Source organism: Kineosporia sp. R_H_3 (genome assembly GCF_002198675.1).
In the GTDB taxonomy this organism is placed as follows: Bacteria; Actinomycetota; Actinomycetes; order Actinomycetales; family Kineosporiaceae; genus R-H-3.
Map to the genome: position 1 here is coordinate 1 of NZ_MWLL01000175.1, position 56,146 is coordinate 56,146.

At 75.8% G+C, this 56,146-nt stretch carries 52 protein-coding genes; 19 read left to right on the forward strand and 33 right to left on the reverse strand.

The window, feature by feature from the left end; all coding sequences use genetic code 11:
• Window positions 1-73 precede the first annotated feature (73 nt).
• From ECOMGDLI_RS18840 to ECOMGDLI_RS18865, 6 genes are read right to left on the reverse strand one after another with little or no spacing between them, the layout of a single operon-like run.
• Complete coding sequence (locus ECOMGDLI_RS18840) at window positions 74-1,732, reverse strand: hypothetical protein (protein ID WP_088318386.1); 1,659 nt, start codon at window positions 1,730-1,732, stop codon at window positions 74-76.
• On the reverse strand, window positions 1,729-2,634 hold the full coding sequence (locus ECOMGDLI_RS18845) for an ABC transporter ATP-binding protein (RefSeq protein WP_088318387.1): 906 nt from the start codon (window positions 2,632-2,634) through the stop codon (window positions 1,729-1,731). Before ECOMGDLI_RS18845 ends, ECOMGDLI_RS18840 begins: the two co-directional genes overlap by 4 nt.
• Window positions 2,635-2,690: 56 nt before the next feature.
• Window positions 2,691-3,221 (reverse strand): HutD family protein, encoded by a 531-nt coding sequence (locus ECOMGDLI_RS18850; protein ID WP_158221060.1) that lies wholly within the window; start codon window positions 3,219-3,221, stop codon window positions 2,691-2,693.
• Entirely contained in the window at window positions 3,218-3,661 is a 444-nt protein-coding gene (locus ECOMGDLI_RS18855) for a TIGR03668 family PPOX class F420-dependent oxidoreductase (RefSeq protein ID WP_088318389.1), read from the reverse strand. Before ECOMGDLI_RS18855 ends, ECOMGDLI_RS18850 begins: the two co-directional genes overlap by 4 nt.
• 20 nt (window positions 3,662-3,681) lie before the next feature.
• Window positions 3,682-4,491, reverse strand: a complete 810-nt coding sequence (locus tag ECOMGDLI_RS18860; RefSeq protein ID WP_088318390.1) for an SRPBCC domain-containing protein — start codon at window positions 4,489-4,491, stop codon at window positions 3,682-3,684.
• Window positions 4,488-5,120 carry a winged helix-turn-helix domain-containing protein gene (locus tag ECOMGDLI_RS18865; RefSeq protein WP_088318391.1) on the reverse strand — a complete coding sequence of 211 codons (633 nt, stop codon included), beginning with the start codon at window positions 5,118-5,120 and terminating at the stop codon, window positions 4,488-4,490. Before ECOMGDLI_RS18865 ends, ECOMGDLI_RS18860 begins: the two co-directional genes overlap by 4 nt.
• Window positions 5,121-5,222: 102 nt before the next feature.
• On the opposite strand from ECOMGDLI_RS18865, the gene ECOMGDLI_RS18870 reads away from it, so the two are divergent.
• Together ECOMGDLI_RS18870 and ECOMGDLI_RS18875 are read left to right on the forward strand one after the other, a co-directional pair.
• The gene (locus tag ECOMGDLI_RS18870; RefSeq protein ID WP_088318392.1) at window positions 5,223-6,119 is read left to right on the forward strand and encodes an NAD(P)-dependent oxidoreductase; all 897 of its coding nucleotides are present in this window, start codon (window positions 5,223-5,225) and stop codon (window positions 6,117-6,119) included.
• A 1-nt stretch (window position 6,120) separates the two neighbouring features.
• Window positions 6,121-7,002: an arylamine N-acetyltransferase gene (locus ECOMGDLI_RS18875; RefSeq protein ID WP_088318393.1), complete on the forward strand. Its 882-nt coding sequence runs from the start codon at window positions 6,121-6,123 to the stop codon at window positions 7,000-7,002.
• Between the two features lie 21 nt (window positions 7,003-7,023).
• Here the strand turns inward: ECOMGDLI_RS18875 and ECOMGDLI_RS18880 are convergent, their stop codons facing one another.
• The 4 genes from ECOMGDLI_RS18880 to ECOMGDLI_RS18895 form a co-directional block, all read right to left on the reverse strand.
• Entirely contained in the window at window positions 7,024-8,103 is a 1,080-nt protein-coding gene (locus ECOMGDLI_RS18880) for a hypothetical protein (protein ID WP_143447782.1), read from the reverse strand.
• 118 nt (window positions 8,104-8,221) lie between these two features.
• Window positions 8,222-9,658 (reverse strand): amidase, encoded by a 1,437-nt coding sequence (locus ECOMGDLI_RS18885; protein ID WP_158221061.1) that lies wholly within the window; start codon window positions 9,656-9,658, stop codon window positions 8,222-8,224.
• 62 nt (window positions 9,659-9,720) lie between these two features.
• Window positions 9,721-10,776 (reverse strand): PAS domain-containing protein, encoded by a 1,056-nt coding sequence (locus ECOMGDLI_RS18890; RefSeq protein ID WP_158221062.1) that lies wholly within the window; start codon window positions 10,774-10,776, stop codon window positions 9,721-9,723.
• 223 nt (window positions 10,777-10,999) lie between these two features.
• Window positions 11,000-12,136, reverse strand: coding sequence for a CapA family protein (locus ECOMGDLI_RS18895; protein ID WP_088318397.1), 1,137 nt, complete (start codon window positions 12,134-12,136; stop codon window positions 11,000-11,002).
• Window positions 12,137-12,214: 78 nt separating this feature from the next.
• Here ECOMGDLI_RS18895 and ECOMGDLI_RS18900 point away from each other — a divergent pair, with 78 nt between their 5' ends.
• The 4 genes from ECOMGDLI_RS18900 to ECOMGDLI_RS18915 all read left to right on the forward strand — a co-directional run bounded on the left by ECOMGDLI_RS18900 (window position 12,215) and on the right by ECOMGDLI_RS18915 (window position 15,337).
• The gene (locus tag ECOMGDLI_RS18900) at window positions 12,215-12,751 is read left to right on the forward strand and encodes a MarR family winged helix-turn-helix transcriptional regulator (protein WP_088318399.1); all 537 of its coding nucleotides are present in this window, start codon (window positions 12,215-12,217) and stop codon (window positions 12,749-12,751) included.
• A 61-nt stretch (window positions 12,752-12,812) separates the two neighbouring features.
• Window positions 12,813-13,604 (forward strand): EAL domain-containing protein, encoded by a 792-nt coding sequence (locus ECOMGDLI_RS18905; protein ID WP_158221063.1) that lies wholly within the window; start codon window positions 12,813-12,815, stop codon window positions 13,602-13,604.
• Window positions 13,605-13,701: 97 nt separating this feature from the next.
• A complete protein-coding gene (locus ECOMGDLI_RS18910; RefSeq protein WP_158221064.1) occupies window positions 13,702-14,727 on the forward strand; it encodes a hypothetical protein in 1,026 nt (341 codons plus the stop codon).
• Between the two features lie 40 nt (window positions 14,728-14,767).
• Window positions 14,768-15,337, forward strand: a complete 570-nt coding sequence (locus tag ECOMGDLI_RS18915; RefSeq protein ID WP_088318404.1) for a YbaK/EbsC family protein — start codon at window positions 14,768-14,770, stop codon at window positions 15,335-15,337.
• Between the two features lie 13 nt (window positions 15,338-15,350).
• On the opposite strand, the gene ECOMGDLI_RS18920 is transcribed toward ECOMGDLI_RS18915, so the two are convergent.
• A complete protein-coding gene (locus tag ECOMGDLI_RS18920; protein WP_198955005.1) occupies window positions 15,351-16,151 on the reverse strand; it encodes an RNA methyltransferase in 801 nt (266 codons plus the stop codon).
• Between the two features lie 77 nt (window positions 16,152-16,228).
• Window positions 16,229-16,999 carry a sulfite exporter TauE/SafE family protein gene (locus ECOMGDLI_RS18925; RefSeq protein ID WP_088318406.1) on the reverse strand — a complete coding sequence of 257 codons (771 nt, stop codon included), beginning with the start codon at window positions 16,997-16,999 and terminating at the stop codon, window positions 16,229-16,231.
• Between the two features lie 127 nt (window positions 17,000-17,126).
• On the opposite strand from ECOMGDLI_RS18925, the gene ECOMGDLI_RS35395 reads away from it, so the two are divergent.
• On the forward strand, window positions 17,127-18,326 hold the full coding sequence (locus tag ECOMGDLI_RS35395; RefSeq protein ID WP_198954995.1) for a lytic transglycosylase domain-containing protein: 1,200 nt from the start codon (window positions 17,127-17,129) through the stop codon (window positions 18,324-18,326).
• Window positions 18,327-18,345: 19 nt separating this feature from the next.
• On the opposite strand, the gene ECOMGDLI_RS18935 is transcribed toward ECOMGDLI_RS35395, so the two are convergent.
• Entirely contained in the window at window positions 18,346-19,434 is a 1,089-nt protein-coding gene (locus tag ECOMGDLI_RS18935; RefSeq protein WP_088318408.1) for an SPFH domain-containing protein, read from the reverse strand.
• A 191-nt stretch (window positions 19,435-19,625) separates the two neighbouring features.
• Here ECOMGDLI_RS18935 and ECOMGDLI_RS18940 point away from each other — a divergent pair, with 191 nt between their 5' ends.
• Window positions 19,626-21,926 carry a LamG domain-containing protein gene (locus tag ECOMGDLI_RS18940; RefSeq protein WP_088318409.1) on the forward strand — a complete coding sequence of 767 codons (2,301 nt, stop codon included), beginning with the start codon at window positions 19,626-19,628 and terminating at the stop codon, window positions 21,924-21,926.
• Here ECOMGDLI_RS18940 and ECOMGDLI_RS18945 read toward each other — a convergent pair.
• Both ECOMGDLI_RS18945 and ECOMGDLI_RS18950 read right to left on the reverse strand, forming a co-directional pair.
• The gene (locus tag ECOMGDLI_RS18945; RefSeq protein ID WP_088318454.1) at window positions 21,899-22,369 is read right to left on the reverse strand and encodes an NfeD family protein; all 471 of its coding nucleotides are present in this window, start codon (window positions 22,367-22,369) and stop codon (window positions 21,899-21,901) included. The genes ECOMGDLI_RS18940 and ECOMGDLI_RS18945 overlap by 28 nt on opposite strands.
• Window positions 22,370-22,409: 40 nt before the next feature.
• Window positions 22,410-23,201, reverse strand: a complete 792-nt coding sequence (locus ECOMGDLI_RS18950; RefSeq protein WP_088318411.1) for an ABC transporter ATP-binding protein — start codon at window positions 23,199-23,201, stop codon at window positions 22,410-22,412.
• Window positions 23,202-23,255: 54 nt separating this feature from the next.
• Here ECOMGDLI_RS18950 and ECOMGDLI_RS18955 point away from each other — a divergent pair, with 54 nt between their 5' ends.
• Window positions 23,256-24,080, forward strand: coding sequence for a hypothetical protein (locus tag ECOMGDLI_RS18955; RefSeq protein WP_088318413.1), 825 nt, complete (start codon window positions 23,256-23,258; stop codon window positions 24,078-24,080).
• 26 nt (window positions 24,081-24,106) lie between these two features.
• Here the strand turns inward: ECOMGDLI_RS18955 and ECOMGDLI_RS18960 are convergent, their stop codons facing one another.
• A complete protein-coding gene (locus ECOMGDLI_RS18960; protein WP_088318415.1) occupies window positions 24,107-24,802 on the reverse strand; it encodes an ATP-binding protein in 696 nt (231 codons plus the stop codon).
• Window positions 24,803-24,955: 153 nt separating this feature from the next.
• On the opposite strand from ECOMGDLI_RS18960, the gene ECOMGDLI_RS18965 reads away from it, so the two are divergent.
• A complete protein-coding gene (locus tag ECOMGDLI_RS18965) occupies window positions 24,956-25,255 on the forward strand; it encodes a hypothetical protein (protein WP_088318416.1) in 300 nt (99 codons plus the stop codon).
• Here ECOMGDLI_RS18965 and glgA read toward each other — a convergent pair.
• Entirely contained in the window at window positions 25,234-26,418 is a 1,185-nt protein-coding gene (gene glgA / locus ECOMGDLI_RS18970; RefSeq protein WP_088318418.1) for a glycogen synthase, read from the reverse strand. The two genes, ECOMGDLI_RS18965 and glgA, sit on opposite strands and share 22 nt — an antisense overlap.
• Window positions 26,419-26,466: 48 nt before the next feature.
• Between glgA and glgC the strand changes: the two genes are divergently transcribed.
• The 6 genes from glgC to ECOMGDLI_RS19000 all read left to right on the forward strand — a co-directional run bounded on the left by glgC (window position 26,467) and on the right by ECOMGDLI_RS19000 (window position 32,746).
• Entirely contained in the window at window positions 26,467-27,732 is a 1,266-nt protein-coding gene (glgC, locus tag ECOMGDLI_RS18975; protein WP_088318420.1) for a glucose-1-phosphate adenylyltransferase, read from the forward strand.
• On the forward strand, window positions 27,732-28,532 hold the full coding sequence (locus tag ECOMGDLI_RS18980) for an LLM class F420-dependent oxidoreductase (RefSeq protein WP_088318422.1): 801 nt from the start codon (window positions 27,732-27,734) through the stop codon (window positions 28,530-28,532). The genes glgC and ECOMGDLI_RS18980 overlap by 1 nt, the downstream gene beginning before the upstream one ends.
• 56 nt (window positions 28,533-28,588) lie before the next feature.
• Window positions 28,589-29,827 (forward strand): phosphoserine phosphatase SerB, encoded by a 1,239-nt coding sequence (gene serB / locus ECOMGDLI_RS18985; RefSeq protein ID WP_088318455.1) that lies wholly within the window; start codon window positions 28,589-28,591, stop codon window positions 29,825-29,827.
• Entirely contained in the window at window positions 29,824-30,375 is a 552-nt protein-coding gene (locus ECOMGDLI_RS18990) for an NUDIX hydrolase (protein ID WP_088318424.1), read from the forward strand. Before serB ends, ECOMGDLI_RS18990 begins: the two co-directional genes overlap by 4 nt.
• Before the next feature lie 370 nt (window positions 30,376-30,745).
• The gene (locus tag ECOMGDLI_RS18995) at window positions 30,746-31,261 is read left to right on the forward strand and encodes a pyridoxamine 5'-phosphate oxidase family protein (protein WP_088318426.1); all 516 of its coding nucleotides are present in this window, start codon (window positions 30,746-30,748) and stop codon (window positions 31,259-31,261) included.
• A gap of 168 nt (window positions 31,262-31,429) precedes the next feature.
• Window positions 31,430-32,746: a glutamate-1-semialdehyde 2,1-aminomutase gene (locus tag ECOMGDLI_RS19000; RefSeq protein ID WP_233153534.1), complete on the forward strand. Its 1,317-nt coding sequence runs from the start codon at window positions 31,430-31,432 to the stop codon at window positions 32,744-32,746.
• An 18-nt stretch (window positions 32,747-32,764) separates the two neighbouring features.
• On the opposite strand, the gene ECOMGDLI_RS19005 is transcribed toward ECOMGDLI_RS19000, so the two are convergent.
• Window positions 32,765-33,520 carry a bifunctional 2-polyprenyl-6-hydroxyphenol methylase/3-demethylubiquinol 3-O-methyltransferase UbiG gene (locus ECOMGDLI_RS19005; protein ID WP_088318427.1) on the reverse strand — a complete coding sequence of 252 codons (756 nt, stop codon included), beginning with the start codon at window positions 33,518-33,520 and terminating at the stop codon, window positions 32,765-32,767.
• A gap of 86 nt (window positions 33,521-33,606) precedes the next feature.
• Between ECOMGDLI_RS19005 and ECOMGDLI_RS19010 the strand changes: the two genes are divergently transcribed.
• On the forward strand, window positions 33,607-34,260 hold the full coding sequence (locus tag ECOMGDLI_RS19010) for a phosphatase PAP2 family protein (protein ID WP_158221065.1): 654 nt from the start codon (window positions 33,607-33,609) through the stop codon (window positions 34,258-34,260).
• Here the strand turns inward: ECOMGDLI_RS19010 and ECOMGDLI_RS19015 are convergent.
• A complete protein-coding gene (locus ECOMGDLI_RS19015) occupies window positions 34,227-35,846 on the reverse strand; it encodes a right-handed parallel beta-helix repeat-containing protein (protein WP_198954997.1) in 1,620 nt (539 codons plus the stop codon). The genes ECOMGDLI_RS19010 and ECOMGDLI_RS19015 overlap by 34 nt on opposite strands.
• Before the next feature lie 56 nt (window positions 35,847-35,902).
• Between ECOMGDLI_RS19015 and ECOMGDLI_RS19020 the strand changes: the two genes are divergently transcribed.
• Both ECOMGDLI_RS19020 and ECOMGDLI_RS19025 read left to right on the forward strand, forming a co-directional pair.
• Complete coding sequence (locus ECOMGDLI_RS19020) at window positions 35,903-37,228, forward strand: hypothetical protein (protein WP_198954998.1); 1,326 nt, start codon at window positions 35,903-35,905, stop codon at window positions 37,226-37,228.
• A 43-nt stretch (window positions 37,229-37,271) separates the two neighbouring features.
• Window positions 37,272-38,519, forward strand: a complete 1,248-nt coding sequence (locus ECOMGDLI_RS19025) for a glycosyltransferase (protein WP_143447784.1) — start codon at window positions 37,272-37,274, stop codon at window positions 38,517-38,519.
• Here ECOMGDLI_RS19025 and ECOMGDLI_RS19030 read toward each other — a convergent pair.
• From ECOMGDLI_RS19030 to ECOMGDLI_RS19095, 14 genes are read right to left on the reverse strand one after another with little or no spacing between them, the layout of a single operon-like run.
• Window positions 38,452-39,759, reverse strand: coding sequence for a polysaccharide pyruvyl transferase family protein (locus ECOMGDLI_RS19030; protein WP_088318433.1), 1,308 nt, complete (start codon window positions 39,757-39,759; stop codon window positions 38,452-38,454). The two genes, ECOMGDLI_RS19025 and ECOMGDLI_RS19030, sit on opposite strands and share 68 nt — an antisense overlap.
• Complete coding sequence (locus tag ECOMGDLI_RS19035) at window positions 39,756-40,763, reverse strand: glycosyltransferase family A protein (RefSeq protein ID WP_088318434.1); 1,008 nt, start codon at window positions 40,761-40,763, stop codon at window positions 39,756-39,758. Before ECOMGDLI_RS19035 ends, ECOMGDLI_RS19030 begins: the two co-directional genes overlap by 4 nt.
• Window positions 40,764-40,768: 5 nt before the next feature.
• Complete coding sequence (gene rfbC / locus ECOMGDLI_RS19040) at window positions 40,769-41,344, reverse strand: dTDP-4-dehydrorhamnose 3,5-epimerase (protein ID WP_088318435.1); 576 nt, start codon at window positions 41,342-41,344, stop codon at window positions 40,769-40,771.
• The gene (locus ECOMGDLI_RS19045) at window positions 41,341-42,504 is read right to left on the reverse strand and encodes a methyltransferase C-terminal domain-containing protein (RefSeq protein WP_198954999.1); all 1,164 of its coding nucleotides are present in this window, start codon (window positions 42,502-42,504) and stop codon (window positions 41,341-41,343) included. The genes rfbC and ECOMGDLI_RS19045 overlap by 4 nt, the downstream gene beginning before the upstream one ends.
• Window positions 42,498-43,136 (reverse strand): PIG-L deacetylase family protein, encoded by a 639-nt coding sequence (locus ECOMGDLI_RS19050; RefSeq protein WP_088318437.1) that lies wholly within the window; start codon window positions 43,134-43,136, stop codon window positions 42,498-42,500. The genes ECOMGDLI_RS19045 and ECOMGDLI_RS19050 overlap by 7 nt, the downstream gene beginning before the upstream one ends.
• Window positions 43,136-43,993 carry a glucose-1-phosphate cytidylyltransferase gene (locus tag ECOMGDLI_RS19055; RefSeq protein WP_198955000.1) on the reverse strand — a complete coding sequence of 286 codons (858 nt, stop codon included), beginning with the start codon at window positions 43,991-43,993 and terminating at the stop codon, window positions 43,136-43,138. Before ECOMGDLI_RS19055 ends, ECOMGDLI_RS19050 begins: the two co-directional genes overlap by 1 nt.
• 11 nt (window positions 43,994-44,004) lie before the next feature.
• Window positions 44,005-45,234: a class I SAM-dependent methyltransferase gene (locus ECOMGDLI_RS19060; protein ID WP_088318439.1), complete on the reverse strand. Its 1,230-nt coding sequence runs from the start codon at window positions 45,232-45,234 to the stop codon at window positions 44,005-44,007.
• On the reverse strand, window positions 45,231-46,283 hold the full coding sequence (locus tag ECOMGDLI_RS19065; RefSeq protein WP_088318460.1) for an NAD(P)-dependent oxidoreductase: 1,053 nt from the start codon (window positions 46,281-46,283) through the stop codon (window positions 45,231-45,233). Before ECOMGDLI_RS19065 ends, ECOMGDLI_RS19060 begins: the two co-directional genes overlap by 4 nt.
• Window positions 46,284-46,293: 10 nt before the next feature.
• Entirely contained in the window at window positions 46,294-47,583 is a 1,290-nt protein-coding gene (locus tag ECOMGDLI_RS19070) for a glycosyltransferase (RefSeq protein WP_088318440.1), read from the reverse strand.
• Window positions 47,580-48,788, reverse strand: coding sequence for a hypothetical protein (locus ECOMGDLI_RS34735; RefSeq protein ID WP_088318441.1), 1,209 nt, complete (start codon window positions 48,786-48,788; stop codon window positions 47,580-47,582). Before ECOMGDLI_RS34735 ends, ECOMGDLI_RS19070 begins: the two co-directional genes overlap by 4 nt.
• Window positions 48,785-50,350, reverse strand: coding sequence for a hypothetical protein (locus tag ECOMGDLI_RS19080; protein WP_143447786.1), 1,566 nt, complete (start codon window positions 50,348-50,350; stop codon window positions 48,785-48,787). Before ECOMGDLI_RS19080 ends, ECOMGDLI_RS34735 begins: the two co-directional genes overlap by 4 nt.
• A complete protein-coding gene (locus ECOMGDLI_RS19085) occupies window positions 50,347-51,918 on the reverse strand; it encodes a hypothetical protein (RefSeq protein ID WP_088318444.1) in 1,572 nt (523 codons plus the stop codon). The genes ECOMGDLI_RS19080 and ECOMGDLI_RS19085 overlap by 4 nt, the downstream gene beginning before the upstream one ends.
• Window positions 51,915-53,894 carry an alginate lyase family protein gene (locus ECOMGDLI_RS19090; RefSeq protein WP_088318462.1) on the reverse strand — a complete coding sequence of 660 codons (1,980 nt, stop codon included), beginning with the start codon at window positions 53,892-53,894 and terminating at the stop codon, window positions 51,915-51,917. The genes ECOMGDLI_RS19085 and ECOMGDLI_RS19090 overlap by 4 nt, the downstream gene beginning before the upstream one ends.
• A 44-nt stretch (window positions 53,895-53,938) precedes the next feature.
• Window positions 53,939-56,134, reverse strand: coding sequence for a bi-domain-containing oxidoreductase (locus tag ECOMGDLI_RS19095; RefSeq protein WP_088318445.1), 2,196 nt, complete (start codon window positions 56,132-56,134; stop codon window positions 53,939-53,941).
• Between the last annotated feature and the right edge of the window lie 12 nt (window positions 56,135-56,146).

Sequence of the window (56,146 nt, forward strand, 5' to 3'; positions counted from 1 at the left end):
TGTCGGAGAGAGTGCTGACCCACCGGCCGCTACCGGAGCCGAGCCTTCCAGAACACCGCCCGGCAAGGACCCATTAGTCGGTCCGCAGGTCCCGGCGGGCGAGCAGGAGGACGCCGGCGGCGCACAGGGCCAGCCCGACGGCCGCGGTGACGGCGACGCCGACCGGGTCGGCGCTCTCACCGGGTACCAGGGCCATCCAGTGGAAGAGGGAGACGGTCCCGAACGACTCCAGCGCACCGCTCAGCGGGGCGAGCAGATCGGCGAACACCGACCACACGACGACCGCGTAGACCGTGGCACCGGCGGCCCGGGGCGCCAGCGACAGCACGAGCGACCCGACGCCGAGCGCGACCAGGGCCGTCGGCACGACGTTGAGCCCGGCCCCGAGCATGAGCGGCAGGTGGAGGCGCAGGCCCTGGACGGCGGCCCCGGCCCAGACGCCGGCGCCGCCGAGGACCGCCGCGGCGAGCACCGCGGCCACCGTGACGAGCAGCCGGCCGGCGAGCCACGCACGGCGGTCGACGGGTGCCGCGACGAGGTGGACGAGCCGGCCGGAGGTCTCCTCGTCGACCGCGGACGACGTCTGGCTCGCCGGGAGCAGCGCGACGACGGTGCCGAGCAGGAGGAAGGCCATCCCGAGGAACTCCTCGAGGAAGCTGCCCTGCAGCCCGTACCGGTCCAGCATGTCGAGCATCGAGTCCGGGACGGCCTCGGTGGTGATGACGGCGAACGACCCCATGAGCAGACCGGTCAGCAGGGCACCGACGACCCACGCGACGAGGGTGGGCAGCTCGAGCCGCAACGACAGGCCGAGGGCCGTCCGCAGCCCGAACGGGCGGACGGCGGTCGTGTCCCGGCCCGAGAGCAGCCCGTCCCCGACGTCCCTGCGCCCGGCCAGGGCGACAGCGGTCACCGCCAGGGCGACGGCGACCAGCAGCGCGAGCACGAGCGGGCGCGCGTCGCGGTGCGTGTACGGGTGCACGAGCTCGGCCCAGCCGAAGGGGGTGAGCCAGGCGACCCAGGCGGTGCGGTCACCGGCGTCGCCCGCCATCCGGAGCACGAAGGCGGCGCCGACGACCGTGAGGCCGAGACCGGTCGCCGTCCGGCGGGTCCGGGCCAGCTGGGACGTCACCGCCCCCACGGCCGCGAAGACCGCGGGGACGGACGCCAGGGTCAGCCCGTAGAGCAGGGTGCTGCCCGCGGGCATCCCGAGGGCGGGGTCGCGGGCCGTGAGCAGCGCGAGGCCGGTGCCCAGGACGAGGACGACGAGCAGGCCGGCGGCCAGCCCGCCGAGCGCGGCGGCCGTCCCCCGCCCCGGCCGGGTGGCGCCGGCGAGCTGGAGCTGCCAGCGGCCGGCGTCCTCCTCCCCGCGCAGCACGCGGGTGCCGGCGAGCACGGCCCACACCGCGCCGACGGTCGTGAGGAAGGCGAAGTTCTTGTAGACGGTGTAGCCGCCGACCGTCGCGATCTCGTCGATCGGGCCGAGCAGGATCCGCAGCCCGGCGTCGTTCCCGACGAGGTCGGCGGCCTGCTGCCGCAGCGCCGCGGTCGGGTAGGTCCTCGAGTAGGCGGTCGCCGTGGCGTAGACGGACAGCCCCACGGTGAGCCCGACGAGGACCGCACCGACACGGACCTGGCGGAAGGCCCGCCGAGCGATCGCCCGCTCCGCACCGCCAGATGTCCGGCGGACCGGTCCGCCCGCCGCGGGCCGCAGCGCCTCGGCGGTGCTCACGGCGCGACCACGGGTGCCGTGCCGGCCTCGCCGTACCGGGAGAGGAACAGCTCCTCGAGAGACGGTTCGGTCGTCGTCATGCGCTCGACGACCGACCCGGCGAGCGCGGAGAGGAGCGGCTGCACCGGGCCCGCGACGTCGCACTCGACGACCCGGCCGTCGACCCGCAGCGCGCGGACGCCCTCGACGCCGGACAGGTCCGGGACCGGCCCGGAGAGGACGACGCGCACCCGCAGCGCGCTGTACCGGCGGAGCACCTCGAGGGTGCCGCACTCGACGACCCGGCCGGCGCGGAGCATCGCGACCCGGTCGCAGACCGCCTCGACCTCCGCGAGGATGTGGGAGGAGAGGAAGACCGTCTGGCCGCGGTCGCGTGCCTCGTGCACGCAGCTGCGGAACACCTGCTCCATCAACGGGTCCAGCCCGGTCGTCGGCTCGTCGAGCAGCAGGACGTCGGCGCGGCTCGCGAACGCCGCGACGAGCGGGATCTTCTGCTTGTTGCCGTGGCTCAGGGCCCGGACCTTCTTGTCCGGCACGAGCTCGAACCGCTCGAGGAGCTCGGTGCGGTAGGCCTCGTCGACGCTGCCGTGCACCGAGGCGAGCAGCCGCAGCGTCTCGGCACCGGTGAGGCCCGGCCAGAGGTCCGCGACGCTCGGCACGTAGGCGAGGTTGCGGTGCAGCCGCGGCGCGTCGTCCCAGACGTCCATCCCGAGGATCGTCGCCCGCCCCGCCGAGGCCCGCGCGAGCCCGAGCAGCAGGGAGATGGTCGTCGACTTGCCGGCCCCGTTCGGGCCGAGGTAGCCGAACACCTCACCCTGCTCGACCTCGAGGTCCAGCGCGTCGAGCGCGAGCGTCGAGCCGTACCGCTTCGTCAGCGCCTCGGTCCTGATCGCGACTGCCACGGCGAGACCTCCTCACGGAGCGGGAGCCCTCGTAGCGGGAACCCGCCCGGACAACCCTAGACCCGTGCGCGGACGGGGGCACGGGCCGCGACGACGAGCAGGTCCGGTGACGCGATCCCCTGGTGCGGCAACGTGATCACGTCACCCGGGCCGGCGTCCGGCGAGAGACCTTCGTCCCCGGCGGCCGCTCGTACGGCCCCGCGCAGGACGACGGCCCAGCCGTCGCGCGGCAGGGTGCGCGTGACCTCGACCCGGTGCTCGAGCTCGCCGCGGCGGGTCATGACGTTGAGCACGACGCAGGGGCCGGCGGCGAGGACGCACCGGGTGGGGACGTCCCCGGCGAAGGCGTGCGCCGTCCCCGGGTCGCGGTAGACCAGCGGTGCGCTCCCGTCGACCTCGAGGGTGAAGCCGGCGCCCTCGAGGAGCACGCAGGTCCGGTCCGTGCCCGGGAAGTGGGAGAACGCGGCGTCCCGGTCGAGCCAGGCGACGCCGACGAACCAGCCGTCGCCCTCGGCGATGTCGGCCTTGCGGCCGAGGCCGTTCTTCCACGGTGTGACGGCGAGGTCGGCCCGGCGCAGGACGCTCACGGCGTCTCCCCGCCGGACCAGCCGCTCCACCGCTCCACCCGGACGAGCACGACCTCGCCCGTGGGCGGGACGGTCCGGTACTGCGGGTAGGTCGCCGCCAGCGCGGCGAGCGCGGCCCGCCGCGGGCCGTCGCCGTCCGGGCCGAGGACCTCGGCGCTGCCGTCGGCGCGGGCCCACCACAGCCGGGTCCAGTCGGCCTCGTAGTGCTCCGCGAGGACGGCCACCCGCGGGTCGGCCTCGACGAGCCGCAGCCTGCGCAACCGGGCCCCGGACTTCGGCTTGTGGTCGACGGCGAAGGCGAGGCAGGCCGTCCCCTCGACGTCGAGCGCGGCGACGGTGACGGGGACGACGAGCGGCGGCCCGGCGGCGTCGTTGACCGCGAGCACGGCGTGGTCGGCCGCGGTGAGGAGCCGCCGGGCGTCGGCGTCGGACAGGCGCACGACCGCATTCTCGCGTGCCGTCAGGGCTGCGCGTCGAGCGGGAACCTCTCGCGGAAGAACGGCTGCCAGGCGGTGACCGCCGGGCCGGTCGTGGCGCTCGGGTAGGAGTACCGCTGGAAGCCGACGAGCACCCGGTCCCCGGCCCCCTCGGCGATGACGATGGCCGTGCCCGGGACCGGCTCCGCGAGCAGGACGACGTAGGCCGTGAGGGTGCCCGGCTCGATGAGGACCTGCTCGACCCGGCCGCGCTCGACCGGGACGGCCGGGTCGGCGCCGTCGCCGCCCGTGGCGAACGCGTCGCCCGCGCGCAGCCCCGGATCGGCACCGATGACCCGGCAGAAGGTCTGCCAGGCAGTGTCGTGCGGGCCCGGCGTCCAGCCGTTGGGCACGCACGGCTGCGCCGTCCGGCCGGGGAAGTGCGCCAGGTGGGCGCGCAGGTTCGCGAGGAAGGTGCGCCAGCCCTGGGTCATCGCGTCGTAGTCGGCGTCCCAGTCCTCCCCCGGCCCGAACCCGCTGTTGACGAGCCGGACGACGCACGTGCCGCCGTCCCGGGCCTCGACGGTCCACTCGTAGGCGAGCGCGCGGTCGCCGTGGCTCGTCAGCTCGATCCGGTGCGGCGGCTCGAAGGCAGTCACCGTCGCGGTGTCGGTGCCCCAGTCCCCGAAGTCCATGGTGGCGGCGCCGCCGGCCCGCTCCTCGAGCTCGTGCGGGACGAACCACGACCCGATCCCCGGCCCGGTCGAGATCGCGGCCCAGACCTCCTCGACGGTGCCGGGCACCTCGACGGACAGGTCGATGACGCGACCCTCGCGGGTCTGCTCCTCGGTCATACGGGTGCCTCCTCGGCAGGTGATGGTGGGGGTGCCGCGTCGACGGCGCCGCCCGGTCGTGGGTGGCTGATCGCGACGAGCCGGTACCAGCGGCCGCCCGGCGCACCCTCCGAGTGGTACCGGGCGGTGAGGTCCCGGACGCACGCTGCGAGGTCGTCGGCGAACGCGGCGCGGTCCGCCGCGGACGCGAACCGGATCTCGGTCTCGACCGTCAGCGTCGGCAGCCGCCGGCCCGCCCGCTCGGCCCCGCGCAGCAGCTGCCCGACCTCGCGCACGGCCCGGGCCGCGACGGCGACGAGGTAGGCGGCCGACAGCCGGTCGCCGATCCGGGCCGGGTCGGCACCGGCGTCACCGAGCGCCGCCGGTGAGACGACGTACGCCCGGGCCGAGGCCGCGAGGACCCGCTCGGTGAGACCGCCGTGGCGGCGGGTCCCGACCTCGACGACGAGCCCCTTGTCCTCCAGTGCGCGCAGGTGGTGCCCGACCCGCTGCCGGGGCAGCCCGAGCCGGCTCGCGACCTGCGCCGCGGAGCCGGGCACGGCCGCGAGGGCGGCGAGCAGCCGGGCCCGGGTCGGCTCCAGGGCGACCGCGGCGACGTCGGGGGCGTCGAGGACGGCGATGTCGGTCACGGGCCCAGCCTCTCCTTTGACAGGAATGACTGTCAAGGGCTGCCGTGCGCCTCGCGGACGACGGCGGGAGCGGTGACGACGAGGGCTGCCTAGGGTGCAGCCATGACGCAGACACCTGACCCGACCACGGACGGCGCACCGACCGTCGCCCTCCTCGGCACCGGCACGATGGGCGCCGGCATGGCGGCGAACATCGCCGCGGCCGGTCTGCCGCTGCGGGTGTGGAACCGCGACCGGGCGAAGGCGGAGCCGCTCGCCGCGGCGGGCGCGCAGGTCGCCGGCTCCCCCGCCGAGGCGGTCGGTGGCGCCGACGTCGTCGTGACGATGCTCTGGGACGCCGGCAGCGTCGTCGAGGTGATGTCCGCCGCCGGGCCGGGGCTGCGGCCGGGCGCGGTCTGGCTGCAGACGAGCACCGTCGGGGTCGAGGGCGCCGAGCGTCTCGCCTCGCTCGCGACGGACCTGGGCGTCACGTACGTCGACGCGCCGGTGCTCGGGACGAAGAAGCCGGCCGAGGACGGCACCCTCGTCGTCCTCGCCTCGGGGCCGGAGCCGGTGCGGGCCACCGTGGCGCCCGTGCTCGAGGCGATCGGGAGCCGGACCCTCTGGGTCGGCGAGGCGGGTGCCGGGTCCCGGCTCAAGCTCGTCGCGAACGCCTGGGTCGTCACGGTCGTCGAGGGGATCGCCGAGTGCCTCACCCTCGCCGACGGCCTCGGCCTCGACCCGGCGCTGTTCCTCGAGGCCGTCCGCGGCGGCGCGATGGACGCGCCGTACGTGGGTCTCAAGGGCCGGGCGATGCTCGCGGGCGACTTCACGCCGTCCTTCAGCCTCGCGGGCGCCGCCAAGGACGCCGGGTTCGTCGTCGACGCGGCCCGCTCGGCCGGCGTGGACCTCGGCGTGCTGGCCGTCGTCCGCGAGCACCTCGACCGGGCCGTCGCGGCGGGCCACGGCGACCTCGACCTCGGCGCGACCTACCTGGCGCACCGGGGCGGCGGGGCGTGAGGTGACCCGGCACGGCGGCCTCGACGACGACCTCAGGGACGGCTACCTGCGGCGGCTCGGGGTCGAGGCCGAGCCGCCGTCCGTCGACGCGCTGCACCGCCTGCACCGGCGCCACGTCGAGCGCGTCCCCTACGAGACGCTGTGGATCCAGGCCGGCCTGCACTGGGACGTCGACGCCCTGGCCGCCGCCCGGCGCATCGTCCACGAGGCGCGCGGCGGCTACTGCTTCCACCTCAACGGCGCCCTCGCCGAGCTGCTCACGGCGCTCGGCTACCGGGTGACCCGGCACGTCGGCGGCGTCCACGAACCGGCGGGCCCGAACCCCGACGCGTTCGGCAACCACCTCGTGCTGACGGTCGCCGGGCTGCCGTCGGAGCAGAACCCGGGCGGCGACTGGTACGTCGACACCGGGCTCGGCGACGCCCTCCACGCGCCGCTGCCGCTCGTCACCGGCTCCTGGCGCCAGGGCCCGTACGGCCTTGAGCTGTCCTGGCCTGCCGACGGCGTCGGCGACCGGCGGCTCACCGTCGACGGGTCGGTGGTGTCGCGGATGAGCTGGTTCGACGCGCCCGCCCAGCAGGAGGACTTCGCCGCCCGGCACGGGTGGCTCACGACGTCCGCGGACTCGGGGTTCGTCCGGGTCGGCACGGCGCAGCGACGGGACGCGACCGGTGCGGACGTGCTGCGGGGCGTCGTGCTCACGAGGGTCGGCGGCGACCCGGCCGACCGGCCCCGCGAGCTCACCGGGCGGCGGGAGTGGTTCGAGGCGCTCGGCGACGTGTTCGGCCTGCGCTTCCCGGGGGCGCCGGGCGCGGTGCTCGACCGGCTGTGGGAGCGGACCGTCGAGGGGCACCGGGCCTGGGACGCCGCCGGACGGCCCTGACCGGGCCCGGTGCACGACCGCTCAGGCCGGCGGCGCCTCGCCCGACCGGCCCGCGGGCGCCTGCCCCTCGCCGAACTTGGTGCGCAGGAACTCGCCCTGCAGGTGCAGCTGCGTCTCGAGGTGATGCCTGCCCGGGCGCGCGCGGGCCTGGTCGAGGGCGCGGTCGATCGCGGCGAGCTGGTCGGCGACCTCGACCGCGGCGGGGCGGCCGCGGACGACGGCACGCGGGTCCTCGAGCGCGAGGAACGGCTCGAGGGTGTCCGGGAGGTACCGGGTCACGGTCGCCTCGACGAGGAACGCGACGTCGGTGTCGAGGTCGTCGCGCAGCAGCCGGACGAGCAGGTCGTCGAGGTGCCCGCCGATCGACCGGAGCAGGGCGGCCCCGCGGGCGTCGAGGCGGCGGGCGGCGGCCGCCCGGCGGAGCAGGTCGGCGCGGGCCCGGTCGAGCTGGGGGACGGTGACGCCCCCGGCCGCGGGCACGTGGGTGTCCGCCGCGGCGAGCGCGTTCGCCAGCTCGGTGATCCGTTCCCGCCGCCGGCGCCGGGAACGGACCGCGGTCGCCCCGGCGGCGCCGGCGGCACCCGCCGCGAGCGCGCCCTCGACGGCGACGGTGCCGGCGCCGCCGACGAGCAGGCCGGCCCACGCCGTCGCCGCGGCGCCGGAGAGCACCGCGGCGTCGCACCCGCGCTCCGCGAGCGACCGGCGCCGTCCCCGGCGGGCCACCGCGGTCCCCGCGGGCCCGGTCAGCGCGTCGAACGCCTCGACGTACGCGTCGAGGCGCAGCGTGAGCGCGGTCGCCTGCACCGGCGGCAGCCGGGAGACGATCCGGCCGAGATCGTCCCGGGTGCGGGCCAGGTCGCGGGCGATCCTGCGCTGCTCGGCCCGGGGCACCCGGCCGGTCGCGGCCATCGCGGCGATCCGGTCCCGGATCGTGTCGAGCCGGCCGTGCGCCGCCTGGGCGGCGCCGCCCGGGTCGACCCACTGCAGCGGCGCGGCGACGACGCGGTACGCCTGGTCGGTCAGCCAGGGGGCCCGGTCGGCGACGAGGTCGAAGGCCCCGCCGACGACGCGCCGGCGCATCCTGCCGCGCCGTCGCCCCATGCCGTCCACCTCCGTGCCCGCCGTCCCGGCGGTCGTCCCCCGCCCCCCGCAGGGACGCTCCCCCGGGTCAACGCGTTCCGCGCCTCCAGTGTGCCCGCCGCGGGGCGGGCGTGACGGTTCAGGCGTCGCGGCCCCAGAGCACGGGGGCGAGGCGGCCGCAGGCGTCCTCCACGGCCTGCGCGGCGTCCAGGCAGACGTCCTCGCGGTACTTCGGCCCGACGAGCTGGACACCGGACGGCAGGCCGCGGTCGTCGAGCCCCGTCGGCGCGAGCGCCGCCGGCAGCCCGAGCAGGTTGACCGCGATGCTCGGCGCGAGGCTGTGCCAGACCCGGCGGACGTCCTCGGGCGAGCGGACGTCCTCACCGACCTCGAGGACGCCGCCGAGCAGCTGCGGGACGACGAGCACCGGGTGCTCCTCGAGGAAGAGCGACCACTCGCGGACCAACGTCGTGCGGGCCGCGAGGTCGTCGACGTGCTCGCCCGGGCTCTCGTACGGCGCGGCCATCCCGCGCAGGTCGGCCCAGTAGGCGCGCATCTGCGCGCTGCCGAGCCGGTCGAGGACGGGCGTGAGCTGGTGGTCGAGGTCGTTCATGAGCAGGCGGACCGCGAGGCGTGCCGTCCGGGCCATCCCCGGGGTCGCGCTCTCGTCGACCTCGACGACCTCGTACCCGGCGGCGACGAGCGCCGCGGCGGCCCGGTCGAGCGACGCGAGGACGTCGGGCGCGGTCCCCACCTCGCCGTCGACGTGCCGCAGGACGGCGGCGCGGCGCGGGACCTCGGGGCCCTCCAGGGGCGCCGGCACCCACCACGGGTCGCGGACGTCGCGCCGGGCCATGACCGACAGCCCCAGCCGGACGTCGTCCACGGACCGGGCGAGGACGCCCTGCACCGACATGAGCGCGGCCACGGTCGACCGCTCGACGGCGGCCGACGTGAGGTACGCCGGGACCCTGCCCTGCGAGGGCTTGATCCCCGGGACGCCGCAGTGCAGCGCGGGGATCCGGACCGAGCCGCCGATGTCGTTGCCGTGGGCCAGGGCGCCGAACCCGAGGACGGCGCTCACCCCGGCCCCGCCGGACGAGCCGCCGCAGGAGTACGCGGCGTCCCACGGGTTGAGCGTGAGGCCGTAGAGCGGGTTGTCCGTCGTCGGCCGCATCGACACCTCGGGGGTGTTCGTGCGGCCGACGAGCACGGCACCGGCGCCGAGCCAGTTCCGGGTCACCGGGGAGTCCCCGGGCGCGACGAGGTCGGCCAGGCCGGGCAGGCCGTTCGGCGTCCGCTGCCCGGCGACGTCGATGTTGTCCTTGATGGTCACCGGGACGCCGTGCAGCGGGCCGGGCGCCGCGCCGCGGGCGAACGCCTCGTCGAGGGCGCGGGCCGCCTCGACGCCCTGCTCGCCGAGGTCGAGCGTCACGGCGTTCACCGCGGGGTTCGCGGCCGCGACCCGGTCGGCGACGGCGCGCGCGACCTCCTCGCACCTCAGCTCGCCGGACGTCGTCGCGGCGACGACCTCCCGGGCCGACCACTGCCACAGCGGGGTCTCGTTCGTCGTCACCGGCGCAGTGTAGGTCGGCCCGGTGACGACGGGTCGTCGCCCTCGCTGCGACGTCCGCGGCGCTACCGCGCCCCGGACCGCCCGACGCCCCAGCGCAGCACCCGGGTCGCCGCGTCGTCGAGGTCGAGCAGGAGCCGCTCGCCGCCCGCCGCGGCGGGCCTGCGCGCGGCGACCTGCTGCCACTCCACCGAGCGGTCGCTCGCGACGCACACGTACCCGACCGGGCTCTCCCGCTCGCCGACCGCGTTGACCGACAGCGAGACCGGCCGGCGGCGGCCGTCCTTGGTGACGAAGTCCCAGTCCTGCCGGTTCGGCAGGCCCCACCGGGCCAGCTCGAGGAGCGGGTCGACGCCGTCCGGGACGCCCAGCTCCGCGCAGACCTCCGCGAGGTCCACCGGGTCCGACAGCCGCGTGGACGGGCGCCCGACGAGCTCCTCGGCGCGGTAGCCGAGGAGCTTCTCGGCGGCCCGGTTGACCTTCGTGATGCGGCCCTGCGGGTCGGTGAGGACGACGACCCGGTCGGTGACCGCCTTGAGGACGGCGTGCACGGTGTCCCGGGCCTCGCGGGCCTCGAGGTCCAGTCGCAGGCACAGGTCGTCGACGTCGTACTGGCCGCGCAGGTCGCGCAGCGTCACGGCGACGACGAAGCCGCCGTCCGGGGTCGCGAACGGCGTCGACCAGACGGCGACGGGCAGCTCGGCCCCGCCGACGGTGCGGGCCAGGAGCTCCAGGCTCTCCCCCGCCGGGTCGACGGCGACGCCGTGGCCGACCCGCCGCCGGACCTCGACGAGCGCCGCGGGCAGGTCCGGCACGAGCTCGGCGGCCGCGGTGCCGACGAGCACCTCGCGCGGTGCGCCGAGGAGCACGGTCGCCGCGGAGTTCGCGAACATCGTCACGCCGTCCGCGTCGACGCCGAGGACGGCGTCGGGGGCGGCGTCGAGCACGGCCAGGGCGGAGCGCCAGATGGCGGCGTCCCCGCTGCGCCGGCGGTCCCACCAGCGGCGGGGACGACGGTCCTGCGGGGCAGGGTCCGGGGCGGGGTCCTCGAGGGTGCGCGGCGCGGGCACCGTGTCACGGCGCGCGCCGGGCACGACGAGCGGCCGGGCCGGTGAGGCCACCCTCGGGGTGGCTCCCACCGGAACGCCGGCAGCCGTCGGGACGACGTGTGGCTGCATTCGCGACCTCCCCGCTCGCGCGCCGGTGATCCGGCAGGGACATTACCCCATGTGGTCACGCGATTACAGAGGGATAATTACAGACCGGTAGTCCGGGTGCGGGGCGAACCGGAGAAGTCGTGCCCGAGGTGACCCAGCGGCAGGACGTCCGGGCCCGTACGGACCCTCAGCCGCCCGGCCGCGCGGCCAGGCCGGTGCAGCCGCGGGCGGCGTCCCAGGCGCGGCGCATCCGCTTCGACGTCGCCCGGTCGGGCACCCGTGGGACGCCGTCCGCGCTGACGAGCATCGGCGTCCAGCGTGCGGAGACGACCCGCCGCCCCTCGACACCGAGGGTGAGGACGCCCGTCGTCGCGTCCGCGACGGAGTTGCGCCGCCACCACACGAAGTTGCCCAGGCCGTACGACACGTAGGTGTCGCCGAGCCAGCCGGCACCCTGCACCCGGTGCGCGTGCGCACCGACGACGACGTCCGCCCCGGCGTCCGCCAGTGCCCGCGCCGTGCGCTTCTGCAGCGCGTTCGGGCACGTCGTGTAGTCGGTGCCCCAGTGCAGGTACACGACGACGACGTCGGCCTTCTTCCGGGCGGCCCGGACGGCGGCCGCGAGCCGGGCGGGGTCCGACGCGGCGGCGACGCCGGCCCGGTCCGACCGGGCCGGCCACGTGGCGAGGGTCCAGTCCGGGACCTGGGTCGCGCCGAGGACGGCGACCTTCGCGCCGTCGACGTCGAGGATCGCCGGTGCGTAGGCGTCGGCGGCGTCCCTGCCGAGCCCCACCGCGGGGATCGGCGCCTTCTCGCGGGCGGCGAGGGTGTCGCGCAGGCCGACCTCGCCGTAGTCGACGGCGTGGTTGTTCGCGAGGGTCACGACGTCCACGCCCGCGGCGGCGAGGGCGTCGAAGGCCGTCGCCGGCGCCCGGAAGTGGAACTGCTTGGGCATCTCCCGGCCGCGGGTCGTGATCGCGGTCTCGAGGTTGACCATGGCGAGGTCCGCGGGCGCGAGGTACGGCCGCAGCTCCGCGAGCCCGGTCCGCGGGTCGTCGAGCACGTCCGCCACCTGGTTGGCGAAGTGGACGTCGCCCGCGAACGCGAGCGTCGTCCTGCGCGGGCCCTCCGGCGTGGCCGACGGTGACGGGGTCGCGGACGGCGTCGGCTCCGCGGCGGTGCCGTCCGTGGCGGGCGTCCCGGCCGACGTCGCCGGAGCCGGCGTGCCGGCGGCCGGGTCCGGGTCGCCGGCGAGGCCGCAGCCGCCGACCGCGACGGCGAGAAGGGCGGTGCAGGTCGCGAGGTGGAGGCGGGCTCGGCGCACGCGGCGGAGTCTAGAGGTGCCACCGCGACCGGGACCTAAGTAATGTTCAACGCTCAACTACCGACGTAGGATGGGTCCATGACCGGGACCCGCTGGCTCAGTGCCGACGAGCAGCGCTCGTGGCGCGCCTACCTCGCCGCGACGAAGCTCCTCGCGGCCCAGCTCGAGCGCGAGCTGCAGCGATCCAAGGGCTTCAGCCACGCCTACTACGACATCCTCGTCCGGCTGTCCGAGGCCCCCGAGCGGCGGCTGCGCATGAGCGAGCTCGCGGACGCCGCGGACTCCTCGCGCAGCCGGCTGTCGCACGCGGTCAGCCGGCTCGAGGAGCTCGGCTGGGTCGTCCGCGAGACGTGCGCGAGCGACCGTCGCGGCGCCTACGCCAACCTCACCGACGCCGGGTTCGCCGCGCTCGTCGACGCCGCGCCCTCGCACGTCGAGTCGGTGCGCACGCACCTGTTCGACCCGCTGACGCCCGAGGATGCCCGCCGGCTCGGGGAGATCTGCGAGAAGGTCGTCGCGGCCCTGCGCGAGCACTGCCCCACCGAGCAGCCCGACGGTGCGGAGCCGGCGCAGCCCGGCGGGACGGCGCCGGTCCCGGCCGGATCCGTGGCCTGAGGCCGCGACGCGCGGGCCCAGATCCGCCGTCCGCGGGGCTCGCTGCACGAGACTGTCGCGGGTGGAGCTGCCCGCCGTGCCGACGCCGCCCGACCGGGCGTCCGCCGGTTCCGGCGTCGCGGTGCTGCTCCGCCGGGCGGAGCCACTGCGCACGGTCTACCAGCCCATCGTCGACCTGCGCTCCGGCGAGGTCGCGGGCTACGAGGCGCTGACCCGGGTCGTCGAGTGGCCGGCCCGCTCCCCCGAGCCGTGGTTCGCCGCCGCCGACCGCGAGGGTCTCGGAGCCGCCCTCGAGGCGGCCGCACTCGCCTCGGCCCTGCGCGTCCGGCCGCTGCTCGACCCGCGGCAGTTCCTCGCCGTCAACGTCACGGCGACCGCTCTCCTGCACCCCGACGTCACGTCGGCCCTCCTCGCCGAGGGGGACCTCTCCGGCGTCGTCGTCGCGGTGAGCGAGGTCGAGGCCGCGGACGCCGCCCAGCTCGCCGCGGTGCTCGCCGGGCTGCGCGAGCACGGCCTCCTCGTCGCCGTCCGCGTCGTCGACGGCGGCCGCGCCGAGCTGCGCAGGCTCGCGGACCTGCGGCCGGACCTCGTCGAGCTCGGCAGCGACCTCGTCCACGGTGTCGCCGGGGACCAGATCGCGGCCCGCGTCGTCCGGCTCGTGCTCGCCGTCGCGGCCGACCTCGGGGCCGACGTCCTCGCGGCCGGGGTGGAGGCGCTCGTGGACGCCCGCTGGCTGCAGACCGCCGGGGTCGCCCTCGGCGAGGGCTGGCTCTTCGGCCGGGCCCGGGCCGGGCTGCTCCAGCCGTCCCCCGAGGTCGTCGCCTGGCTGCGCTCCCCCGACGCCACCGGCTGAGATCGTCCGCGGGCACCCGTGGCACGGGACCTTCGCCCCGTGATCGCCGTCACCCGCCTGCCTACCGTGAAGCGATGAGGTGTAGGCGGTGGTTCTCGTGACCGCAGCAGCAGAGAGCCGGCTGGGCGTCCCCGAGGGGGACCCGGCCGGTCCCGTTCTGCCCGAGGAGGAGCTCCTCGTGGCGGCCGAGGCGGCCCGCTGGGCCCCCTCGATCCACAACTCCCAGCCCTGGCTGCTGCGCCGGCTGCGCGACGGTCTCGGCATCGTGGAGGACCCCGCCCGGGCCGTCCCGGTCATCGACCCGCACGGCCGGGACCGGATCATCTCCTGCGGGACGGCGGTGCTCAACGCGGCCGTCGCGCTGCGCGGCCTCGGGTACACCGTCGATACCGCGACCCTGCCCGACCCCGCCGAGCCGGCGCTCGTCGCCACCGTGCGCGTCACGGCGCGGGTCCCGGCGTCGGCCGTCGACACCGATCTCGCGCGGATGGTGCCGCTGCGGCACACGCACCGCCGGGTCTACCGCTCGCACGCGGTCGCCGAGGAGGACCTGCTCGACCTGCGCCAGGCCGTCGCCGTCGAGGGCGCCCGGCTGAGCGTCGCGGACGCCGCCGCCCGTCGCCGGCTCGCGCACCTGCTGCGCCGCGCCGTCCGGGCCCAGGCCGCCGACCCGGAGCTGCGCAGCGAGGTCGAGCGCTGGGTCCGCCGCGGCGGCAGCAACGCCGGCGAGGTCGTCGACGGCATCCCGAGCAGCGCGCTCGGCACGTCGCCGTTCCCGGTGGACTCGCTCGTCCACGGCGGGCACCGTGGCGCGCCGGAGGCGGGCGAGGTCGAGGAGGAGCTGGCCCGCAGCACGGTGCTGGTCATCTCGACCCGCGGGGACACCCGGCACGACTGGGTCGTCGCCGGGCTCGCGCTCGAGCGGCTGCTCCTCGTCGCGACGGCCAAGGGGCTCGTCGCGACGTTCGCCGAGCAGGCGCTCCAGGACACCTCCCTGCGGCCCGAGGTGGCCGACGTCCTCGGGATCTGGGGGCTGCCGCAGGTGCTCCTGCGGGTCGGCCGCCCGCTCGTCGACGCCCCGCTCACCCCGCGCCGCCCGCTCTCGGAGCTCTTCGAGGTCTGACGTCCCGACGTCCCGGCGGTCCGCCCGCCCGGCGTTTGGCATGCTGACGCCCGTGACCCTCGCGACCGTCGGCACGCTCGACACCGTGCCCGCCCTGAGCCGCCCCGACCTCCTCGGCGCCCCCGTCGCCGCGTTCCTCGCGGACTGGCCGGACGCGCCGGCCGTCGGCGTCGCGGCGATCGACCCGGCGTTCTCCGACACGGCCGTCTTCACGCAGACCTACGGGGTGCTGCCGGAGGTCTCCGGCAACTGCGTCGTCATCGCGGGCCGCCGCGAGGGCCAGGAGCGGGTCGCCGCGTGCGTCGTCCTCGCGACGACCCGGGCCGACGTCAACGGCACGGTGAAGCGGCTCCTCGACGTCCGGAAGTGCTCGTTCATGGGGATGGACGACGCGGTCGCCCGGACCGGCATGGAGTACGGCGGCATCACCCCGGTCGGGCTGCCGGCCGGCTGGCGGGTGCTCGTCGACGCCCGGGTCGCGCAGGTCGCCGCCGTCGTCGTCGGCAGCGGGGTGCGCGGCAGCAAGCTCGTCCTGCCGGGGGCCGTGCTCGCCGCGATGCCCGGCGTCGAGGTCGTCGACGGCCTGGCGAACCCGGTGCCCCAGGAGTAGACCGGCCGCCGGGTCAGTCGCGGACCCGCACCGCCCACAGCGCCACGGCGGCCGCCGCCGCGACGTTCAGGGAGTCCACTCCCCCGGCCATCGGGATCCGGACGGCCAGGTCGGCGGCCCCGACGGCGCCCGCGGAGAGCCCGTCGCCCTCGGTGCCGAGCACGAGCGCCAGCCGCTGCGGCGGGTCGGCCTCCAGGACGTCGAGGTCGACCGCGTCGTCGGTGAGCGCCAGCGCCGCGACGGTGAACCCCGCCGCCCGGACGGCGTCCAGCCCGCCGGGCCACGGCGCGATCCGGGTCCACGGCACCTGGAACACGGTGCCCATGGAGACCCGCACCGAACGCCGGTACAGCGGGTCCGCGCACCGCGGGCTCACGAGGACGGCGTCCGCGCCGATCCCCGCCGCGGACCGGAAGATCGCGCCGACGTTCGTGTGGTCGACGACGTCCTCGAGGACGACGACGCGCCGGGCCCCGGCCAGCAGGTCCGCGACCGACGGCAGGGCGGGCCGCGCCATCGACGCGACGACCCCGCGGTGCACGTTGAACCCGGTGATCGCCTGGAGCGTCGGCTCGCTGCCCACGAGGATCTCCCCGCCGCGCGCGTGCACGTCCCGCACGAGGTCGGCCATCGGGCCCACCCACCGGTCGGAGAGCAGCAGCGCCCGCGGGGTGTGGCCGGCGTCGAGCGCACGCCGCACGACCTTCTCGCTCTCGGCCATGTAGAGCCCGAGCTCCGGCTCCGACCGGGACCGCAGCGCGACGTCGGTGAGCCCGACGAAGTCCGTGACCCGTGGGTCGTCGACGGTCTCCACCCGCGCGGTGAGGTGCTCGACCGCGGCGGCCGCCGCCGCCCGCTCCGCCACGAGCGCGGCCTCCCGCTCGGCCCTGCTCACGACGACAGCAGCCGCACGATGGCGACGAGGCCGACGACGACGATGACCGCCCGCAGCGCCGTCGGGGGCAGCCGCCGCCCGACCTTCGCGCCGAGCAGCCCGCCGATGACCGAGCCGACGGCGACGAGGCCGACGACGGGCCAGTCCGCGGCGCCCGGGCGCACGACGAGGAAGGTCACGGCGGCGACCAGGTTGACGACGAACGACAGCAGGTTCTTCAGCGCGTTGACCCGCTGGAGGGACTCGGGGAGAAGGGATCCGAGCATCCCGACGAGCAGGACCCCCTGCGCGGCACCGAAGTACCCGCCGTAGACGCCGGCCGCGAGCGTGCCCGCCCCGGCCGCGGCGCCCGGGCCCGTGTGGACCGTGCCCGCGCGCTCGCGGCGGGCCGCCGTCCAGGCCGAGATGCGCGGCTGGAGGACGACGAGCACGAGCGCCACGACGATGAGCACGGGCACGATCGCCTCGAAGGCGGACGCCGGCAGCCGCAGCAGCAGCACCGCGCCGACGACGGCGCCGAGGAACGACAGCGGGGCCAGCCGGACGACGTTGCGCCGCTGCCCCTCGAGCTCGCGGCGGTAGCCCCACGCCGCGGTCGCGCTGCCGAAGACGAGGCCGATGTTGTTCGAGACGTTCGCGGTCACCGGCGCGTACCCGAGCGCGAGCAGCGTCGGGAAGGTGATGAGGGTGCCCGAGCCGACGACGGCGTTGATCGTCCCGGCCCCGACACCCGCGAGGAGGACGGCGAGCGCCTCGGGCCAGGTCACGGCTGCGAGGCTATCCGGCGCCCGCACGACGCGGCGCAGGTCCCCCCGACGGCGGATCGAGCCGCGTGGCCGGGCTGTCGATGGTCACCACGTGGGCGGGCGGACGGCGGGGCGAGGGGTCCGGGGCGTGACCCTGCGGGCCGGCGTCCGCCCGGCCCTCGTCGCGGTGCTGCTCGCCGTGTCGCTCGGGGTGCTGCTGCCCGCGGCGCCCGGCGGCGCTGCCCCGGCCGCCGCGCGGGTGCCGGCGGCGACCGGCGCGTCCGACGAGGTCCCCGGCACGGCGACCTCGACGACGAAGGTCGCCCGGCTCGACGCGCGGGCACGTGCCGCGCGGGCCCGTGCGCGGGCCGCGGCCCGCCAGGTCGACACGCTCACCGCCCGCTACGAGGAGCGCTCACGCGCGGCCGCCGACGCCGCGGACCGGCTCGCCGCCGCCTTCACGATCTCGGCCGGGGTGGACCGCACCCGGGACGCCGACGCCGTGCACCTGCGCAGCACCCAGGTCGCGCACGCGGCCCGGATCCGCGCGCTCTACACCGACGGCGGTGCCGCGCTCGCGGTGACGGTCCTCGGGGCCCCCGACCTCGACGAGGCGATGTGGCGGATCTCGACGCTGGACCGGATCGAGGGCGACCTCGCGCGACGCTCGGCCCTGGACCTGTCGACCGCGGGCGCCCGGGCCGCACGCTCGGCCGCTGCGGCCCGGGCCGCCGCCGAGGCCGACGACCGGCTCGCGGTCGCGCTGCGCGCGGTGCAGGACGACGCGTCGGCCGCGGAGGAGGCGCTCGGGCGGGCCCGGACGGTGCTCGACCGGCTCGACGCAGAGGCCCGCGGCGCGGAGGCGGCGAAGGAGGCCGCCGCCCGGCTCGCCGCGGCGCAGGAGGCCGCCCGGCTGCGCCGGCTCGCGGCGTCCGGCGCCACCGGCGCCCTCGGCATCCCGGTGGAGTTCGAGCGGCTGTACCGGGCGGCCGCGCCGTCCTGCCCGGGGATGGACTGGACGCTGCTCGCCGCCGTCGGGCAGGTCGAGAGCGGCCACGGCCGCAACAACGGCCCGTCGTCGGCGGGCGCCATCGGCCCGATGCAGTTCATGCCGGCGACGTTCGCGTCCTACGCCGTCGACGGGGACCGCGACGGGGACGTCGACGCATGGGACCCGGCGGACGCCGTCTGGACCGCGGCCCGCTACCTGTGCGCGAGCGGCGCCGAGGGCGGCTCCGACGACGGGGTGCGGGACGCGCTCTTCGCGTACAACCACGCGCAGTGGTACGTCGACCTGGTCCTGGGAGCACGTCAGGCGATCGCGGACAGGGCGTCCGCGACCGCCTGACGGGGTGTCGCTGCCGGGCTCAGCCGACCGGCGGCGCCGTGGGCGGCGCCGCGGGCGGCTCCTGGCCGGTGACCCGGGCCGCGCCCTCGGCGTCGGCCGACGCCGCGTCCGCATCGGCACGGGCCCGGCGCAGCGCCTCCTCGGGCTCCTCCAGCCGGGTGTGCGCGAGGTCGGCGGCCAGGCCGCTGCCGGACGGCTCCCCCGGCACCCAGGTGCCGGTGCCGTCCGTCGAGCCGCCGAGCGCGCTGCCGATGCCGCGCAGCGCCTGGGTCAGCTCGGTCGGGATGATCCAGAGCTTGTTCGACGGGCTGTTGGCGACCTGGGGCAGCATCTGCAGGTACTGGTACGCGAGCAGCTTGGAGTCCGGGTTGCCGCGGTGGATCGCGTCGAAGACCTGCTGGATCGCCCGCGCCTCGCCCTGCGCCTTGAGGATGGCCGCCTGGGCCTGGCCCTCGGCCCGCAGGATCGAGGACTGCTTGTCGCCCTCGGCCGTGAGGATCTGGGACTGCTTGACGCCCTCGGCGTTGAGGATCGCCGCACGGCGGTCCCGCTCGGCGCGCATCTGCTTCTCCATCGAGTCCTGCACGCTCGCCGGCGGGTCGATCGCCTTGAGCTCGACCCGGTTGACCCGGATCCCCCAGCGACCGGTCGCCTCGTCGAGGACGCCGCGGAGCTGGCCGTTGATCTGGTCCCGGCTCGTGAGCGTCTGCTCGAGGTCGAGCGAGCCGATGACGTTGCGCAGCGTCGTGACCGTGAGCTGCTCGATGCCCTGGATGTAGTTGGCGATCTCGTAGACGGCGGACTTCGGGTCCGTCGGCTGGAAGTAGATGACCGTGTCGATGCTCACCACGAGGTTGTCGCTCGTGATGACCGGCTGCGGCGGGAACGAGACGACCTGCTCGCGCAGGTCGACGATCGCGCGCACCCGGTCGACGAAGGGGATGAGGAAACGCAGGCCCGCGTCGAGGGTCTTGTTGTAGCGCCCGAACCGCTCGACGATCACCGCGGTCGCCTGCGGCACGATCCGCACGGCGCGGGCGACCGTCGTGACGACGAGGAGCGCGAGGACGAGAAGGACGAAGTAGAAGACTGCCTGGGACGGCTCCATCTAGGGGCTCCAACTCATGGGGACGTAGTCCGCCGATCAGGTGACTCATCGTAACGGCAACCCGTTCGGCGCTACGCCGAGTGGTGCATCGTCCGTGACAGTGAGTCCTGGGTCGCCCGTACCGACGTGCGGGACGCGCCCGCCGTTCCGTGGCCGGGGGGCCTTCGCAGCGTGAGTCGAAGGAGCACTTCATGGGGTCGCAGCGGGTCGTCCGTGGTCTGGCCGTCGTCACGTCCGCCGTCCTCGCCGTCCTCGGCGCAGGGCTCGCCACCGGGCCCGGCGCGTCCGCGGCGGTCGCCGGGGACCAGACGCTGAGCGGCGTCGCGGCGGCGCAGCACCAGACGAACAACGAGGTGCACGCCCTGGCCACCGGCGGCGGCGTCCTCTACGCGGGCGGCACGTTCACCGCCGTCCGGGCCCCGCGGGCGACGACGTCGACCCCGCGCACCTACCTCGCCGCCTTCTCGACCACCACGGGCGTCGTCACGTCGTTCCGGGTGACCCTCAACGGCCGGGTCCGGGCCCTCGCCCTGTCGGCCGACAACGCGACGCTCTACATCGGCGGCGACTTCACGACCGTCAACGGCGTCTCCCGGCCGCGGCTGGCAGCGGTCGCGACGTCGAACGGCGCGCTGCGCACGGGGTTCAACGCCGCCCCGAACTCGCGGGTCACCACGCTGCTGCGCACCGGGACGACGCTCTACGCGGGCGGCGACTTCACGACGGTCGGCGGCCGGGCCAAGGCCCGTCTCGCCGCGCTGAACGCCACGACCGGCGCCGTCCTCACCGCCTTCACCGCCGACCTCGACGCCCGCCCGAACGTGCTCGCCGTCGACACGTCGCTGCGGCGCCTGCTCGTCGGGGGCACCTTCACCACCGTCAACGGGCTGCCGAACCCGGCGATGGCCTCGGTCGACTCCACGACGGGCACGCCGCAGCCGTGGGCCGCCCAGTCGGTGGGGGCCTGCGTCTACTCCGTCCGCGGGATCGCGGTCGACGAGGCCGCCGACACCGCGTACGTCACCTCGCTCGCGGACGCCCCCGGCTGCTTCGAGGGCGTGTACCGGGCGAACATCGCCGACGGGTCGGTGGTCTGGCAGGACGAGTGCGCCGGCGCCGGGCAGTCCGTCGTGCTGCTCAAGGGCCAGGTCTACTTCGCGAGCCACACCCACGACTGCGGGCGGATGGTCGGCGGCTTCGTCGGCCCGCGCTTCCGCGACGACTTCGTCTGGTACCGGCTCAACGCGATCGACCCGGCGACGGGCGAGTTCGGGCACTGGCAGCCGAACACGAACGCCGCCGGCACGACGGTCGTCGGGCCGCAGGTCATGACCACCGACGGCACCCGCCTGTTCGTCGGCGGCGACTTCACGACGGTCAACGGCTCGGCGCAGCAGGGCCTGACCCGCTTCGTGCCCAAGGGCACGGACGCGGCGCCCGCCACCCCGCCGGCGCCCGTCGCGCACTCCACCGGCGCCGGCCGGGTCGTCGTCACCGTGCCGGGCACGTGGGACCGCGACACCGGCGTCCTCGGGTACGAGGTGCGCCGCGAGGACGGCACCCTCGTCGGGACGGCCTCCGTCGAGTCGTGGGCCTTCACGATCCCGCAGCTGCGCTTCACGGACGCGACGGCGACGCCCGGGGCGAGCGTCCGGTACCGGGTGCGGGCGACCGGCGGGACGGCGTCGGCCTGGTCGGCGTGGTCGGCCGCCGTGTCCGTGCGCACGGACGCCCCGGCGCCGCTGGCCACGACGGCCCTGGCGACGACCCCGGACGTCTGGTGGCGCCTCGGCGACACGACGGACGGGGCCGCCGCCGGCACCCAGTCCGACGCGAGCGGCAACGCCCGGACGGCGACCCTCACCGGCGCGACGACCGCGCCGGACGGCGTGACGACCGGGGACGCGGCCGTCACCCTCGCCGGCAGCGGCGGGGCGGCGGCGGACGCCGCGCAGACCCTCGGGACCGCGTGGACGACGTCCCTGTGGTTCCGCACGACGTCCCGCCGGGGCGGCGCGCTGGCCGGCTGGAGCGCGGCCGCCGACGGCACCGGGACGACGGACCGGGTGCTCTGGCTCGACAACGACGGCAAGGTCGTGACCGCCGTCCGCTCCGATCTCGCGAACGGCCAGGTGCCCCGCCCGGGCCGCCCGGTGTTCACCCTGGTGCGGTCGACGCGGACCGTCGCCGACGGGCTCTGGCACCAGGCCACGGCCACGTTCGACGGCACGACGCTGACGCTCTACGTCGACGGGACCGCCGTCGGGACGGCGGCCGCGACGAGCACCGGCGCGCTCACCGACGCCTACCTGCGCGCCGGCCAGGTCGACCTCGGGTACTTCTACTCGGTCTTCGGGGCGAACTTCACCCACACCCCGGCACCCGGTGACCCGGCGGTCGCCGGCGGGCTCGACGAGGTCGCCTCGTGGTCGCGGGCGCTGGCCGCCGACGAGGTCGCGGCGCTCTACGTCGCGGGTGCGTCCGGCTCCTGAGCCGTCGTCCCGAGCTGCGGCGGCTCGGCGGCGACGACCGCGGTCGCGCCGTCGATCCGCAGCACGGTGACGCGGGTCCCCAGCGGCAGCACGCTGCCGGGGCCCTCGGCCCGGGCGGACCAGACCTCCCCGGCGAGCTTGACCTGGCCGCCGCGGGGGTCGACCTCCGTGAGGACCTCCGCGGTCTGCCCGACGAGGGCGGCCACCCCTGTCGGGTGGTGGGCGGTGCGGTCGCTCCAGGCGACGAGCGGCGGCCGGCCGACGAACAGCAGGCCCACCGAGACGACGCCGAAGACGACCACCTCGACGGGCAGCGGGGCGCCGAGCGCGTCCGCGAAGGCGGCCGCGAGGGCGCCGCCGGCGAACATCAGCAGCACGAAGTTGAGGGACGCGACCTCAGCGAGGGCCGCGAGCAGCGCGATGGCCAGCCAGACCAGCCACATGTCGTCCACCCCGATCCTGCGGCCGCCCCGGAGGCGACCGTCACCCGTCCAGACGAAGGCGTGCGGCGTACCGGTTCCCGACCCGCTCCACATCGAGCGGGATGTCGAACGTCGCCGTCAGCGTATCCGCCGTGATGGTCTCCTCGACCGGGCCGGCGGCCACCACCCGGGCCTGGCGCAGGAGCAGGGCGTGGGTGAAGCCCGGGGGGATCTCCTCGACGTGGTGCGTCACGAGGACGAGCACGGGCGAGCGCTTGTCGCCCGCGAGCTCGGAGAGGTCGCGGACCAGGGTCTCCCGGCCGCCGAGGTCGAGACCGGCGGCCGGCTCGTCGAGCAGGACGATCTCCGGGTCGGTCATGAGCGAGCGGGCGAGCTGGACGCGCTTGCGCTCGCCCTCGCTCAGGGTGCCGAAGGTCCGCTCCGAGAGGTGCGCGACGCCGAAGGCGGCGAGCAGGTCCTCCGAGCGGCGGTGGTCCTGGGTGTCGTACTGCTCGCGCCAGCGCCCCGCGATCGCGTACGCCGCGGTGAGGACGACGTCCCCGACCTTCTCGTTCGCGGGCAGGCTCTCGGCGAACGCGGCGCTCGACAGCCCGATCCGGGGCCGCAGCTCGAAGACGTCGACCTTGCCGAGCTGCTCGCCGAGGATCGACGCCGAGCCCTTCGTGGGGTGCATCCGCGCACCGGCGATCTGCATGAGGGTCGTCTTGCCCGCCCCGTTGGGGCCGAGCACCACCCACCGCTCGCCCTCGCGCACCGTCCACGTGACGTCGTCGAGAAGTGTCGCGCCGTCGCGCACCACGCTGACGCCGATCAGGTCCAGGACCTCCCGCATGGGGCGAAACCCTAGGGCACGCGGCGCGGGCCCCCGGCACCTACCCTGGCTCTCGTGCTCGACGTCCCCCGTTCCGCCCGGCTCGCCGCCTGGGGCAGCGCCGTGCTCGCGGGCCTGACGGACCGCGACCGGGCGGTCCGCGCGGTCGTCCGCAGTGACGAACCGCACGGGGTCGAGGACCCCGACGCGCACGCCGTGCCGCCCGCCGCCGCCTTCGCGGGGGCACCGCTCGCGCTGGCCGACCTGCTCGACGGGCTGGCGGCGCACGGCGTCCCCGGGCTGCGCGCGGTGCTGCCGGCGCCGGGCGACGTCCTCGGCCTGCCGGGACCGCCCGCGCTCAACACCCTCGCCCTCGACGCCGGGGAGGCGGTCCTCACGGCGGCGCCCGACCCGGGGCCGGGGGCGGCCCCGCCGAGCCTGGCCCTGCTGCCCGTCGTCGAGGAGTTCGGCTCGGCGTGGGAGCCCGGGGCGCTCGTCACGTGGCGCGTGCTGCCCGCCGGGCCGCGCCGGGTCGACGCCGCCGGCAGCCTCGGCGAGGCCGAGCGGGCGCTCAAGGAGGCACTCCGGGAGGCGACCGAGGAGCTCGCGCGGCTCGACGTCGCCCGCTGGCGCGACGACGCCGCCGAGGCGATCGCCGCCGTCCGGGACGGCACGCTCGTGCCCGACGCGCTGCCGCCGTCCGCACCCGCGCGCGCGGTCCGGGTCCTCGGGACCGCGGCCCGGCTGCGGGCGATCGTCGACCTCGCCGTCGCCGACGACGGGGCGGCGGTCACGGGCTACGAGGCGACGCGGCGGGCCCAGGCGCTGCGCGGGCTGGACGGCGTCGCGCGGCACGCGATCGTCGCCGCCGTCAACGCCGTCCTCGAGCCCCGCACCTGACGCCCCCAGCGGCCGCACGCGACCGCTCAGCGGTCGAGGACCGCCCAGACGAGCTTGCCCTCCGGGTGCCGCGGGAGGACGCCCCAGCGGCTGCACAGGGCGTCCACGAGGACGAGCCCGTGCCCGCGTTCGTCGCCCTCGGCGGGCGTCCGGCGGACGAGCGGGTCACGGCTGCGGTCGCCGACGGTGACCTCGAGCCGGTCGGGCCGCCGGGTCACCCCGATGTCGACCTCGGTGCCGGCGTGCACGACGGCGTTCGTCACGAGCTCGTCGAGGACGAGCGCCGCGACGGCGACCTCGTCGAGCCGGCCCCAGCCCTGCAGGACCGCGGTGAGCCAGCGACGCGCGACCCCGGGGGCGTGCAGGGTCGGCTGCAGCCGGATCGACGCCCGGTCGGTGGCGGGCAGCCGCCGTGGCGCCGGAGCCTGCGCGAGGTCCGTCACCACGGTGAGCCCGGAGCCGCCGTCGGCCTGGATCCGGGCCCGGACCGGGTCGTCGACGAGCACGACGAACGGGCAGTCGGGCCAGCGGCGCAGGGTCTGCGCGATCTCGGGGAGCACCGCGAGGGCGGCTGCGTCCCGGACCCCGCCGCGCAGGTCGCAGACGACCATCGGCGGTTCGTCGGCCGCCGCCCGCAGGAGCTCCAGGCGGAGCCTGGGCACCATGTCGTCGCGAAGCTCCTCGTGCGGACGCACGACGACGACGCCGCCCCGTTCTGCCATCGCCTGTCGGACCTCCCGCCGTACCGAGCAGCCTCAACCCTGCGGCAGGGCGCGCGACCTGTCCAGCGCAGGTGCGGGCCGCCCGCCTCCTCCGTCCGGATGATTCCGCATGATCGATGCATGACTGCATGCGACCCGGGGAACCCTTGCAGTGTGCCGACGATCGACGACGATGCACGCGGTGTGCTCGACCGCCTGCTCCTGCTGGCCCTCGAGGACGCCGCGGACCGCACCTACCGGTTGCACGCCGGTGCCCCGGCGCAGTTCGTGAGCGAGGTGCTGTGCGCCGAGCTCGAGGTCGACGGGTTCCTCGACCGCGGTGACGGCCCCCGGCTGTCCGAAGGGCTGCGCGCCGCCGTGACGCGCGCGGCCGCCGAGATCTCGGCCGGACGGCGCCCGGGCGGTGTGCTCCCGCAGAGCCGGACCGAGTCTCAGCCCAGCACCGAGCGGTAGACCTCCACGGTCCGGTCGGCGATGGCGTCCCAGGAGAAGTGCTGCTCGGCGCGCAGCCGCCCCGCCCGGCCCATCTCCCGCGCCCGGGCCGGGTCGCCCGTCACCTCGGTGAGCGTGGCGGCCAGGTCGGCGACGAACTTCTCCGGGTCGGTCGGGGTGCCCGTCCCGTCCTGGACCTGCTCGATCGGCACGAGGCGGCCGGTGACCCCGTCGTCGACGACCTCCGGGATGCCGCCGGTGGCGGTGCCGACGACGGCCGCCTCGCAGGCCATCGCCTCGAGGTTGACGATGCCCAGCGGCTCGTAGACCGACGGGCAGACGAACGTCGTCGCCGCGGAGAGCACCTGGCAGAGCTCGGCCCGGGGCAGCATGCGCTCGATCCAGACGACGCCGGTGCGCTCCTTCGACAGCTCGGCGACCAGCCCGCTGACCTCGGCCATGATCTCCGGGGTGTCCGGCGCGCCCGCGCAGAGCACGAGCTGGACCTCCGGGGGCAGCAGCCGGGCCGCGCGCAGCAGGTAGGGCAGCCCCTTCTGGCGGGTGATCCGGCCGACGAAGACGATGCTCGGCCGGTCCGGGTCGATGCCGAGCGCGCGGACGGCGTCCGGGTTCTCGTCCCGCACCCAGCCGTCGAGCTCGATGCCGTTGTGGACGACGACGACCTTGTCCGGGTCGACCTCCGGGTAGCTGCGCAGGATGTCCTCGCGCATGCCCGCGCTCACGGCGATGACCGCCGCGGCCCCGAGGTACGCCGTCCGCTCGGCCCAGGACGACAAGGCGTAGCCGCCGCCGAGCTGCTCGGCCTTCCACGGCCGCAGCGGCTCCAGGCTGTGCGCGGAGAGCACGTGCGGGACGCCGTGGAGCAGGCCCGCGAGGTGGCCGGCGAGGTTGGCGTACCAGGTGTGGGAGTGGACGACGTCCGCCCCGCCGCAGTCCGCGGCGATCGCGAGGTCGACGCCGAAGGTGCGCAGCGCCGGGTTGGCGGCGGCCAGCCCCGGCAGGTCCGGGTAGCCCGTGACACCCTCCTCGACGACCGTCTCGCCGAAGGCCCGGACCCGGACGTCGACGCGGCCCCGGAGCACGGCGGCGAGGTTCTCCACATGGACGCCGGCGCCGCCGTAGACGTTCGGCGGGTACTCACGGGTCAGCAGGTCGATGCGCACGCATGTCACCGTAGTGCGACAGCCCGCGGACGCCATAGGGTCAGCGCCATGGCGACTGGGAGTCGGGGTACCAAGAAGGCGGTCAGGGTCCTGGCGATCGTCCTCGCCGGCGGCGAGGGCAAGCGGCTCATGCCGCTCACGGCCGACCGGGCCAAACCCGCCGTGCCCTTCGGGGGTGTCTACCGGCTGGTCGACTTCGCCCTGAGCAACCTGGTCAACGCCAGGTACCTGCGCATCGTCGTCCTCACGCAGTACAAGTCGCACAGCCTGGACCGGCACATCTCCCAGGGCTGGCGGATGTCGACCCTCATGGGCAACTACATCGCCCCGGTCCCGGCCCAGCAGCGCGTGGGCAAGCGCTGGTACCTCGGCAGCGCCGACGCGATCTACCAGAGCCTCAACCTGCTGCGCGACGAGAAGCCCGACATCGTCGTCGTCGTCGGTGCCGACCACGTGTACCGGATGGACTTCGGCCAGATGGTCCAGGCGCACATCGAGAGCGGCGCACCGTGCACCGTCGCGGCGATCCGGCAGCCGATCAGCCTCGCCGACCAGTTCGGCGTCATCAAGTCCCACCCCGAGGACCCGCGCCGGATCGAGGCGTTCCTCGAGAAGCCGAAGAACCCCGAAGGCCTCGCGGACGCGCCCGACCAGGTGCTCGCCTCGATGGGCAACTACGTCTTCGACGCGGACGCCCTCGTCGAGGCCGTGACCCGGGACGCCGACCTGGAGACGTCCAAGCACGACATGGGCGGCGACATCGTCCCCGACTTCGTGTCGCGCGGCGAGGCCGCGGTCTACGACTTCATCGAGAACGACGTGCCGGGCTCCGACGAGCGCGACCGGGACTACTGGCGCGACGTCGGGACGCTCGACGCCTACTTCGAGGCCCAGATGGACCTCATCTCCGTGCACCCGGTCTTCAACCTCTACAACTACGAGTGGCCGATCTACACCCACCTCGGGGCCTGGCCGCCGGCGAAGTTCGTGCACGGCTGGCACGGCCGGATCGGGCACGCCGTGAACTCGATCGTCTCCCCCGGCTGCGTCGTCTCCGGTGCCCTCGTGGAGAACTCGGTGCTCTCGCCGAACGTCGGGGTGCACTCCTGGGCGACCGTGAGCGACAGCGTCCTCATGGACGACGTGGAGATCGGCCGGCACGCCGTCGTCCGGCGGGCGATCCTCGACAAGGGCGTCGTCGTCCCCGAGGGCGCCCGGATCGGGATGGACCCCGACGAGGACCTCGAGCGCGGCTTCACCGTCACCGAGTCCGGGATCACGGTCGTCGGCAAGGGTCAGAAGGTCCCCGTCTGATGGCACGTCCGGTCCGGATCGGCGTGCAGCTGCAGCCGCAGCACGCCGACTACGCCGAGATCCGCCGCGCCGTCGCCGAGGCCGAGGAGGCCGGGGTCGACGTCGTCTTCAACTGGGACCACTTCTTCCCGCTGTACGGCGAGGCGGACGGCAAGCACTTCGAGTGCTGGACGATGCTCGGCGCCTGGGCGGAGGCGACGTCCCGGGTCGAGATCGGCGCGCTCGTCACCTCGGTCGGCTACCGCAACCCAGAGCTGCTCGCCGACATGGCCCGGACCGTCGACCACATCAGCGGCGGCCGGCTGCTGCTCGGCATCGGCGCCGGCTGGTTCGAGCGCGACTACGCCGAGTACGGGTACGCGTTCGGCACCCCCGGGTCGCGGCTGGGCGACCTCGAGCAGGCGCTGCCGCGGATCGAGCGCCGGTGGGCGGCCCTCAACCCGGCCCCGACGCGCAGGATCCCGGTGCTCGTCGGCGGCGGCGGCGAGAAGAAGACGCTGCGCTACACCGCCCGGCACGCCGACATCTGGCACGGCTTCGGCGACCCGGACACCCTGGCCCGCAAGCACACCGTCCTCGACGAGTGGTGCGTCACCGAGGGCCGCGACCCCGACGAGATCGAGCGCTCGGCGTCCGCCGCGGACAAGGCCCCCGACGAGATCGGTGAGGCGCTGCTGCGCGTCGGCACGCGCCTGGTCACCCTCGGGCTCACCGGGCCGAAGTACGACCTCGGACTCACCCGGGACTGGGTCGCGTGGCGCGACGACGTGAACCGGCAGCAGGCGGCGGTCGGGGCCTGAACCGCCCGTCGGCAGGTCGCCGATAGCCTTCCGGGGTGACCGCCGCACCGACCGACCTGCCCGTCCCCGCCGTCCCGCCGCAGCCCGCGCACGACGCCCGCACCGTCCTCGTGACGGTCACCGGACCCGACCGGCCCGGCGTGACGTGGGAGGTCTTCGAAGCCGTCGCGGTGCCCGGGGTGGAGGTGCTGGACGTCGAGCAGGTCGTCGTCCGGGGCAACCTCACCCTCGCGGTGCTGCTCACCGCGGGCCCCGACGAAGGCGCCCTCATGGCCGCCGCGCACGCCGCCGGCGCGCGGCTCGGGATGACCGTCACGTGCATCAGCGGGCACGGCGACAACGCCCCCCGCAAGGCGGGCCGGCTGCACGTGACCGTTCTCGGGGCCCCGCTGCTGCCGAGCGCCGTCGCCTCGATCGCCGGCCGGCTCGCCGCGCGCGGCGCGAACATCGACCGGATCCGGCGGCTGTCCCGCTGGCCGGTGACGACGGTCGAGTTCGACGTCTCGGGCGACGACGTCCTCGTGCTGCGGCGCGAGCTCGCCGCCGAGGCGGTCTCGCACCGCGTCGACATCGCCGTCTCCCCCGCCGGCCTGGCCCGCCGCGGCCGCCGCCTCGTCGTCATGGACGTCGACTCGACGCTCATCCAGGACGAGGTCATCGAGCTGCTCGCCGGGCACGCCGGCCGCGGGGCCGAGGTCGCGGCCGTCACCGAGCGGGCGATGCGCGGCGAGCTCGACTTCGCCGCGAGCCTGCACGAACGGGTCGCCTGCCTGGCCGGGCTCCCGGAGTCGGTGCTCGCCGAGGTGCGGGCCGCCGTCCGGCTGACGCCCGGCGCCCGGACGCTGTGCCGCACGCTGCGCCGCCTCGGCTTCACCCTCGCCGTGGTCTCCGGCGGCTTCATCGAGGTCGTCGGCCCGCTCGCCGAGGAGCTCGGCATCCAGCACGCCCGGGCGAACCGTCTCGAGGTCGTCGACGGCGTCCTCACCGGCCGCGTCGTCGGCGAGGTCGTCGACCGCGCCGGCAAGGCCGCGGCGCTGCGCGCCTTCGCCGAGGCCGAGGGCCTGCCGCTCGAGCGGACCGTCGCGATCGGGGACGGAGCCAACGACCTCGACATGCTCGCCGCCGCCGGTCTCGGCGTCGCCTTCAACGCCAAGCCCGTCGTGCGGGCCCAGGCCGACACCGCCGTCAACGTGCCCTACCTCGACGCCGTGCTGTACCTGCTCGGCATCCCGCGCGCGGACGTCGAGGACGCGGACGACGCCGACGGCACGGGGGCCGCCACCGATGGTCCGTGAGCCGGTCGCCGACGCGGTCTGGGCCGCACGGCTGCCGGACGTCTTCGCACCCCCGTGAGATCGGGTACGCGGCGGCACGGGTCCGGGCGACGACCTCGGCCGTCCGCGAGAGCCTCGTCTCCCGGCTCCACCTCGTCGCGCTGACCGCCGCGGGCGGGGTGCTCGTCTGTCGCACCGCGGACGGCCGGATGTTCCTGCCCGGCGGCACGAAGGAGGCGGGCGAGTCGCTCGACGCCCTGGCGCGCCAGGAGCTCGCCGAGGAGGCCGGCGCGGAGCTGGTCTCGCCGCTGCGGCGCTTCGCCGGGTACGAGGCGACGAGCAGCCTGCCGCGGCCGTACCGGCCCCACCAGCCGCACCCGGTCGCCCACTGGGGCTACGCCGTGGCGGCCGCGCGGGTCGTCGGCCCGCCGACGTGTCCCCCGGACGCCGAGCAGGTCGTCGAGGTCCTCGCTCTCGACCCGGCCGAGGCCGTCACCCGGCTCGCGGACCCCGACCCGCTGCACGCGGGAATGCTGCGCCTCGCGCTGGCGATGAGGCTGGTCGGCTGACGATCTCCGGCGATCGCACCCGGTCGGGTGCGGCGTCGTCGTCGGTCCTGCGGGTCGTGGCGCTTGCGTGACGGCGTCCTCTGGCGGGGTACGCACCCCACCGGGGTGCGTCCTCCGGTGTCGAACCCACGTCACGTCGTCCTGTGGTGCGTTCTCGACGCCACCACGCACTCTTGGGGTGCTCTCCGCACCAGAGGACGGGCCCCCCTGCTCCTTCCTGTGCGTCCCGCACCAGAGGACGGCCGGGCACGACGTCGTCGCGCCGGAGAGCGCGCTCGTCGTGCAGCGCCGGGTGCGAGCTCCCGCGTGCGGGCCTGAGAGCGGTCGCCCGGGACGCACCTGTCGGTGGTCGCGCCTACGCTTCCCGGACATGACGGACATCACTCCTGCCCCACGCATCGACCGTCCGGTCTTCCCGGAGGGCTACGGGATCCCGGACACGACCGACGGCCTGCTGCCCTGGTCGGACGTCGAGGCCCGGCTCGTCGCCGCGACGGCCTACTGGCTCGCCACGACCCGGCCCGACGGCCGGCCCCACGTCGTCCCGCGCTGGGGCGTCTGGCTCGACGGTCGCTTCTGGTACGACGGCGCGCCGACGACCCGGCACGCGGTGAACCTCACGACGAACCCGGCCTGCGCGCTGCACCTCGAGAGCGGCACGCAGACCGTCATCGTCGAGGGCGAGTCGCACCCCGCCCGGGCCGACGCGGACGACCTCGGCGCACGGCTCTCCGCCGCGTTCGTCAAGTACAAGGACCAGGGCTACTCCCCCGGGCCGGACTCCTGGGCCGGTGAGGACGGCGGTGGACTGCGGGTGCTCACGCCGCACCGGGCCCTGGCCTGGTTCAGCTTCCCGGGGGACGCGACGCGCTTCCGGTTCCGCTGACCCGGCGAGCGGGACCTCCGGCCCGGAGCACTCCTCCCGAAGCCCCCGGACCGCCTGCCGCACGGTGAATTCTCGTCGACGCCCCGACCGCCGGCGGTGCGCGCGTGATGGACTGAGGTGCACGGGCGGGGGCGCGGAAGGGGCGGTCCGGTGGACGCTGGCACAGCAGTGGGACGACGGGTCTTCAGCGAGTCGGTGCGGCTCGGCAAGCAGCTCGACGAGCTGGTGCCGGGCGGGGCGCACACGTACGCCAAGGGGGCGGACCAGTACCCCCAGGACATGGCCCCGGTCGTCGACCGCGGCCTCGGGGCGCACGTCTGGGACGTGGACGGCAACCGGTACGTGGAGTACGGCAGCGGGCTGCGTGCCGTCGCGCTCGGCCACGCGCACCCGCGGGTCACCGAGGCGGCCGCGGCGGCGATGGCCCGCGGCACGAACTTCTGCCGACCGAGCGCGCTCGAGGCGCAGGCGGCCGAGACGCTGCTGTCCCTGCTGCCCGGCGCGGACATGGTCAAGTTCGCGAAGAACGGTTCCGACGCGACGACGGGTGCGTTGCGGCTCGCGCGTGCCGCGACCGGCCGGGACCTCGTGGCGGTCTGCCGCGACCACCCGTTCTTCTCCGTCGACGACTGGTTCATCGGGACGACCCCGATGCACGCGGGGATCCCGGAGTCGGTCCGGGCGCAGACGCTGACGTTCCGCTACGGCGACCTCGACGACGTCCGCCGCCTGCTCGAGACGCACCGCGGCCAGGTCGCGGCGCTCTTCCTCGAAGGGGTCACGCAGACCGAGCCGCCCGCCGGCTGGGCGCAGGGCCTGCGGGCGCTGTGCGACGAGCACGGCACGCTGCTCGTCGTCGACGAGATGATCAACGGCTTCCGGCTGGCGCTGGGCGGTGCGCAGGAGGTCTACCCCTACCGGCCGGACCTCTCGGCGTTCGGCAAGGCGATGGGCAACGGCTTCGCGGTCTCGGCCCTCGCCGGCCGGCGCGAGCACATGCGACTCGGCGGCGCCGTCGACGACGCCGACCGCGTCTTCCTCCTCTCCACGACGCACGGCGCCGAGACCCACGGCCTGGCCGCCTTCCTCGCAGTCGTCGACGTGTACCGCGGCGAGGACGTCATCCGCCGGCTGCACGCCACGGGCGAGCTCCTGCGGGCCCGGGTCACCGACGCGCTGCAGGCGGCCGGGGTCGGCGAGCACGTCAGGCTGCTCGGGCTGCCCCCGAACCTCGTGCACGCCACGCTCGACGCGGACGGCGAGCGGTCGCAGGCCTTCCGGACGCTCTTCCTCGCCGAGCTCCTGGACCGGGGCGTCATCGCGCCCTCGTTCGTCGTGAGCGCCGCGCTCACCGAGGACGACGTCGCCGCCACCGCGGACGCCGTGCACGAGGCGGGGCTCGTGTACCGGCGCGCGCTGGACGAGGGCGTGGCCCGGTACCTGCGCGGCCGGCCGGTGCGGCCCGCGATCCGCGCGCGCGGCTGAGCGGCGCGACCCGGGATGTCAGGCGTCCGGTGCGTCGTCCGCGACCGCGTAGACCGACACGTGCGACGTGCTCGCGGCGTCGAACGGCCGGCCCGCCCAGTCGGCCGTCCGGGCGACCCGCCGAAGACCGGCGGCGATCGCGAGGGCGTCGAGCTCCGACGGCCAGACGTAGCGCAACCGGTTGGGGCGCAACGCGACACCGCCCGCGTCGAGGACGACGTCCTGGGTCCGGATCACCTGGGCCACCGGGTCGTGGGTGCCGAGCCTGAGCACCGCCGAGGTCTCGTCGAGGGCTCCGACGGTCACCTGGCGGCCGCCCGACCACCGGGCGGGGTCCGGGACGAAGGCCTCCACGACGAGCAGGCCGTCGTCGGCGAGGTGCCGGCGGGCACCGCGCAGGCAGGCCAGCTGGGCGGCCTGGTCCGGGAGCAGGAAGAGGGTGCTGAAGGCGACGAGGACGACGTCGAAGCGCCGGCCGAGCGCGAGGTCGGTGAAGTCCGCGAGGACGACCTCGACGGCGTCGGCGCCGGGGCGGTCGCGCAGCCGGTCGAGCATCTCCGGGGAGGCGTCGACCCCCGTGACCGTGAACCCACCCGCGGCGAGCGGCACGGCGAGGCGGCCGGTCCCCACCCCGAGCTCGAGCAGCCGCCGGCCCGGGAGCAGCCCGGACAGCATGGCGACCACGACCGCCACGTCCTCGCGGTTCTCGAAGAGCCGGTCGTAGTCAGGCGCCCAGAGCCGGCCGTACCCGCCCGGGTCGCCCGTCGCCCCCATGTCGTCCTCCCGTCGGGCACCTGCGCACCCGTCGGTCCCGACGCTAGCGCGACCCCGCCCGGCACCGGCGCCGGTTAGCCTTGAGCGTGATCCCCGAGCCCGCACGGCGGCGTCGCAGCGCGCTGGTCGCCGTGCCGGCGTGGGCCGGGTACCTCGCCCTGGCGGTGCTCGCGACGGTGGCCCCGCGCAACGGGTTCGACGTGGCCGTCCGGGACGTCGCCAGGCCGGGGGACGACTGGGGCCCGGCGCAGCAGCGCTGGGACGTGCTGCAGAACGCCCTCCAGCCGGTCGTCGTGCTGGGGCTCCTCGTCGCCGTGACGCTCTGGGCGGTCGTCCGCCGGCGGAGCCTGCGTCCCGCGCTCACGACGGCCGTGGCCGCGGTGTCCGGGGTCGCGGTCGTCGCCGTCTCCAAGGCGCTCGTGGCCCGTCCGGACGCCTTCTCCGCGCCTGGTGTGCCGAGCGGGAGCTTCCCGTCCGGGCACACCTTCACCGCGGTGGCGTTCCTCGGCCTCGCGCTGCTCGCGGTCCGGCCGCGTCCCCCGGCCTGGGCCTGGGGCGTCGTCCTGCTCCTGGGGGCCGGCATGGGGATCTCCCTGCTGGTGCAGGGGGTGCACTGGGCGACGGACGTGCTCGCCTCGCTGCTCCTCGGGGTGGCCTGCCTGGCGACCGTCGTCGCGACCGGGGCGTCGGACGGGGCCGTCGAGGGTCAGCCGAAGGTGCTGCCGGCGTCCTGGCGATAGGGCGCCGCGCGCCACTGGTCCGCCGTGAGGTCGCGGGACGCGTCGAACGCCGTGAAGTGCCAGGGGCCGGTGTACCGGTTGGCGCGCCAGACGTTGCGCTGCGCGAACGTGACGGCCGACTGGACGACGTCCCCCTTGTACGGCGAGTTCTCCGGCCAGGTCCCGTAGTTCGAGAAGACCGCGTTGCGCCCGCACAGCGAGGTGGTGCAGCCGACCGCCTTGCGGGAGAAGACGAAGTCGTTGTCGCGGACGGCGACGTTCTGCGTCCTGAAGCGCTCACCGAACACACGCCGGAACCACGGGCAGGTCGCGGTGACGTCGCCGTCCTCGTCCGCCGGCCGGCAGAACCTGTCGGCGTTCTCCCAGAGGACGACGCCGTCCCAGTTGTCGCGCAGGTAGTTCCCGACGATCTCGGAGCGCGCGAACCGGTCGCCGGCGCGGGCGTCCCCGCCCGCCTCCGACACGTAGACCGCGCCGACGGGGAAGGCGTCCCCGGCCTTCTGGAACTGCCGGCCCTTGACGATCGCGTTGCGCAGCATGACGTTGTCGGCGATCCGGAAGTTGAAGCTCACCTCGTAGAAGACGGCCTCGTTGTCGTTGCCCTCGATCCAGTTGCCCTCGATCCGCACGTCCCTGTTGTTCGTGTCGGCCCACAACCCGGCGCCCCGGTTGTCGTGGACGTAGTTCGCGGTGAGCACCGCGGTCTCGGTGGCCCACAGCTTGCCGCCGCCGGTGCAGCCGCAGCCGTCGCGCAGCCGCTCCCAGTCGTCGGTGTTGTTGCCCCAGATCTCGTTGTGGTCCAGGACCACGTCGCGGACGGCGGTGTCGCCCTGCGCGGCGAACGCACTGAACCCGTACTGGCCGTTCTCCGACAGGCAGTTCCACGACGTCCGGCTGCCGCTGCCCAGCATGAGGGCGGCACCGTCGTTGTCGGTGAGCGTGGAGCTGCGGACGGTCCAGCCCGCCCCGCGGTCGTGGTTGACGACGCCCTCGTCGTTGTTCGACCGGCCGGTCCCGAAGCCGCGGATCGTCAGGTGCTCGATCGTGACGTCACGGGCGGTCTGGGTGAACGCGTAGAGGTTCTTCCGCCGGCCGTCGAGCACGGCTCCCGGGGCACCGACGAACGTGGCGCCGTCCCCGGGGATGATCTGCGCGAAGGCGTCGTCGCCGAGGGTGTGGGCACCGGGCGCGAACCAGAACGTGACCCCCGGCCGGGAGAACGTGCCGTCGGCGACGAGCGCGCCGTTGTCCCCCGCCGGGACGGTCAGCGCGCCGGGCGGCGGCGTCGCCGGGCCGTCGAGCACACCGGCGTTCCCGCAGACCCGCGCGGGTGGCTCCGTCGGGCGCGCGCTCCCCGGCCGCGCGGGGATGCCGGGGCCGGTCGGGCCGGAAGCGCTCGGCGACGCCGTCGTGGGACCGCCCCCGGCGGCCGTCGTCGACGGTGTCACGGCCGGTGCCGCGGCCGGTGCGTCGTCCCCGAGGGCGGTACGCCAGACGACGACGCCCGCCGCGAGCGCCACGACGAGCGCCGCGGCCAGCAGGGCACCGGACCGGTCGGGCAGGCGTCGACGTGGCGCACTCGTCACTGATATCCCCCGCGTTCCGAAGCGGATCCAGGGGCTCCGCTGGGAGAATTCACTATATGTCCGGGCCTGCGGCACCGACGCCGGGACGAACCTCCCGCGGGGGGCTCGTCGCGACGGTGCGCGGCAGCGCCGGCCGGCTCGGCTGGGGGCTGGCGGACCAGGCCGTCTCGAGCCTGACGAACTTCGCGGTGACGCTCGCCGTCGCCCGGACCCTGACCCCCGTCGAGTTCGGTGCCTTCAGCCTCGCCTACGTCACGTACGCCTTCGCGCTCAACGCCTCGCGCGGACTGGCCACCGACCCGCTCATGGTGCGGTTCAACCACGCGGAGGGGGACGTCCGCCGGGCGGCCGTCGCCGGCAGCACCGCGACCGCCCTGACGATCGGGCTCGTCCTCGCCGCCGTCGTGGGCGTGGTCGGCGTGCTGCTCCCGGGGCCGGCCGGCGGGTCCTTCCTCGCGCTGGCCGTCGTGCTGCCCGGCCTGCTGCTCCAGGACAGCTGGCGTTACGTCTTCTTCTCCGGCTCGACGGGCGGCCGGGCCCTCGTCAACGACCTCGTGTGGGCCGCGGCGCTCGTCCCCGGCGTCGCCGTGCTGCTCGCCACCGGGGCCCGCAGCGCCGCCTGGTTCGTCCTGGCGTGGGGCGCGGCCGCCGCCCTCGCGGCGGTGGTCGGCGTGGTCCAGGCTGGTGTGCTGCCCGCGCCGGGGGCCGTCCGGGGCTGGCTACGGACCCAGCGCGACCTGGGGCTGCGCTACCTCGCGGAGGGGACGGCGTCCGCGGGCGCGACCCAGCTGCGCAGCTCGGCGGTCGGCGTCGTCCTCGGGCTGTCGGCGGTCGGGTACGTCCAGGCGGCCGCCACCCTGATGGGTCCGGTGACGCTCGTCATGGTGGGCCTCAACCTCGTCGTGGTCCCGGAGATCGCCCGCGTGATCCGCCGGGCGCCGCGCCGGGTGCCGCTGGCGTGCCTGCTGTTCGGCCTGCTGCTCGCGTCGGCGACGCTCGCCTGGGGCGCCGTCCTGCTCCTCGCGCTCCCGCGGGGGCTCGGCGAGGCGGTGCTCGGCGACATCTGGGCCGGCACGTACCCCGTGCTGCCGCTCGCGGTGCTGGCCTCGGTCGGCGGCAGCCTGCAGTCCGGCGCGGGTGCCGGCCTGCGGGCGCTCGGTGCGGCCCGCCGGAGCCTGCGCGCGATGCTCGTCGGCATGACGGTCTACGTCGCCCTCACCGTCGGGGGGGCGGTCGCGTTCGGGCTCACGGGCACGATGGCTGGTGCCGCCGCTGCGGCCTGGATCGGTGCGGCGCTCTGGTGGCGCGAGCTGCGCGCGGCGGCGCGGGAGCACGCCCTCGACGAGACGGCTGCCGGGGCGTCCGCCCCGGCAGCACCCTGAACGGTCGCGCCCGCGCACGGGCGCAGTGAGGACGGTGGTCGACGTGGACCTCACCGGGACGTCGCCGGCGGACGAGCGGGGACGCTACCGCCCGGCGGACGGCGCGGACGGCGCCCTGCCCCGGGTGCCGCTCGTCGTCGCCACCACCCTGCGCCCCGAGGGCATCACCGGCGTCCACACCCACTTCACCCAGCTCCTCGCGCACCTCGCCGGGACGGCTACAGGGACGGCTGCCGGGGCCGGGGCGACGCTGCTCACCCCGTTCTCCTGGGGCGGGCCGCTGCGGGTGCCCGTCTTCGGTGCGCGCTTCGCCCTGGACCGGGTCTCCCCCGCCGCCGGCGTCGCCTGGTACCGCGCGGGCCACGAGGCGTTCCTGCGCCGGGCGCTGCGCCGGTACCTGCGCTCGCACGGCGACTGCGTCGTGTACGCGCAGTGCCCGCTGTCGGCCCGGGCGGCCCTGCGGGAGCGACTCGGTCCGCACCAGCGCGTCGTCCTCGCGGTCCACTTCCGCGTCTCGCAGGCCGACGAGTGGGCCGACAAGGGGCTGGTCCCGCGCGACGGTCGGGTCTTCCGCGGCATCCGGGACCTTGAACGGGCCGTGCTGCCCCGGGTCGACGGGCTCGTCTACGTCTCGCGCTGGGCCCGGGAGGCGGTCCTCGACTGGCTGCCCGAGGCGGCCGCGGTGCCGTCCGCCGTCGTGGACAACTTCGTGACCCCGTACGAGCCGGCCACCCCGCCGGGGCCGCTCGCCGACCTCGTGACCGTGGGCAACCTGGAGACGGTGAAGAACCACCGCTACCTGCTCGAGGTGCTCGCGGCCGCGGGCGCCCGAGGCCGGCGGGTGACCCTCGACGTCTACGGCGAGGGACCGGAACGGGCGGACCTCGAGCGCCGGGCGAGGCAGCTCGGCGTGGCGGACCTGGTGCGCTGGCACGGGTTCCGGCGCGACGTGCGGGACCGGCTGCCGGGGTACCGGCTGTACGTCCACGCCTCGTACTCCGAGTCGTCGTCCCTGGCCATCATGGAGGCGATGGCGGCCGGGCTGCCCGTCGTGGCCGGGGACACCGGTCCGCTGACGGAGCTCTTCGACGACGGGGTCGAGGGCCGGCTGTGGCCGCTCGACGACGCCGCGGCCGCGGCCGGCGTCCTGCTCGGCCTGCTCGACGACGAGCCGGCCCGGGAGCGCGCGGCGCAGGCCGCCCGGCACCGGTTCGCCCGCGACTTCACGGCCGCGGCGGTGGCCCCGCGGCTGCTCGACTTCGTCCTCGGGGTGCCGGCCCGCGGCCGGTGACCGCCGGCCCCGGGGGCGGCGCGTCCCCCGGCGGTGCGACGAACGCCGAGAGCTCCTCGAGCTGGACGGCGACCCCGCGGGCGGCGACGGCCCGGCGATCGCGCAGGGTCGCGACGACGGCCTCGCGGTCGGCCTGCAGCCGGTCGAACTGCTCGACGAGCAGGTCCACGTCGAACGTCGCGACCGGCTGGTCGAACCCCGGCCGCATGAGGTCGGCCATGAGGTCGGCGCTCTTGCGGGCGTACCAGACGGCGATCGTCGGCCGGGCGAGCGCGAGCCCGCAGACGACGTTGTGGAAACGGGTCGCGACGACCGTGCCGGTCCCGGCCACGACAGCGGTCAGGGCGTCGTAGTCCGTGACCGGCACCGACCGGAGCCGGGCCGCCGGCAGACCCGGCCGGGCCTCCCGGACCGACTCGTCGACGCGCTCGGCCACTGGGACGTCGCAGGCGTCGCCCACGACGAGCCGGACGTCGTACCCGTGGTCGACGAGGTGGAGGACGAACCGGACCACCTTCGCGGCGTACGCGTCGAGCACCCGGTCGGCCGCCGCGCGGTCGTCGTCGTTGCCGCCGTGGTACGCCATGACCCCCACGCAGACCAGCCGCGGGTCACCGGCCCCGGCGTCGGGCACCGGCCGGCCGAGGACCAGGTCGGGGTGCACCGGGTCGTGCGACACGTCGATCCCGCGGCGCCGCATCGCGTCCCGGGAGCCCTCGTCGCGGTAGGAGCGGTAGCCGGCGCGGCGGGCGAGGACGTCCAGCAACCGACGGGTGAGCGGCCGGGCCACGTCGTCAGCGCCGACCCCGACGAGCGCCAGCGGCGTGCGCAGCAGGCCGCAGCACAGCCCCAGCAGCGCGAAGGCGTAGGGCGCCTCCCAGGGGCGCATCGGAAGGCTCGCCTCGAGCACACCCATCCCGGGCACGAGGACGACGTCGTGCCGGCGCACCCAGCGCGCGGTGCGCCACGCGTCGGCGACCTTGCCGGCACCGAGCGCGAGCAGGTCGAACGGTCTCGGCAGCCGGCGCGACGGGACCCACGACGACACCGTCGCGTCGAGCCCGTAGCGGGCGCGGACCTGTTCCGGCGCAGGCGTCATGACGTCGACGACGGCGTCGGGGTGCCGGGCCCGCAGGTGCGCGAGGACGACGTCGAACGAGGCGTCGTTCCCCAGGTTGCCGGTCCCGATGAGGCCGTAGACGCCGACCCGGACGCCGCCGCCGCGCCCGCGGTCGGTCACGGCGCGTCCGGTCCCCGGCCGGCGACGAGCGCGTCGACCGGGATCCGCGGGAGGTCCTGCTGCGACGGGGCGGGCTGCGCGGCCGCGCGCCGCCGGGTGCCGTCGACGACCCGGGGCACGCGGCTCGCGAGCCAGCCCGCGAGCACCGCCCGGCAGCGGCGGCGGTCCCGCGCCGACAACGGGGCGCGGCCGATCGCCCGGACGTACCCGAGGACGTACTCGCCGTAGAGCCGGGCCACCGGGTGCCGGAGCGGGTCCGCGCGCCGCGGGTCGAGGTTCGCGCAGCGCGAGCGGACCGTGGGGTTGGCGTGCTCGGCCCGTTCGGGGTGGTCGCGGCGGAAGTAGAGCCAGTCCGGGTGCTGGTGGAACGGCCCCTGCAGGCCGAGGTCCACCACCCACACCTTGTCCGCGTAGTAGTAGCTGTCGTGCGGGGCCACCCGGCGCATGACGGCGGTGCGGACGACGCCGTAGCAGTCGTCGGCACGGATCACGCCGTGGTCGGCGACGGGGTCGCCGTCCTGCCCGGCGTTGCCGTAGAGCATGCTCCGCAGCCGGACGGCGGGGTCCGGCGAGTCGGTCCGCAGCGGGTAGTCGAGGGCCTGGGTGACCCGGCCCTCGCCGTCGACCGCGGCGGTCCACGAGTGCGCCATGACGATCTCCGGGCGGGCGTCGAGGGCGTCGACGCACACCTTCAGCAGGTCGCGGGCGTAGAGGTCGTCACCGGAGGCCCACTTGAAGAGCTCGCCACGGGCCAGCCCGACGACGAGGTTGTGGTTCGGGGCCGCACCGATGTTCCGCGGCTGCCGCACGTAGCGGATCCGGCGGTCCTGGCCGGCGAAGTCGTGGCAGATCCCGGCGGTGCCGTCGGTGGAGGCGTTGTCCGAGACGACGAGCTCGAAGTCGCCGAAGGTCTGGCCCAGCAGCGCCTCGAGCGACTGGGCGAGGTAGTGCTCGCCGTTGTAGACGGGCAGCCCGACGGTGAGGCGGGGGGTGGCGGTGGTCATGACGGTCAGTCCTTCGGGCCGGGGTGGGGGAACCAGTCGCCGAGACGGCTCTCGACGTCCCGGAAGGCGGGCGCCGCACGGTCGCGCGGCGAGAGGTCGGCGACGGGCAGCGGCCACACGACGCCGAGGTCCGGGTCGTCGTAGCGGATCGCCGTCTCGCAGCCCGGCGCGTGGACCCGGTCGATCCGGTAGCAGACGTCGGCCACGTCGCTGAGGACCTGGAAGCCGTGCGCCAGACCGGCGGGCAGCCACACCGACCGGTGGTCGGCGTCGTCCAGCCGCATGCTCATCCAGCGCCGGAAGGTCGGTGACCACGGCCGCAGGTCGACGGCGACGTCGAGCACCGCCCCCGACGCGCAGCGGACGAGCTTGCCCTCACCGCCGTCGGTCCGCACGTGCAGCCCGCGCAGGATCCCGTGCCGCGAACGGCTCTGGCTGTCCTGCACGAGGCTCGCCGGGTCGAGGCCGTGCTCGGCCGCGACGGCGGCGTCGAACGTCCGGGTGAAGAAGCCCCGCTCGTCGTGGATCGGGGTCGGCTCGAACACGAGGGTCCCGGCGAGCGGGCCCGGACCGGCCTTCATCGCGCCACCTCCGGTGTGCGTTCGTGGACGGACGGGATGGGCAGCACGTACCGGGCGCCCCAGCCGCCGTCGGCCTCCAGCGCGCCGACGACCTCGTCGGCGATGTCCCACGTGAGCACGAGGACGACGTCCGGCCGTGCGGCGACGAGGTCGGCGACCGGCCTGACCGGCACCCGGACCCCGGCGATGCTCCGACCGTGCTTGAGGGGCGAGGCGTCCACCGTGAACCCGAGGAGGTCCGGTCCCACGCCCGCGAGCCCGAGCAGCACCGCCGCCTTCGACGGGGCCCCGTAGCCGAGCACCAGACGCCCCGCGGCCCGCTCGGCGACGAGCAGGTCGTGCAGGCCCGTCGCCGACGCCCGTGCCTGATCCCCCAGCCGTTCCAGGCCGGAGCCGTCGTGCAGTCCTGCGGCGCGTTCGCGCCGCAGGACCTCGTCGACCGTCCCGTCCGGCCGGTGCGCGGACGCCTCGCGGGCGAGGACGACGCGCAGGCTGCCGCCGAAGACGGGCTCCGCGACCGCCCGGACGACCCGCAGGCCGTGCCGCCCGGCGAGCCGGTCGACGGCGGTGAGCGAGAGATACGACCAGTGCCCGTGCCGGACGGTGTCGAACTGGGACTGCTCGACGAGCGGCAGCAGGTGGTGGTGCTCGACGACGAGCAGCCCCTGCGGGGCGAGGGCCGCCGCGAGGAGCGCCAGCGCCCCGGCGACGTCCTGCTCGTGGGCGAGCGCGTGGACGTCGACGACGAGGTCCGCGGGCCGGCCCTCCGGCGCCGGCAGGCAGCCGTGGCCGGCCAGCGCGTCGAGCCACGAGCCGCCGTGGTGGCTGCAGAACTCCCGGACGGTGCAGCCGACGAGCCCGGGGTGGTCGGCGAGGACGTCGTCGACGACCCGGCGGGCGTGCTCGCGGCTCGTCGCGGACTCGACGGCCCGGACCGTCTCCTCCGGCGGCGGCTCCACCGGCCCGAGCTGGACGAGCGCGCAGTCCGGGCACGCCCACAGCTCGAGCGGCGTCCTCGGGTCCGGGCCGGGCGCGTCCGGCAGCGGGAACGCGTCGCTCGCCGGCTGCGGCCCGAGGTCGGCGACCCGCCGGGGCCGGGCGCCGCCGCATCCGCGGCAGCGCGGGGCGTCAGCCCCGACGGGTCTGATCGTGGTCACCACGACAGCACCGCCTTGGTGAGGTGGAAGGCCTCGGCGTACCGGGCCCGGCACTCCATCCCGCGGATCCTCGCGAGGCCGAGGAACATCTCCTCGTCCCACCAGTCGCGTCCGGTCTGGGAGGGGTAGGCCTTGTCGAGCAGGCGCACCTTCTCGTGGGCGGTGTCCTCGTCGAGCGGCACGTAGACGGTGGGGCGCCCGAGGTCGCCGTCCCACTTGGGGATCTCGTACGACAGCACGAGGTGGTCCCGCCACAGGGTCGGCGCCATCTCGGCGACGGTCCGGTGGTCCTGGTGGGCGTCGTCCGGGCGCGGTGCGAGCACGAGGTCGACCTCGACGTCCGCGGCCACCGCGGCGAGGAGGTCCTTCGCCTCCGCCCAGGCCGCGGGCAGCCGCCCGTCGGGCAGGTCGTACGTGCGCACGTCCACCCGGCAGCCGGCGAGGAACAGGTCGGCCGCCGCCCGGGCCTCGGCCCGGCGCTGCGCCGTCCCGGTGAGGACGACGACGGTGACGGGCAGCCCCGGGAAGCGCCGCGCCAGCTGCAGGAGCGTGCCGCCGCACCCGATCTCGACGTCGTCCGGGTGCGCGCCGAGCGCGAGCACCCCGCGCGGCCGCCCGGTCGTCAGCGGCCACATCAGCGGGTCACCGTGAGCATCTCGCCGTGCATCGTCTCCAGCGGCAGCGCGACCGCCGTCCGGTCCGCGACGGGAGAGCCGTTGTCGCACCACAGCTTCCACGGGGCGTGCCCGCTGCGGTCGAGGTCCTCGAGGAGGCTGCGCTCCTTGAGCGTGTCCATGGGCGCCCAGAAGCCCGTGTACCGGACGGCGGCGAGCCGGCGGCGTTCGGCGAGCCGGACGAAGGCGTCGCCGACGAGGTCCTCGCCCTCCCCCAGGACGTCGAACACGCCCTGGCGCAGCACGAAGTACCCGCCGTTGAGCCACAGCGGCAGGTCGGCGGCCGAGCTGATCCGGTCGACCCGGCCGTCCTCCGCCACCGCCACGGTGTGGAAGGACGCCTGCGGCGGCACGGCGAGCAGGCTCGCCGTGGCGTCGGAGGCGACGAAGTCGTCGACGATGCGGTCCATCGGCGCGTCGGTGAGGACGTCGCCGTAGTTCGCGAGGAAGACCTCGTCGCCGTCGAGCAGGTGCCGCACCCGCCGCAGCCGCTCGCCGATGCTCGTGTCGATGCCGGTCTCGATGAACGAGATCCGCCACTCGGAGATGTCCGAGCGCAGCAGCTCGATCTCGCGGCCGCCGCGGGAGAGCACGAAGTCGTTCGAGTGCGTCTCGTCGTAGTTCATGAAGTACTGCTTGACCGACGCGCCGCCGTAGCCGAGGCACAGGATGAACTCGGTGTGCCCGAAGTGGGCGTAGTACCGCATGATGTGCCACAGCACGGGACGGTCGCCGATCGCCATCATCGGTTTCGGGGCGGTGTCGATCGACGAGCGCATCCGCAGGCCCAGGCCTCCGCAGAACAGCACGACCTTCATGACGTTCCTCCTCAGAAGATCTCGGCCCGCGGGATCGGGACGACCAGCCGGCCGCCCCACTCCCGCACGTACTCCAGCTGCGGTGCGATCTCCTGCCGCAGGTTCCACGGCAGGACGAGCACGAGGTCGGGCTTCGTCTCGCGCAGGCGTGCCGGGTCGTGGACGGGGATGTGCGTCCCCGGCAGGAACATCCCCCGCTTGTACGGGCTGCGGTCGACCGTGTACGGCAGCAGGTCGCTGCGGATGCCGCAGTGGTTGAGCAGGGTGTTGCCCTTGCCCGGCGCGCCGTACCCGGCGACCGTCAGGCCCTGCCGGGACGCGTCGACGAGCAGTGCGAGGAGCTCGCGCTTGACGTCGAGCACCGCGGTCGCGAACCCGTCGTGGCCCTCGACCGTGTGCAGCCCGGCGGCCTCCTCGTCGGCGAGCACCTTGCGCACCGCGGCCGACGGCTCCGCTGCGGCGACGGAGGGCCGCGCCATGACGCGCAGCGAACCGCCGTGCGTCGTGAGCTCCTCGACGTCCACGACGACGAGGTCCGCCGTCGCGAGCGCGGCGGCCGCCGTCCGCAGGGTGAAGTACGAGTAGTGCTCGTGGTAGATCGTGTCGTACTGCCGGCCCTCGATGAGCCGCAGCAGGTGCGGGAACTCCAGCGACACCAGGCCGGTGTCCGCGACCAGCGCGCGCAGCCCGCGCGCGAAGTCGAGCAGCTCCGGGGTGTGGGCGAAGACGTTGTTGCCGACGACCAGGTCCGCGCGGCCGTGCTCCTGCGCGATCTTCGTGCCGGTCACCTCGCCGAGGAAGGTCACCTCGGTCGGGATGCCGCGCCCGCGCGCGACCTCGGCGATGTTCGCGGCGGGCTCGACGCCGAGGGCCGGGATGCCGCGCGCCACGACGTGCTGGAGCAGGTACCCGTCGTTGCTCGCGACCTCGACGACGAGGCTGTCCGGGCCCAGGTCCAGCCGGGCGGTCATGTCCGCCACGAAGCGGCCGGCATGCGCGACCCAGCTGTCGGAGAACGACGAGAAGTACGCGTAGTCGGAGAAGACCTCGACGTTGTCGACGTAGGCGGGCAGCTGCACGAGCAGGCACTCGTCGCAGATCCGCACGTGCAGCGGGTAGAACGTCTCCGGGCGGTCGAGCTGGTCCTCGCGCAGGTAGCTCTCGCACGGCGGCGACGAGCCGAGGTCGACGAACGTGCGGGTCAGCGTGGCGCCGCAGAGCCGGCAGACGGGCGCGCTCACCGCGACACCTCCGGCGCCGCGACGGCGGGCTGCAGGCGCAGCAGGTCGTCGACGAACCCGGCGTCGAGCAGCTCCTGGATCCTGCGCAGCCGCACGAACCGGGAGGAGCCGAACTCGTGCTCGGTCATCCCGTGCCGCGCGTACGCCGCGGCCAGCTCGCGGGCGCCGTCCGCGACGCTCATCCGCAGGCCCAGGTCGGGGAACGTCTCGCGCAGCTTGGCGAAGTCCACCCGGTAGTCGCGGCGGTCGGGGCCGGCGCCGGGCGCGAGCGTGACCCGCGAGCCCGGGACGGTGTGCGCGACGATCTCCGCGACCCGGCCGATCTGGAGGTTGTCCTCGTCGCGGCCGACGTTGAAGGCCTCGTCGTGCACCGTCTCCCGGGGGGCGCCGAGCACCGCGAGCACGGTGCGGGCGATGTCGCCGACGTGGACGAGCGGGCGCCAGGGCGTCCCGTCGCTCTCGAGCCGGACCAGGCCGGTGGTCATCGCGACCCCGACGAGGTTGTTCACGACGATATCGAGCCGCAGCCGCGGGGACGCGCCGTACGCCGTCGCGTTGCGCAGGTACGTCGGCGTGAAGCCGTCACCGGCGAGCGCCGAGATCTCCTTCTCCGCCAGCGCCTTGGTCTCGCCGTACGGGGTCACCGGGTGCATCGGCGCCAGCTCGTCGACGGCCTCCGAGCCGGCCGCGCCGTAGAGGCTGCACGACGACGCGAAGACGAAGCGCTCCACGCCCGCGTCGCGGGCGGCGCGGGCGAGGTTCACCGTGCCGTCGAGGTTGATCGAGAACGTCGCCGCCGGGTTGAGGTGCCCGAGCGGGTCGTTGGACAGCGCGGCGAGGCAGACGACGGCGTCGAACCCGGTGAGGTCGGCCGCGGTCACGTCCCGGATGTCGGTGCGCACCCCGGAGAACGGCTCCGGGCCGCCCTCGAGGTCGCAGCCCTCGTACAGCCCCGTGTCGAGGCCGACGACGTCGTGCCCCGCGGCGCGGAGCATCGGGACCGTCACGGCGCCGATGTACCCCCGGTCGCCTGCGACACAGATCCGCATGGTGGTCTCCTCAGCTGAGCGGCCGGGCCGCTCGGTCGTCCCGCGCCGCCACGTGCGCCCCCGGCGGCGGGGTGCCACGGACGTCGCCCCGACGTCCGGTGCCGGCCACGACGGGGTGCTCCGTCGCGAACCGGTAGATCTCGACGAGCCGGGCCGCGTCGGCGTCCGGCGTGAAGCGGGCCCGGTGGGTGGCGCGGGCGGCCTCGCCGAGCGCCTCCCACCGGGACGGGTGGTCGTTCACGTCCTCGAGCACCGCGACGAGGGCGTCGACGTCGCCGGGCCGGAAGAGCGCGCCGTCCACGCCGTCGGTGACGATCTCGGGGAAGGCGCCGTGGGCGGGTGCGACCGCGGCGGTGCCGACGGCCATCGCCTCGACGGCCACGAGGCCGAAGGTCTCCTCCCACGCCGACGGCACGAGCGCGGCCCGGACCCCGGCGAGCACGCCGGCCGCCTCCGCACGCGGCAGGAGACCGCGGACGTCGACCCGCTGCGAGCGGGCGGCCCACGCGGCGACCTCGCCGGCGAGGTCGCCGCTGCCGACGACGACGAGCCGCAGCGCCGAGGCGGGGCGGCGCGCGGTGAACGCGTCCCAGGCCGCCATGACGAGCGGTGCGCCCTTGGCCGCGTCGAGCCGGCTCACGACGGCGACGGCGTGCTCGCGCGGCCCGGCCTGGGCGGCCGCCGGGACGGCGACGACGTTGTGCTTGACGAAGCAGCGCTCCGGCGGCAGGCCGAGCCCGGCGTGCAGGTCGCGCTGGGCCGCCGAGATGAAGACGTGCGCGGAGACCAGGTCGCGCCAGGTGCGCCGGTGCAGGACGGCGCTCGCGGCGACGGGTGCCGTCGCGAGCCGGGAGCCCCGGTAGCAGCCGTGGCGCAGCGCCGGTCCGACCCGGCCGTCGGCGCAGTCGTGGCAGACCCGGCCGTCGCGGAAGTACGTGCCGGCGGCGCACGCGAGGCGGTAGTTGTGCACGGTCCGGACGACGGGGACGCCCGCGTCCCGGCACGCGACGACGACCGCCGGGCTGAGCAGCGGGAAGACGTTGTGGACGTGGACGACGTCGGGGCGCGCCCGGTCCAGCTCGTGGGCGAGCGACCGGCGCGAGGCCTCGTTCCAGACGACGCCGAGCGGCAGCGTGGCCTTGTGCAGCGGGCCCCAGCCGGCGATGTCGGCGTTGTGGCGCTGGAGCAGCGTCACGTCGTGGCCCGCGGCGGCGAGCCGCGCGACCTCCTCGTCGACGACGAGGTTCTCCCCGCTCGGCGCGGTGCCCGGGTACCTGCTGTGCAGCACGAGGATCTTCACGTCTGCGTCCTCCCCGGCGGCACGGCGAGCAGCGACGCGGCGACGAACAGGTCGAGCAGGTACGGCGAGGCGTCGCCGAGCCCGGTCTCGCTCACCGAGGCGACGGCGCAGTAGCCGATGAGGAAGAGCGCGACGGCGCGACGCACGCCGCGCGGGTGGGTGAACGCCAGGAGCAGCAGGACGAGCAGGAACGCCAGGCTGACGAAGACGCCGAACCAGCCCTGGTCGAGGTAGGTGGCGACCCAGTGGCTGTCGATCGGCAGGCCCTGGAACGACTTGTTCGACAGTCCGGAGCCGAAGAGCTCCTCGAGCCGAGGCCGGTCCATGGCGAACACCGCGGTCCAGACCTTCGTGCGGCCGGTCAGCTGCGCAGCGTCCTGGGCGCTCTGGCCGCGCCAGAACCAGTCGAGGAGCCACGGCGCGAACACGGTGGCGCCCACGACGACGAGGACGCCGACCAGGGCGGAGGCCCGGCGCACCCGCGCGTGGCCGAGGAACATGCTTGCCCCGGCGAGCGTGAGCCCGACCCCGATGGCGAGCAGCGCCGTCCGGGTGTGGCACAGGACGAGCGCCCCGCCTGCCGCCAGGATCGTCACCGCGAGCGTGCGTCCCGAGACCACCCCGCCGAACCAGAGGACGACGGTGCAGCCGAGCAGGACCGCCGCGTAGTGCCCCACCTGGGTCGGCGGGATCGGCCACAGCGCGCCGGAGAGCCGGCCCTCGAAGGAGAACGCGGAGCCGGGCGCGAGCACCGCACCGAGCAGGACGCTGCCGACGATGACCCGCAGGCAGGTCAGGTGCCACCGCAGCAGCGGCAGGTCCGAGCGTCCCCACCACGGGGTGAGCAGCCACAGGACGCACGTGAACGCGATGAGCCGGCAGGCCCGGAAGGTGGAGCCGAGCAGGTACTCGTTGTGCAGGCTGACGACGAGGGCGACGACGGCGAGCATGCTCAGCAGGACGAGCACGAGGTTCGGCCGCACGACCATGCCGGGGTTGACGAGGAGCGCGAGCACCATCGCGACGACGAGCGACCCCTGCGTGACGAGCTGGCCGAGGCTGCCGGGGATGGGCACGAGCGTCGGCATCCCCGAGAACGCGAGCACGTTGAGGAACAGCGCGGCCCACACGAGCATCGGGGCGCGCGGCGGGGCGGCCGGACGGCGCGCGAGGGCCGCGCGGCGGGAGGTCAGGACGACGGTCACGGCTGTGCCACCTGCTCGTCCGGTGCGGTCATCAGCCCGGAGGAGTCGTCGGTCCGGTCGGCGCGCAGCAGGACGGCGTGCCGCAGCACCATCCCGGCGTCCCGCAGCTGGTCGGCCGTCGTCCGGATCCGCTCGACGCCCGAGCGGCCCGCCGTCACGGTGACGACGGCGCGGTGCGCCCAGACCGCCATCGCCGAGGCCCCGACCGCCGGGTCGAGGTCGGCGAGGGTCAGGACGAGGTCGTCCGGGCCGAGCGCCTCGTGACCGTCCGCCCCGTCCGGGCCTCCGGCGCGACGCAGGTCCACCGGGCCCTGCGCGAGCATGGGCTCACCGACCGGCCGCAGGACGACGGGGGCAGGACCGTCCGGGAACGCCGACAGCGCCGTGACGGCGTCCTGCAGGCGGCCGGCGCGGGTCAGGTCGACCATCGAGACGTCGAGCCCTTGCTCGGCGAGCACGAGGCCCACGGTCGCGACGCCGAACCGGGCGTCGTCGGAGTTGTCGAGGCACGCGACGAGGAGGCGGCGGGGCTGGCCCGGGGCGGGCAGCGCGTACTCCAGGACGTGCGCGAAGCGCCGGCGGTCCACCGCGCGCCGCTCGTCGACGCCGAGCCGGTTCGTCAGCGGACGCACCCAGCGCGGCATCGGCGCGAGCCGGCGCACGCTGAGCGGGACCGGTGCGCCGAGGGCCGTGGCCACCTCGGAGCGGCGGCGCAGCCGGTCCGTCGTCACCGCGAGGAAGACGACGAGGCCGACCCCCGCGGCGGTGCCGGCGACGAGCCCGGAGGCCAGGACGAGCGCGGCGTGCCGCAGACCCGGTCCGGGCTCACGGCCCGCCGGGTCGACGACCCGGCTCGACGCGACGAGCGAGGTGGTGCGCAGCGTCTGGTCCTGGACCGACTGCTGCAGGCTGCCGATCTGGTTCCCGAGGTCCGCACGCGCGGCGATCGCGTCGGTGAGGTCCTCGGTGGACGCCGTCGCCGACGTCGACAGGTCGGCGATCCGGGCGCTGATCGTCGTGACCTGCTCCTGGAGCGCGGCGATCCGCTCGTTCATGCCGTCGACGATGTAGTCCGACTGAGCGGTGAGCTGCTCCGCGCGGAACGTGAGGTAGGCGGCGCTCAACGCGTCCAGCCGGCGCTCCGCCTCGGCACCCGTCGGGGCCGAGAGCGTCACGCGCATGACGTCCGAGCTGACCGGCTCGATGCTCACCGAGTCCAGGAGGGCGTCCGGGGTCTCGGCGAGGCCGAGCACGGCGAGGGTGCGGGCGGCGACGGTGCGGGTGCGCAGCAGGCTGACGTCGGTCGCCATCGCGCGCGCCGGGTCCTGCTGCACCTCGTGGGTGAGCACGAGCGTGGTCGTCGCGGCCTGCGGCGGGGGCACGGCGACCAGGTAGGCCGCCCCCGCACCGAGCCCGAGCACGCCGGCGAGCACGCACGTGCGCAGCCGGCGACGCAGGGCGGCCCGCAGGTAGTGCAGGCTGACGAGGGTGGGCGCCGGCCGGCCCGGGCCGCTCGGGTCCCCGGGGTCCGCGGCGGGGACGTCCCACACGGCGGGTATCACGACCGCTTCCCCGTGGTCTCGCCGGAGGGTTCCTGCCCGGAGACGCCGGTCAGCCGGACCGGCAGCGGGGCGCGCACGGCGCGCTCGTCGAGGGTGTGCCGGCCGGACGTGCGGTCGGTCCGGTCGGGGTCGGCGACGACGACGCCGTCGATCCGCCGTCCCGCGTCGTCCACGGCCACCGCGACCCGGGCCAGCTCCTGCTCGGAGGCGGCCGCCGACGCGACGACGAGCACGGTCGTCGCGGTGGGCGGTGCACCGCCCAGCGTCGGCGCGTTCCGGTCGACGACGACGAGCACGACGGTCAGGTCGGCGGGCTCGCCGGGCTCCTCGGGGCCGATCGTCAGCCTCGGCCGCGGGTGCGCGGGGACGTCGGAGGCGACGGCCGCCCACAGGGCCGCGGAGCGGTCCTGGCCGGGACCCGCGACGAGCCGGGTCGCAATGCCCACCGACGCGGCGAAGGCCGCGAGCTGCGGTCCGAGCGACAGCGCCCGGGTGTCGCCGTCCAGGCTCACGACGGTCAGCGAGCGGGGGTGCTCGACGCGCGGTCTCGCCTCGCCCTTGCGCTCCGGTCGTGGGTCGGCGCCGGCCAGCGCCCGCAGCACCTGCCGCAGCGCCCAGGACTCGACCGGCGTCGCCTCGTAGGCCCGCAGCAGGGCCCGCCACCCGGCGACCGCGCGCTGCGGGTGGCTGCGCGCCGCCGCGAGGACCGGGCTGCCGACGGCGTCCGCGATCTCGTCGCGCAGCGTCATCCGCGGGTCCCGGCGCGAGGCCAGCAGCATGAGGGCGACGGCGAGGGTCACCGCGGCGGCCGCGCCCGCGGGCGCCCAGACGAGCAGCCGCCGTCCGAGCGGGTCGCCGACGGCCGGGCCCGCGTCCTGCAGCACCGATACCACGGAGCCGGTTCCGGAGCCGACGGGCGCCGCCGTCGTGATGTCGCCCTTGACGGTGTCGAGCCGCAGCGACAGGTCCGCCTGCTCCGCGCGCAGCCGCGCGACGAGCTGGGCCTCGCGCCGGCCCTCGGCCGAGCCGGCCGGGGCCGCCTTCTGCCGCGCGACGGTCGTGTCGATCTCCTGCTGCAGCAGCTCGACCTGCGCCTGGAGGTCGGCCTCCCGGGCGCTGAGGTCGGCCAGCGCGGCCGCCGTGACACGGCGGTCCGCCTCGCGCACGAACGCGACGTAGGCGTCCGCCACGGCCTGGGACAGCGCGGTGGCCTGCGACGCGACGACGGAACCGGCCTTGATCTCGAGGAGCTGGTCGGTGGGTGCGTCCACCCGCACCCGGCGTTCGACCTGGCCGATCGTCAGGGCCGGTGCGACGGCGCGCCCGGCGGTCCCCAGGACGGCCTCGCTGAGGACGATCCGGACCTGGGTGGCGACGTCGCGGCCACCGCCGCCGGACAGCGTCGGCGTGGGCAGCAGCACGAGCGTCGTGCTCGTCAGGGTCGGTGGCACGAAGGCGACGTACCCGACGCCCCCGAGCAGCCCGACGACCGCCGCGGCGGCGAGCAGCCGGCTGCGCCGGCGCAGCAGGGTCCGCGCCGAGCGGACGTCGAGGACGGTGTCGCTCATGTCAGCTCCAGCACGGTGACGAGGTGCGTCCCGGCCGCCCCGGAGCCGGTGCCGACGAGGCTCGTGCTCGGCACCCGGCGCCCGAAGCGCGGTGAGTACCAGCCCAGCGGCGGGTCGTCCTCGCCGCGGTGCGCCGTCCAGGTCAGGTCACCGGGGAGGCGCAGGCGGGCGGTCCGGCGGCCGTCCTGGGCCGTCCACGCCAAGCGGGCGGTGCGGTCGCCGAGGTCGACGTCGACCGCCGGGCCGAGGTGCCACGACAGCCGCAGCGGCACGGCGGCCCCGGCCGGCCCCGACGACCCCACCGGCCCGGTGACGTCGTCGACGACCGTCAGCGTGCGGGCCGGCGAGTCGAGCGTGACGAGCCGGCGGTGCACGAGCGGCACCGGCAGCCGGGTGTAGCCGTCGTGGGCGGCCTCCCACAGGCGCACCGGGGCGTCGCCGGGCTCCTGGCGCAGCGTCGTCGTCCGCGGGTGCGTCATCCAGAGGAACGGGCCCCCGGCGTCGCACTGGTCGACGCCCCCGAGCTCGAGGGTGTTGTGCGCGGCGGTCGAGCGGAACCACTGCCGCAGAACGGGTTCGCCGTGGTAGCAGTACGTCCCCGGGTCGACGAGCAGCTCGACGCCGTCGTACCGGACCTCGACGGACAACGCGTCGGCGTGCCCGTGCGCAGCGATCGAGCCGAACCCGAGCGGGCCGCCGTCGCAGCGGCACCACAGCTCCGGGCCGTCCTCGGGGCGGGACCGCAGCACCGTGAGGCCCGCGTCGGCGAAGCTGCGTGGACGGCGCGAGGCCCGCTCCCCCGGGCCGTCGACCGGGTGCCGGCGGCCGACGGCGCCCAGGACGACGGACTCGACCGAGGCCTCGGGGGCGGCCGGCCACCAGGGCATCGGGCCGACGAGCGCGGCCCCGGCGCCGAGGACGGCGGCCCACGGGTCCCCCTCGGGGTCGTCGACGACGAGCGCGCGGCCCTCGTCACCGTCGCCCTGGCGCGGGGGGCGGCCGGCGCTGTCGAGGACGGCGACGGCGGCGTCGAGGGAGCGCGCGACGAGCAGCCAGGTGGCCGGGGAGAGCGGGCGCCCGGCGGCGTCCGCCTCGACCGCGGCGACGAGCGCGAGCTCGAGGACGAAGCGGTGGTAGTCGGTGGCGAGCTCGCGGTTGACCCCGCTCGGGAAGGTGTTCGCGGCGAGCTCGCGCTCGAGCAGCCGCGCGGCGTCCGAACGCCAGCGCGCCGACCGCGGGAACCAGTCGAAGGCGCACGCGCCGACGAGCAACCCGGCCGCCTCGGCGACGACGTGGTTGTTCGCGGACGAGCCGCGGCTGGGGAACGCGGCGAGGTACTCGCAGTGCCAGCGGATCTGCCGGAGCGCGTCGTCGTCGCCCTCGAAGAGGTCGCCGACCTTGGGCCAGTCGTCGAGCAGGCGACGGGTCCAGGCCCACGCGACGAGCCGCAGGCCGATCTCGATGCCGCTCGTCCAGTGCACCCCGGACAGGAACGGGTTGGCCTGCCACCACGACCGCAGCTGGCCGGCCGCGGCGTCGGCGTAGCGCTCGTCGCCGGTGAGCCACCAGGCCGCCGCGAGCGTCGTCACCTGGTGGTGCCGGGAGAGCTCCCACACCTGCTTGACGTTGCCCGTGACGGTCTCGTCCCGGTGCGCCACCCGGAACGCGAGGCGGTCCTGCGGCGCGGTCCGGCCGGTCACGGGGTCGTGGAACCAGTCCGGTGCGGCGCTGTCGGGCCGCAGCACCCCGAGCGCCTCCCAGCGCCCCTCGAGCACCCGGTCGGCGGCGCGGACGACGGCCGCGGCGGCGTCCGCCGGCACCTGCTCGCGCGCGGCCGCGGGCAGCACCGAGCCGAACCCGCGGTCGGTCAGCGCACCCGGGGGCGGCGCGACAGCGCCCGGCGCGACGCGGCGCCGGGCCCACGCCTGGCGGCGGGCGGCGTCCACGGCCCGGTGCCCGACCTCGGCCGGTGACATCCGCCGCAGCCGGCGCACGTACCAGCCGGCGCGGGAGCCGCCCGTCACAGCGTCACCGGTCCGCGGCCGGCGATGCTCTCCCCGACGGCGAGCGTCGCGCGGGTCGTCGCGACGAGCGAGGCGAACGGGACCGGCATCGGGCCGCCGGTCCGCACGGCCTCGACGAACGCCGCGAGCTCGGCCTGCTGGCCCTTGTCGGTCCGGGACACGCCACGGCGCCGGGTCCGGCCCTTCGCCGGCCACACCGTGACCTGGCGGAAGTTGTCCAGCCTGGCGCTCGCGCCGCCCGCCGCGACATCGATGGTCTCCTTGGGGAAGCGCGGGCTGCCGCCGGTGACGTACGCGAGGTCGGCGACCGACCCGCCGGGGTAGGTGAGCACCGCGTGCACGTCCGCGCCGTGGCCGGTCGCCCAGACCTCGCCGGGGTCCTCCCCGACGAGCGCGCTCACGGTGTCGACGAAGTGGCCGCCCTCGCCGGCGAACCGGGAGCCCTCCCCCTCGGCGTCGAGGTACCAGCTCGACGGGTCGAGCCGGCCTGCGTTGACGAGGTACCGGACGGCGAGCGGGCCGCGCGCGCCGCCGACCGCCTCCCGCAGGTGCGCGAACGGCGTCGAGAACCGCCGGTTGAAGCCGACCATCAGCCGGTCGTTGCCGGTCTCCTCGACCGTCGCGACGATGCCGTCGAGCTGCTCGCGGGTCAGGGCGAGCGGCTTCTCCACGAAGACCGTGCGGCCGCGTTCGAGGGCGGCCCGGACGAGCGCGGCGTGGGAGCTGTGCCGGGTCACGACGACGACGGCGTCCAGGCTGTCGTCGTCGAGCAGGACGTCGAGGTCGGTCGTGATCGTGCCGAAGCCGAACCGGCGCTGGGCGTTGTACCCGGACAGCGCCGTCGTCGTCGCGACGCAGACCAGCTCGACGCCGTCCTGCGGCCGCAGGTGCGGCAGCAGCATCGAGGTCGCGTAGTTGCCGGCCCCCACGAAGCCGAGCCGCACGGGGCCGCCGGGGAGCCGGACCGGACGCCGGCCGGCCGGGGCCGCGGACGCACCGGTCGCGGTCACGCCGTTCGCGCCACGCACGGTGCGCGCGGACCGGACGTCGTCCGCCCCGGTGCCCTCGTAGGACAGCAGGAAGCCCACGCCCTGCAGCGCGCCGGAGCGGATCCGGCCGTAGACGTCCGGGGCGTCCTGCACCGGGTGCACGCTCGGCACGAGGGAGGCGACGTCCACCGAGCCGTCGGCGAGCAGGTCGAGGAAGCACGCGAGGTTGCGGCGCTCGGTCCAGCGGACGTACCCGGCCGGGTAGTCGACGCCGTCGAGCTCGTAGCTGTCGTCGTAGCGCCCGGGCCCGTAGGACCGGGAGAACCGGACGTCGAGCTCCTTGTCGTAGTAGGCGTTCCACGGCAGGTCGAGCCGCGTCTTCCCGATGTCGACGACGCGGCCGCGGTCCCGCGCGAGCCGGGCGGCCGTCTCGACGGGCGCGTTGGAGTCGCCGCCCGCGGCGAGCAGCACGTGGTCGGCGCCGATGCCGCCGGTCCGGACCACGAGCAGCCGCTCGACGGCACCGACGCCGTCCGCGTCCGGGGCGGCGCAGAGCAGCGCCCCGGCCTTCTCGGCGTCGCGGCAGCGGGCCTCGACGGGGTCCAGCCCGACGACCTGGACACCGGAGGCGACGAGCAGCCGGACGGCGAGCTGGCCGATGAGCCCGAGCCCGATGACGACCGCCGTCTCGCCGAGTGCGACCTCCGCGCGGCGGACGCCCTGCATGGCGATGGCGCCGACCGTCGCGAACGCCGCGTGCTCGGGCGCGACGCCGTCCGGGACCGGGACGCACAGGTTCGTCGGCACCCAGTTGAGCTCCGCGTGCAACGCGAACTCGTTGCCCGCGGCCGCGACGAGGTCCCCGACCGCGAACTCGTCGGCGCCCGCACCGACCTCGACGACGACGCCGCACAGCGAGTACCCGAGCGGGGTGTAGCTGTCGAGGCGCTGCATCGCCTTCTGGTACGTGGCGACCGCGCCCTGCTGGGCGACCGAGTCGACGAGCTTGCGCACCTGGTCCGGCCGGGCCCGGGCCTTGCCGAGCAGCGAGAGCCGTGCCTCGCTGACCTTCATCATCTCGGTGCCGGTCGAGATGAGCGAGAAGAGGGTGCGCACGAGCACCCCGCCGGGCTTGCACGACGGCACCGGGACGTCGAGGACGGCGAGGTCCCCGGACCGGTAGTTCTGCGCGACCTGCTTCACGGCGTGCTCCTT

Coding starts and splice junctions, on each gene's coding strand:
- ECOMGDLI_RS18950 (WP_088318411.1), bottom strand. CDS start 23,201: ATGCGGGAGGTCCTGGACCTGATCGGCGTCAGCGTGGTGCGCGACGGC.
- ECOMGDLI_RS18940 (WP_088318409.1), top strand. CDS start 19,626: ATGGGGTCGCAGCGGGTCGTCCGTGGTCTGGCCGTCGTCACGTCCGCC.
- ECOMGDLI_RS19005 (WP_088318427.1), bottom strand. CDS start 33,520: ATGGGGGCGACGGGCGACCCGGGCGGGTACGGCCGGCTCTGGGCGCCT.
- ECOMGDLI_RS18935 (WP_088318408.1), bottom strand. CDS start 19,434: ATGGAGCCGTCCCAGGCAGTCTTCTACTTCGTCCTTCTCGTCCTCGCG.
- rfbC (WP_088318435.1), bottom strand. CDS start 41,344: ATGAAGGCCGGTCCGGGCCCGCTCGCCGGGACCCTCGTGTTCGAGCCG.
- ECOMGDLI_RS18880 (WP_143447782.1), bottom strand. CDS start 8,103: ATGGGGCGACGGCGCGGCAGGATGCGCCGGCGCGTCGTCGGCGGGGCC.
- ECOMGDLI_RS19090 (WP_088318462.1), bottom strand. CDS start 53,894: ATGTCACCGGCCGAGGTCGGGCACCGGGCCGTGGACGCCGCCCGCCGC.
- ECOMGDLI_RS18995 (WP_088318426.1), top strand. CDS start 30,746: ATGACGGACATCACTCCTGCCCCACGCATCGACCGTCCGGTCTTCCCG.
- ECOMGDLI_RS18900 (WP_088318399.1), top strand. CDS start 12,215: ATGACCGGGACCCGCTGGCTCAGTGCCGACGAGCAGCGCTCGTGGCGC.
- ECOMGDLI_RS18960 (WP_088318415.1), bottom strand. CDS start 24,802: ATGGCAGAACGGGGCGGCGTCGTCGTCGTGCGTCCGCACGAGGAGCTT.
- ECOMGDLI_RS18945 (WP_088318454.1), bottom strand. CDS start 22,369: ATGTGGCTGGTCTGGCTGGCCATCGCGCTGCTCGCGGCCCTCGCTGAG.
- ECOMGDLI_RS19020 (WP_198954998.1), top strand. CDS start 35,903: ATGTCCGGGCCTGCGGCACCGACGCCGGGACGAACCTCCCGCGGGGGG.
- ECOMGDLI_RS19050 (WP_088318437.1), bottom strand. CDS start 43,136: ATGTGGCCGCTGACGACCGGGCGGCCGCGCGGGGTGCTCGCGCTCGGC.
- ECOMGDLI_RS18870 (WP_088318392.1), top strand. CDS start 5,223: ATGACGCAGACACCTGACCCGACCACGGACGGCGCACCGACCGTCGCC.
- glgC (WP_088318420.1), top strand. CDS start 26,467: ATGGCGACTGGGAGTCGGGGTACCAAGAAGGCGGTCAGGGTCCTGGCG.
- ECOMGDLI_RS19085 (WP_088318444.1), bottom strand. CDS start 51,918: ATGAGCGACACCGTCCTCGACGTCCGCTCGGCGCGGACCCTGCTGCGC.
- ECOMGDLI_RS18980 (WP_088318422.1), top strand. CDS start 27,732: ATGGCACGTCCGGTCCGGATCGGCGTGCAGCTGCAGCCGCAGCACGCC.
- ECOMGDLI_RS18860 (WP_088318390.1), bottom strand. CDS start 4,491: ATGACCGAGGAGCAGACCCGCGAGGGTCGCGTCATCGACCTGTCCGTC.
- ECOMGDLI_RS19065 (WP_088318460.1), bottom strand. CDS start 46,283: ATGCGGATCTGTGTCGCAGGCGACCGGGGGTACATCGGCGCCGTGACG.
- ECOMGDLI_RS18915 (WP_088318404.1), top strand. CDS start 14,768: ATGCTGACGCCCGTGACCCTCGCGACCGTCGGCACGCTCGACACCGTG.
- ECOMGDLI_RS19055 (WP_198955000.1), bottom strand. CDS start 43,993: ATGAAGGTCGTGCTGTTCTGCGGAGGCCTGGGCCTGCGGATGCGCTCG.
- ECOMGDLI_RS19035 (WP_088318434.1), bottom strand. CDS start 40,763: ATGACCACCGCCACCCCCCGCCTCACCGTCGGGCTGCCCGTCTACAAC.